We start from the raw sequence: 57,113 nt of genomic DNA, 5'->3' as shown, positions 1-57,113 counted from the left end.
CAGCGAGTTCGAGGAAATCGCCTACCTGCTGGTGCACGGCAAGCTGCCGACCCGCGCCGAGCTGGTTTCGTACAAGGCCAAGCTGAAGTCGCTGCGTGGCATCCCGGCCGCGGTGAAGGCCGCACTGGAAGAACTGCCGCCGTCGGCACACCCGATGGACGTGATGCGCACCGGTGTGTCCGTGCTCGGCTGCGTGGCGCCGGAGAAGGATGACCACAATCATCCGGGCGCGCGCGACATTGCCGACAAGCTGATGGCCTGCCTCGGCTCGATGCTGCTGTACTGGTACCACTGGAGCCACAACGGCCGTGCCATCGACGTGGAAACCGACGATGACTCGATCGGTGGCCACTTCCTGCACCTGCTGCACGGCGAGAAGCCGCAGGACTCGTGGGTGAAGGCGATGCACACCTCGCTGATCCTGTACGCAGAACACGAGTTCAACGCCTCGACCTTCACCTGTCGTGTCATCGCCGGTACCGGCAGCGACATGTACAGCGCGATCTGCGGTGGCATCGGCGCACTGCGTGGCCCGAAGCACGGCGGCGCCAATGAAGTGGCGTTCGAAGTGCAGAAGCGCTACGACAATCCGGATGAGGCCGAGGAAGACATCAAGGCCCGCGTCGAGCGCAAGGAAGTGGTGATCGGCTTCGGCCATCCGGTCTATACCGTCTCCGATCCGCGCAACAAGGTGATCAAGGACGTGGCCCGCGAGCTGTCCGAAGAACAGTCGAGCATGAAGATGTACGACATCGCCGAGCGCCTGGAATCGGTGATGTGGGACATCAAGAAGATGTTCCCGAACCTGGACTGGTTCAGCGCCGTCAGCTACCACATGATGGGCGTGCCGACCGCGATGTTCACCCCGCTGTTCGTGATCGCGCGCACCGCCGGCTGGAGCGCGCACATCATCGAGCAGCGCATCGACGGCAAGATCATCCGCCCGAGCGCCAACTACATCGGTCCGGAAGACCGCGACTTCGTCGCCATCGACAAGCGCGTCTGATCCACCTGCTGTCCCCATCCGGCCGGCCGCGTGCCGGCCGGATGCTTTCGCCGCCGCACCGCCGGCACCCGGCCCGCCCCAAGCATTCCGCCAGCCCATGAATACCGATTACCGCAAGAACCTCCCCGGCAGCGCGCTGGACTATTTCGACGCGCGCGCTGCCGTCGATGCGATCCAGCCCGGCGCCTATGCCACCCTGCCGTACACCTCGCGCGTGCTGGCCGAGAACCTGGTACGCCGCTGCGATCCGGCCACGCTTGGCGACTCGCTGAAGCAGCTGATCGAGCGCCGCCGTGACCTGGATTTCCCGTGGTTCCCGGCGCGCGTTGTGTGCCACGACATCCTCGGCCAGACCGCACTGGTCGACCTGGCTGGCCTGCGTGATGCGATCGCCGACAAGGGCGGCGACCCGGCCAAGGTCAATCCGGTGGTGCCGGTGCAGCTGATCGTCGATCACTCGCTGGCGGTGGAGTGTGGTGGTTTCGATCCGCAGGCGTTCGAGAAGAACCGCGCGATCGAGGATCGCCGCAACGAAGACCGCTTCCACTTCATCGACTGGACCAAGCTGGCGTTCGAGAACGTGGACGTGATTCCGCCGGGCAACGGCATCATGCACCAGATCAACCTGGAGAAGATGTCGCCGGTGATCTACGTGCAGGACGGCGTAGCCTTCCCCGACACCTGCGTGGGCACCGACAGCCACACCCCGCACGTGGATGCGCTGGGCGTGATCGCCATTGGTGTGGGCGGCCTGGAAGCCGAGAACGTGATGCTCGGTCGTGCCTCGTGGATGCGACTGCCGGATATCATCGGCGTCGAGCTGACCGGCAGGCCGCAGCCGGGCATCACCGCCACCGACGTGGTGCTGGCGCTGACCGAATTCCTGCGCAAGGAGCGCGTGGTCGGCGCGTACCTTGAATTCTTCGGCGAGGGAGCGGCGGCACTGACCATCGGTGACCGCGCCACCATCTCCAACATGTGCCCCGAATACGGCGCCACCGCCGCGATGTTCTACATCGACGGGCAGACCATCGATTACCTGCGCCTGACCGGGCGCGAGGAATCGCAGGTGGCGCTGGTGGAAAACTATGCGCGCACCACCGGCCTGTGGGCTGACGACCTGGCCACCGCACAGTACGAGCGCGTGCTGCGCTTCGACCTGTCCAGCGTGGTGCGCAACATGGCCGGCCCGTCCAACCCGCACAAGCGCGTGGCGACCGCCGAGCTGGCCGAGCGCGGCATCGCCGACGAGGGCAAGCTGGCAGCGGGCAAGGCCGAGCAGGCGCAGGGCCTGATGCCGGATGGCGCGGTGATCATCGCCGCCATCACCAGCTGCACCAACACCTCCAACCCGCGCAACGTGATCGCTGCCGGCCTGCTGGCACGCAAGGCCAACGAGCGCGGCCTGCTGCGCAAACCGTGGGTGAAGTCATCGTTGGCGCCCGGCTCGAAGGCGGTGCAGCTGTACCTGGAAGAGGCCGGCCTGCTGCCGGACCTGGAAAAGCTGGGCTTCGGCATCGTCGCCTTCGCCTGCACCACCTGCAACGGCATGAGCGGCGCGCTCGATCCGGCCATCCAGCAGGAGATCATCGACCGTGACCTGTACGCCACGGCTGTGCTGTCGGGCAACCGCAACTTCGATGGCCGCATCCACCCGTATGCGAAGCAGGCCTTCCTGGCGTCGCCGCCGCTGGTGATCGCCTATGCCATCGCCGGCACCGTGCGCTTTGACATCGAGAAGGACGTGCTGGGCGTGGACGCCGACGGCAACGAGGTGCGCCTGAAGGATATCTGGCCGAGCGATGCCGAGATCGACGCGGTGGTGAAGGCCTCGGTGAAGCCCGAGCAGTTCCGCAAGGTCTACAACCCGATGTTCAACGTGCGCGTGGAGAACGGTGCCGCAGTCAGCCCGCTGTACGACTGGCGCCCGCAGAGCACCTATATCCGTCGCCCGCCGTACTGGGAGGGCGCACTGGCCGGTGAGCGCACGCTGTCGGGCATGCGTCCGCTGGCGGTGCTGCCGGACAACATCACCACCGACCACCTGTCGCCGTCCAACGCGATCCTGGCCTCCAGTGCCGCCGGTGAGTACCTGGCGAAGATGGGCCTGCCCGAAGAGGACTTCAATTCCTACGCGACCCACCGCGGTGACCACCTGACCGCGCAGCGCGCCACCTTCGCCAACCCGAAGCTGTTCAACGAGATGGTGCGCAACGACGACGGCAGCGTGAAGCAGGGTTCGCTGGCGCGCGTGGAGCCGGAAGGCAAGGTGATGCGCATGTGGGAAGCCATCGAGACCTACATGGAGCGCAAGCAGCCGCTGATCATCATTGCCGGTGCCGACTACGGCCAGGGCAGCTCGCGTGACTGGGCCGCCAAGGGCGTGCGCCTGGCTGGCGTGGAGGCGATCGTGGCCGAGGGCTTCGAGCGGATTCACCGTACCAACCTGATCGGCATGGGCGTGCTGCCGCTGGAGTTCAAGCCGGGCACCACCCGCCTGACCCTGGGCATCGATGGCACCGAGACCTTCGACGTGGTCGGCGAGCGCACCCCGCGCGCCGAGCTGACGCTGGTCATCCACCGCCGCGACGGCCAGGACGTGATCGTGCCGGTCACCTGCCGCCTGGACAGCGACGAGGAAGTGGCGATCTACGAGGCCGGTGGCGTGTTGCAGCGCTTCGCGCAGGACTTCCTGGAAGGCGCCAAGGTGGCGTAAGACATCCGACGGCCCGGCAACGGGCCGTCTTTCTTTGCAAGGAACACATCCATGACCTTCCTCCCGCAACTCCGTATTCCCGCCACCTACATGCGCGGTGGCACCAGCAAGGGCGTGTTCTTCCGCCTGCAGGACCTGCCCGACGCCGCGCAGGTGCCGGGCGCCGCACGCGATGCGCTGCTGATGCGCGTGATCGGCTCGCCCGATCCGTATGGCAAGCAGACCGACGGCATGGGCGGCGCCACCTCCAGCACCAGTAAATGCGTGATCATTTCCACCGCCTCGGTGCCGGACCACGATGTGGACTACCTGTACGGCCAAGTCTCGATCGACACCGCCTTCGTCGACTGGAGCGGCAACTGCGGCAACCTCAGCACTGCGGTGGGTCCGTTCGCGATCGCCAACGGCCTGATCGATCCGTCCCGCGTGCCACGCGACGGCCTGTGCACCGTGCGCATCTGGCAGGCCAACATCGGCAAGACCATCATCGCCCACGTGCCGATGCGCGATGGCGAAGTGCAGGAGACCGGTGATTTCGAGCTGGATGGCGTGACCTTCCCGGCCGCCGAGATCCAGCTGGAGTTCATCGATCCGTCCGATGACGGCGATGCGGGCGCGATGTTCCCGACCGGCAACCTGGTCGACACCCTGGACGTGCCGGGCGTGGGCAGTTTCGAGGTGACCATGATCACCGCCGGCATTCCGACCATCTTCCTCAATGCGGCCGACCTGGGCTACACCGGCACCGAACTGCAGCCTGCGATCAACGAGGACAAGGGGGCGCTGGAGCGCTTCGAGAAGATCCGCGCCTACGGCGCCTTGCGCATGGGGCTGATCAAGAACCTGGAAGATGCGGCGACCCGCCAGCACACGCCGAAGGTGGCCTTCGTGGCACCGGCGCAGGACTACGTGTCGTCCAGTGGCAAGGTCATTCCGGCCTCGGCGATCGACCTGCATGCGCGTGCGTTGTCGATGGGAAAGCTGCACCACGCGATGATGGGTACCGCTGCCGTGGCGATCGGCACCGCGGCAGCGATTCCGGGCACGCTGGTCAATCGCGCTGCTGGAGGCGGCGAACGCGAAGCGGTGACCTTCGGCCATCCCTCCGGCACGTTGCGCGTGGGTGCGCAGGCCGGTCTCGTTGACGGCCAATGGACGGTGACCAAGGCCATCATGAGCCGCAGCGCCCGCGTGCTGATGGAAGGCAAGGTGCGGGTACCGGTCGAGTGATGCGTTGGTGAACGCCAACCAAGGTTGGCGACTACCGGGCCGCAGAGACCGATTGCTTTGGTAGATGCCAACCTTGGTTGGCATGGTGCACGGGCGACCGTGCACCGCAACGAGGAGATCGATAATGTCCGACAGCCACACCCCATCCAACGAGCGTGCAGCGTGGGATGCGCTGCTGGTGGGCATCGTCGACTACGTGCGCGACGCGCGCATCGACTCACCGCTGGCGTTCCAGACCGCGCACCACTGCCTGCTCGACACGCTGGGCTGCGGCCTGGAAGCGCTGTCGTTCCCGGCCTGCAGCAAACTGCTTGGTCCACTGGTGCCGGGCATCAGCGTGGTCAACGGCGCGCGCGTTCCGGGTACGCATTACGTGCTGGACCCGGTGCAGGCCGCCTTCAACATCGGCGCGATGGTGCGCTGGCTGGATTTCAACGATACCTGGCTGGCGGCCGAATGGGGGCACCCTTCGGACAACCTGGGTGGCATCCTTGCCGTCTGCGATTGGCTGGGGCGCAACGCGCAGGCTCTGCGGCGCCCACCGCCGACCGTGCGCGACGTGCTGCTGGCAATGATCAAGGCGCACGAGATCCAGGGCGTGCTGGCGCTGGAGAATTCCTTCAACCGGGTCGGGCTGGACCACGTGGTGCTGGTCAAAGTGGCCACCACCGCTGTGGTTGCGCAGCTGCTCGGCCTGGATCGCGAGCGCATGCTCAATGCGTTGTCGCTGGCCTGGGTCGATGGTCAGTCCCTGCGCACCTACCGGCACGCACCCAACACCGGCTCGCGCAAGAGCTGGGCAGCTGGCGATGCGACCAGCCGTGGCGTGCGCCTGGCGCTGATGGCGGCCAGTGGCGAGATGGGCTACCCCAGCGTGCTCAGCGCGCCGACCTGGGGCTTTGAAGCGGTGTCGATGCATGGCAAGGTACTGACGCTGGGGCGACCGCTGGGCAGCTACGTGATGGAGAACGTGCTGTTCAAGATCAGCTACCCGGCCGAGTTCCATGGCCAGACCGCAGTGGAGGCGGCCATCATGCTGCACCAGCAGTTGCGTGCGATGGGGCGGCGGGTCGAGGACATCGCGCATATCGCGATCCGGACCCAGGAAGCCTGCATCCGCATCATCGACAAGCAGGGCCCGCTGCATAACCCGGCCGACCGCGACCATTGCGTGCAGTACATGGTCGCCATCGCGCTGCTGCACGGGCGGCTGGTGGCCGAGGATTACGAGGACGACGTTGCCGCTGATCCACGCATCGATGCCCTGCGGGCGAAGATGGCCTGCCATGAGGATCCGCAACTCAGCGCCGACTACCTGGACCCGGACAAGCGCAGCATCGCCAACGGCCTGGGCGTGCGCTTCAGCGACGGTACTGAGCTGCCCGAGGTACTGGTGGAATACCCGCTCGGCCATGCCCGACGCCGGGAGGAAGGCATTCCGCTGCTGATGGACAAGTTCCGCCGGCACCTGGCCCACCGCTTCCCGACAGTCCAGCAGCAGCGCATCCTGGCGGCATCACTGGATCCGGTGGCGCTGGCGGCAATGCCGGTGACCGACTATGTGGACCTGTACCTGCCGGGGTGAGGCCGCTCTGGTAGATGCCAACCTTGGTTGGCATGTGGGGGGGCGCCAACCAAGGTTGGCGGCCAGCGGGTCCCGGGCGGAACCGGGTTTCCGACCGCCGGGGCGCCAACGCCTTGACGCGGCCTGCCTATAATGGCCACCTCGATCAAGGAGTGACGACATGAGCGGTCCGGCACGGCGGAAGCGGTGGGGATGGGCGGCGGCGGTACTGGCAGGAGGCCTGTTGCTGGGCCTGGCCGGCTGCCGCAACGACAGCGGGCAGTTGCCCAAGGCCAGTGGCGAGGCGATCACCACCAAGGCCGAGCAGGTGAAGGAATTCACCCTGCTGCGCGCCTACCCGGACCAGAAGAATGACGGCCTGTCGCTGGCGCTGGAGTTCTCGCGCCCGCTGGTCGGCACCCAGGATTTCGACACGCTGGTGCGCTTCGAGGAGAAGGTCGGCACCGAAGACAGCAGCTGGACGCTGTCCGATGACGGCCTGACCCTGCGCTACCCATTTGTCGAGGCCGGCAAGGAGTTCAGCCTGGTGGTCTCGCCGGACCTGCTGGCCGCTGATGGCAGCCGCCTGGGCAAGGAACTGAAGCAGAAGGTGTTCAGCGGCGAGCTGAAGCCGGTGGTTGGCTTCGCCTCGCAGGGCAGCGTGCTGCCTGCCAAGGACAGCCGTGGCCTGCCGGTGGTCTCGGTGAACGTTCCGGAAGTCGACGTCGAATTCCTGCGCGTGCGCGAGAAGGATCTTCCGACCTTCTTCAGCCAGTACCAGCGCGGCGGCCGCCGTGGCAGCTGGGAGCTGAGCAGCGACTACGAGCGCAGCCCGATCAACAAGCTGGCCGAGCCGGTGTACGTCAACCGTTTCATCCTGGGGGGCAAGAAGAACGAGCGGGTGCTGACCTACCTGCCGACCCAGGACATCAAGGAACTGCAGGAGCCGGGCCTGTACTTCGCCCTGCTCAAGCGTACCGGTGACTACGAAGGCGAGTTCGACACCGCGTTCTTCTCGGTCAGCGACATCGGCCTGCATACCCGCGCCTACAAGGACAAGCTGTTCGTGCACACCGCCGGCCTCAAGGACGGCGCGCCGCTGAAGGGCATCGACCTGCGCGTGCTCGACGCCAAGGGCGAGGTGGTGCTGAAGGGCAGCACCGACGGCAATGGTAATGCGCTGCTGAACTACACCCTGGATGCCACCCACGTGCTGGTTGCCAGCAGTGGCAAGGACACCAGCTTCCTGCCGTTCAACCAGCCGGCGCTGGACCTGAGCGAATTCGCCGTGGCCGGCCGTGACAATGCCTGGTTCGATGTCTATGCCTGGTCCGGGCGCGACCTGTACCGCCCCGGCGAGACCGTGCGGCTGTCCGCGCTGCTGCGCGACAACGACGGCAAGCCGGTCAAGGCCCAGCCCGTGTTCCTGCGGCTGAAGCAGCCCGATGGCAAGACTTTCCGCGAGACCCGGCTGCAGCCGGGTGACCAGGGCTACATCAATTTCGAGCAGGTGATCCCCACCGAGGCGCCGACCGGGCGCTGGCAGGTCGAGTTCCGCACCGACCCGGCCAGCAAGGAAGCGATCCAGGGCATGACCCTGCGCATCGAGGAGTTCCTGCCCGAACGCATGAAGCTGGACCTGGACAGTGCGCAGAAGACGCTGAAGCCGGGTGAGGACCTGCGCCTGCAGGCCAATGGTGCCTACCTGTATGGCGCACCGGCCGATGGCAACCGCTTCACCGCACGCATGGCGGTGGCCGCCGAACAGAAGCCGGTGGACGGCCTGCCGGGCTATTTCTTCGGTGACCCGACCCTGCAGCTGCCGCGCGAGGCCAAGGACGTGATCGATACCACGCTGCCGGCCAATGGCCAGCTGCGTGAGGATGTGGCGTTGCCGGAAGAGGCGGCCAAGGCCAAGGCGCCGATCGCCGTGGTGCTGTCCGGCAGCCTGTATGAAACCGGCGGCCGCACAGTCACCCGCACCCTGAAGCGGGTGATGTGGCCGGCCAATGCGCTGGTCGGCGTGCGGCCGCTGTTCAATCCCGAAGACGGCGCCGATTCCAACGGCAATGCGCGCTTCGAGCTGATGCGCGTGGATGCTGCCGGTACGCCGCAGCCGGCCAAGGGCCTGAAGATCACCCTGGTGCGCGAGCTGCGCGACTACCACTGGACCTTCAACGACAACCGCTGGGACTACGACTTCACCCGCCGTTTCGAGAACAAGGAAACCCGAACCGTCGATGCCGGCAACAGCGCGGTCGCCTTTGATTTCCCGGTGGAGTGGGGCGAGTACCGGGTGGACGTGTTCGATCCGTCCACCGGCCTGACCAGCCGCTACCCGTTCCGCGCCGGCTGGAGCTGGGGCGATGACAACCGTGGCCTGGATGCGCGCCCGGACAAGGTCAAGCTGGGCCTGGACAAGACCGGTTACAAGGCCGGTGACACCCTGGAGGTGACGGTGACCCCGCCGCACGCCGGCAAGGGCATCCTGATGGTCGAAACCGACCGCATGCTGTATGTGCAGGACATCGAGGCCAAGCCGGGTTCGACCTTCAAGATCCCGGTCACCGCCGACTGGGAGCGCCACGACGTCTACATCACCGCGCTGGTGTTCCGTGGCGGCAGTGCGCCGAGCAAGATCACCCCGGCCCGCGCGGTAGGCGTGGTGCATGTGCCGATGGACCGCAAGGGCCGCACGGTGGCCGTCGGCCTGGTCGCGCCCAAGCAGATGCGCCCGGAGCAGGACCTGCCGGTAACCGTCAGTGCGCCGCAGCTGGCCGGCAAGACCGCGCACGTCACCGTTTCGGCGGTGGACGTGGGCATCCTCAACATCACCCGTTTCCCGGTGCCCGATGCCGGTGCACACTTCTTTGCCCAGCGTCGCCTCGGTATCGATGCCTACGACATCTACAGCCGGGTGATCGAGAGCTTCGATGGTGGCAGCGGCAAGCTGAAGTTCGGCGGCGACATGGCGCTGCAGGCATTGCCGCAGGCCAAGCGCCCGACCGCGCGCGTGCAGACCGTGGACCTGTTCTCCGGCCCGGTACAGCTCGATGCCAAGGGCAATGCCCGCATCCGGCTGAAAGTGCCGGACTTCAACGGCACCCTGCGCGTGTCGGCGCTGGTCTACAGCGATGACCAGTACGGCAAGCGTGACGTGGAAACCATTGTGCGCGCCCCGATCCTGGCCGAAGCCAGCATGCCGCGCGTGCTGGCCCCGGGCGACCGCAGCACCGTGACCCTGGACGTGCAGAACTTCACCGGCAAGCCGGGGCAGTTCAACGTGAAGGTGGAGAGCGAAGGCCCGCTGAACCTGGGTGAGGGCAGCCGCAGCGTGCAGTTGAATGCCGATGCCAAGACCACGCTGAGCTTCCCGTTGTCGGCTCGCGAGGGCCACAGCGTGGCCAAGGTGCGGGTGCGGGTGGACGGCAACGGCTTCAAGGCTGATCGCCGCTACGACCTGCCGGTGCGTGCGGCGTGGCCGCAGGTGCTGCGTTCGCAGGTGCGCACGCTCGATCCGCTGGCCGCGGTCAGCCTCGACAACAGCCTGACCGAGGGCCTGATGTCCGAGTCGGTGAATGCCCGCCTGCTGGTCAGCCCGCTGCCGCCGATCCCGTTCGCCAGTGCACTGCAGGGCGCGCTGAACTATCCATATGGCTGCGCCGAGCAGACCACCAGCAAGGGTTACGCCGCGCTGATCCTGGACCAGGCCACCTCGTCGATGCTCGGCGCCGATGGCCTGGATGCCAAGACCCGTAGAGAGCGCATGGAAGGTGCGTTCGGTCGCCTGGCGTCGATGCAGGTGGCCAACGGCAACTTCTCGATGTGGGGTGACGACGGCTACGTGAACCCGTGGCTGACGCCGTACATCACCGAGTTCCTGCTCGACGCCAAGGACGCCGGTTTTGCGGTGCCCGACAACGTGCTGCAGAAGGCGCTCAACCGGCTCAGCGAGGATCTGCTGTCCGGCGGCAATCAGTTCTACGGCCAGGAGGATCGCGAGAAGCTGAAGTTCGCCAACCAGGCGTATTCGGGCTACGTGCTGGCCCGGGTCAACCGTGCACCGCTGGGTACCCTGCGGACGCTGTACGACAACGAACGCAGCAAGGCGGTCGGTGGCCTGTCGCTGGTCCACCTGGGCGTGGCGCTGTCGCTGCAGGGTGATGCCAAGCGTGGCCAGGCCGCGCTGGCGGCGGCCTTCGCCAAGTCCAGCAGCGAACGTCCGTCGTACTTCGGCGACTACGGCAGTGCGATCCGCGATGATGCACTGATGATCGCGCTGACCCACGAGAACAAGCTGGCCAAGCCCGCCTGGGATGCGCGTGCGGTGGATCTTGGCCGTGGCCTGGATGCGCGCCGCAATGCCGGCTGGATGTGGCTGAGCACGCAGGAACAGGTGGCGATTGCCCGCCTCGGCAAGGCCCTGGCCGCCAACCAGAAGGCGCTGGTGGCCGGTGAGCTGGTGATCGGTGGCAGCACCGAAGCGATTGGCGAGCGCAAGCTGTTCGGCCGCAACTTCAGCGCCAGCGAGCTGGCCAGCGGCGTGCGCTTCACCCCGCAGGGGCAGCCGCCGATGTTCGCCAGCATTGATGTGGCCGGCATCCCGCGCAGTGCGCCCGCACCGGACAACAGCGTAGTGGGTATTGAACGTAGCTACTTCGGTACCGATGGCAAGCCGTGGTCGCCGCGCCCGCTGAAGGAAGGCGAAGCGCTGATCGTGCGCGTCACCGTCACCGCCGACACCACGATGCCCGATGCACTGCTGACCGACCTGCTGCCGGCGGGCCTGGAGATCGAGAACTTCAACCTGGGCGATGCCAAGCAGTGGGCCGACGTGGTGGTCGATGGCATCACCATCAGCGACCGTGGTGAGGCCGCCGATACCAAGCACGAGGAGTTCCGCGACGACCGCTACGTGGCCGCGCTGAAGCTCTCGCGTGGCAGCAAGGCCAACGTGTTCTACCTGGTCCGCGCGGTGACGCCGGGAACCTACTCGGTGCCGCCGCCGCTGGTGGAGGACATGTACCGGCCGCAGCTGCGCGGCGTCGGCCGCAGCAACCCGACCACGATCACGGTGGTACAGCCGTGACCGCGCGGACGGGCCGCGACGGCGCGGCCCGTCCTGCTGGCAACCCGCAATGAAGAACACGATGACGAACCGGCTGGCGGCCCTGCGCCGCCGGTGGCGGCCGCTGTGGCCATGGCTGCGCTGGGGCATGGCCGCTACGCTGGCGCTGCTGCTGGTGCTGGATTTCGCCTTCCCGCCGCCGCTGCCGAAGCAGCGTGATACCAGCACCCTGGTGGTGGCTGCCGACGGCACGCCATTGCGCGCGTTTGCCGATGCCGAGGGCGTGTGGCGCTATCCAGCCTCGATCGACAGCGTCTCACCGCTGTACCTGCAGGCGTTGCTGACCTATGAAGACCGCTGGTTCTGGCGCCATCCGGGCATCAACCCGCTGGCGATCCTGCGGGCCAGCGGCCAGCTGCTGCGTGGCGGCCGCATCGTGTCCGGTGGCTCGACCCTGACCATGCAGGTCGCGCGCATTCTCGATCCGCACTCACGCACCCCGTGGGGCAAGCTGAAGCAGATGCTGCGTGCGGTGCAGCTTGAGGTGCACCTGAGCAAGCAGCAGATCCTGGCCTTGTACCTGGAGCGTGCACCCTACGGCGGCACCATCGAAGGCGTGGAAGCGGCCAGCTGGGCCTATCTGGGCAAGCCGGCGGCGCAGCTGTCGCATGCCGAGGCTGCGCTGCTGGCGGTGCTGCCACAGGCGCCCAGCCGGCTGCGCCCGGACCGCCATCCGGAAGCTGCGCAGAAGGCGCGCGACAAGGTGCTGTCACGCATGGCCGAGCTGGGCGCGTGGACACCGGAAGAAGTGGAGGATGCGCGCGTCGAGAACGTGGTGGCGCGTTCGCTGCGCCCTCCCTTGCACGCCGCGCTGCTGGCGCAGCGCCTGCACTCGGCGCATCCGGGCCAGGCACGCATCCAGAGCAGCATCGACATCGGCCTGCAGCGCACGCTGGAAGAGCGCGTGGCCAGCTATTTCTCGACGCTGCCCGAGCGTACCTCGGCGGCCCTGCTGGTGGTCGACAACCGGACCCTGCAGGCACGCGCCTATGTCGGTACATTGTCCTTCGGTGACCGCCAGCGGCTGGGTCACGTGGACATGGTGCAGGCCTGGCGTTCGCCAGGGTCCACGCTCAAGCCGTTCCTGTACGCGATGGCGCTGGACGATGGCCTGATCCATTCGGAAAGCCTGCTGGTCGATGCACCGCAGAGTTTCGGCAGCTACCGCCCCGGCAACTTCGACATGGCCTTCAATGGGCCCATCGGTGCCTCCAGCGCATTGCGGCTGTCGCTCAACGTACCGTCGGTGGATCTGCTGCAGCGGGTCGGTGCGGCGCGCTTCGCTGCCCGCCTGTCGCACGCCGGGATCCAGCTGCGCTTCCCGCCGGGCAGTACGCCCAACCTGTCGCTGATCCTGGGCGGCACCGGCGCGCGCCTGGAAGACCTGGTCGGCGCGTTCGCCGCGCTCAACCGGAGCGGTATCGCCGGCCGCGTGCGATACACCGACGACGAGCCGATGATCGAGCGGCGCCTGGCCTCGCCGGGCGCCAGCTGGATCGTGCGCGAGATGCTCGAATCAAACCCGCGCCCGGGATACAGCGCCGGGACGTTCGATGTCGGTGGCCGCCCGCGCGTGGCGTGGAAGACCGGCACCAGTTACGGGTACCGCGATGCATGGGCGATCGGCAGTACCCGCCACTACACGGTGGGCGTGTGGGTGGGCCGGCCGGACGGTACTCCGTTGCCGGGCCAGTACGGCGCGGTCACCGCGCTGCCGCTGATGTTCGAAGTGGTGGACAGCCTGCCGCGCCAGCGTGGTGATTCGGCGGCCGCGCCGATGCCGGCCAGTGTCAGCCAGGAAGACATCTGCTGGCCCACTGGCGAACGTGCCGAGGGACTGCCGGCTGCACTGTGCCAGCGCAGGATGCCAGCCTACCTGCTCGATGGCGCCGCACCGCCGACCTTCCCGGAGCGCGAGGCGCGGCGCTGGCAGCCGGGCCGGCAACGCTACCTGGCCGATGCCCGCAGCGGACTGCGCGTGTCTGCCGATTGCCGCTTGCCGCACGAAGAAGTCGCCCGCGAGATCGCGCGCTGGCCGGCGTTGCTGTCACCGTGGCTGCCCAAGGCCGCGCGCGAGGCTTCGCAGTTGCCGGGACTGTCGCCAGACTGCCGCGACGACGGGCGCGAGGCCAGCGTCGCGCTGCATGTGGACGGGCTCAATGACGGCGCCACGCTGGCGCGCGCGCCGAATTCGGAACACGGCGTGCGCCTGCAGCTGCGCGCGCTGGGCAGCGAGCAGGCGGTGGATTGGTTGCTGGACGGCCGCTGGATCGCGCAGACCCACGGCGCGCAGTTGATGCAGCGCGAGTTCGCCGATCCCGGTGCGCATACCCTGACCGCCTTGGCCGCGGACGGCGCGTGGACGCAGGTGCGGTTCAACGTGCTGCGGTAGCGCCGGGCCATGCCCGGCGGAACCGTTCGGATCACATTGCATACGCCGGGCATGGCCCGGCGCTACCGGTTTCACTATTCCCCGATCCACCCATCCAGCAGATCGGCGAACTCGTCGGCGTGTTCCTCTTCCTGTGCCAGGATCTCTTCGAGGATGCGCTTGGTGGTGGTATCGCGGTCGCCGATGAAGTTGATCATCTCGCGGTAGCTGTCGATGGCGATGCGTTCGGCCACCAGGTTCTCGCGGACCATGTCGCGCAGGTCGCTGCCTTCCTTGTATTCGGCATGCGAGCGCGCGGTCAGCGTATCCGGGTTGAAGTCGGGCTCGCCGCCGAGCTGCACGATGCGCTCGGCCAGCTTGCCGGCATGCGCCTGTTCCTGCTGTGCATGTTCAAGGAATTCAGCTTTCACCGCGTCGGCCAGCATGCCCTTGGCCATGAAGTAGTGCCGGTAGTAGCGCAGCACGCACACGTACTCGGTGGCCAGTGCGTCGTTGAGCAGCTTGATCACCACCTTGCGGTCGGCGCTGTAGCTGTCGGTGATCGCACCATCCTCGATGTTGCGCCGGGCACGCTCGCGCAGGGCCGTGCGCTCGCTGATGCCGGGAATCTGCGCGGTGGGCTTGGGGGCTTTGGCTGGCTTGCTGGACATGGCTGGCCGTTTCCTCTTGCGGTGGGAGATCAGGTGGGCAGGTGCTCCAGCACGTAGTCGGCCGAAGACACTTCGAATTGACCGGGCTGTTCAACCCAGGCGGCGCGGACCACGCCGTCGACCACGAACAGGGCGAAACGGCGCGAGCGGATGCCCATGCCCGAGGCACTGGCGTCGAGCTCCAGGCCGAGCGCACGGGTCAGTTCGGCATTGCCGTCGGACAGCATCAGCAGGCCGTCGGGCACGTGCTGATCGGCGGCCCAGGCCTTCATCACGAACGGGTCGTTGACGGCCATGCAGTAGACATCGATGCCGCGCTGGCGGAAGGCCTCGAATTTCTCGACGTAGCCGGGCAGGTGGCGGGCCGAGCACGTCGGCGTGAACGCGCCGGGCACAGCGAACAGCACCACCTTGCGCGCGTCGAACAGCGAATGCGTATCGAGCGTTTCAATGCCCTCGCGGATGCGCTTGAGGGTGACTTCCGGAATGCGGTCGCCGACATGGATGGTCATGGGGAACTCCTTGCTGGGGCAGCGTAGTGGGCCGGATGGGACAGGGACGTCAAGACATTGGAAAACCGGCGTGCAGGTCCCATCTTCAGGCTTTGCGGAGCGGGCTTCCAGCCATAGCCTGGGGCAGGGCGATGGCAACCGCATTGCGCAGGATCAGTCGGCCTCACCGGGGCCGCACGAGGGGCGGCGTAGCATCGCCGGCGCGTAGAATGAACCTGGGGCGGCGCCACCGGCGCGGCCGAAGCAGATCGAGGTAGCTGGATGGAATTCAAGGATTACTACGCCACCCTGGGGGTGGAACCGAGCGCGGGCGAGGCGGAGATCAAGACCGCCTACCGCCGGCTGGCACGCAAGTACCACCCGGACGTCAGCAAGGAGGCCGGGGCCGAAGACAAGTTCAAGGCGGTCAACGAGGCCTATGAGGCGCTGCGCGACCCGGAAAAGCGTGCAGCCTACGACCAGCTGCGCGCGCAGGGCTATCGCCCGGGCGAGGAGTTCAACGTGCCGCCGAACTACGGCGGCGCCGGTGGTTTCAACTTCGAGGAAGTGTTCGGGGGTGGTGGCGCCAACGGCGGCTTCAGCGACTTCTTCGAAAGCCTGTTCGCGCGCCAGCGCGGCGGTGCCGGCCCTGGCCCGGGATTCAGCAGCCAGGGCCATGCGCCCAACCGCGACACCCGCGCCAAGCTGTCGGTACCGCTGGAAGCGGCCTACAGCGGCGACAGCCTGCGCATCACCGTCAACGGCAAGCAGCTGGACGTGCGCGTGCCCAAGGGCATCCGTCCGGGCCAGGTGATCCGCCTGGCGGGGCAGGGCAACCATGGCGGCAACCTGCTGCTGGAAGTGGAGTACGCCGCACACCCGCAGTTCGAGGTCGATGGCCGCAACATCCTCTACACCCTGCCGGTCACGCCGTGGCAGGCCGCGCTGGGCACCAGCATCAGCGTGCCGACCCTGGGCGGCGCGGTGGAACTGAAGATCCCGGCCGACTCCGATGCCGGGCGCAAGCTGCGCCTGCGCGGGCGTGGCCTGCCGGGCAATCCGGATGGCGACCAGATCGTCGAGATCGAGATCGTGGCCCCGGCCGCGACCGACGAGGCGCAGAAGAAGGCCTACCGGAACCTGGCCAAGGCGTTTGGCGAGACGATCTGAGATGGATCCTGGTGGGTGCGGACCTTGGTCCGCACGCCTTTCGGCCGTTCAAGGCGTGCCAACCAAGGTTGGCACCTACCAAACAAGAGCGTGCCGACCAAGGCCGGCACCCACCCGCGCGCGTCTCAGCCCTGCCCGGCGAACACGCGCTCCAGCACTTCGGACAGCTCGTCTTCCGAGAACGGCTTGGTGATGTAGGCCTTGGCGCCTTGGCGCATGCCCCACATGCGGTCGGTGTCCTGGTCCTTGGTGGTCACCAGGATCACTGGAATATGCCGGGTTGCCTCGTCGCGGGCGAGGGTGCGGGTGGCCTGGAAGCCGTTGAGATTGGGCATCACCACGTCCATCAGGACCAGGTCGGGCAGCTCGGCCTTGGCGGTTTCGACCCCGGCGGCGCCATCGGTGGCGGTCAGGATCTGGTGCCCGAGCTTCTCGACGATGCGCTGTATCCCCAACAGCTGCGACGGTGAGTCGTCGACGATCAGAATGCGTGCCATGTTGTTCCCCATGTAATGCCCGCAGTGTAGTGCGGGCTCATTACCGGCGGGAGGGGCGCATCTGCCGTCCGTCGCCTGCCTGCTACGTTCAGTCGATCCGCACCACGGTGCGGCCCAGCGAGCCGCCCGCTAGCATCCGCTCGAACACGGCCGGCAGGCCATCAAGGCCAACCTCGGCGGTACAGATGCGGTCCAGGTGCTGCGGTTTCCATTCGTTGCCCAGCCGCGCCCAGACGTCCTCGCGCAGCCCGCGTGGCGCATTGGCCGAGGACACGCCCAGCAGCGACACGCCACGCAGGATGAACGGCATCACGGTCATGTCCAGCGCCGGGCTGGCCGCCAGGCCGGCACTGACCACGCTGCCGTAGGGCGCGGTCTGCGCCAGCAGGCTGGCGAGCATGGCGCCGCCGGCATTGTCCAGGCCCCCACCGAAACGCGCCGATTGCAGTGGGCCGGTGTCGGCCAGGGCCTCACGCGGCAGCACCTCGGTGGCGCCGATGGCGTGCAGGAAACCGGTCTGGTCGGGTTTGCCGCTGATCGCATGCACCGTGTAGCCGGCGCGGCTGAAGATCGACAGTGCCAGCGCGCCGACGCCGCCACTGGCGCCGGTGACCGCCAGCGGTCCAAGTTCCGGGCTCTGCCGGTTGTCCTGCATGCGCAGCAGCGCCAACGCCGCGGTGAAGCCGGCGGTGCCCAGCACCATCGCCTCGCGTGGGCTCAGCCCGGCCGGCTGGGCGATCACCGCACGCGATTCCAGCCGCACATACTGGCTGTAGCCGCCGTCGCGGGTCTCGCTGAGGCCGCAGCCGGTGGCCAGCACCGCGTCGCCTTCACGCCATTCCGGATCGGTGCTGGCGACCACGGTGCCGGCTACGTCGATGCCCCCCACCAGCGGGAAGCGGCGCAGGATCTTTCCCTTGCCGGTGCCGGCCAGGGCGTCCTTGTAGTTGACCGAGGACCAGTTGGCGCGGATCAGAACCTGGCCGGGGCTGAGGTCTTCGACCTTGAGCTGGGCCAGGCCGCTGCGGTAACCGGCGTCGTCGTTTTCGATGCGGAAGGCGGTGAACGGGGGGGTGGGGGCCATCGGCATTGCCTGACTTCGAGGAAAACGCCACCTTACCCCGTTGCCCCCCTTTCGATCCTGCCGATCCGCCCCATCTTGTATGATCGGTAATGGTTTCACGGCTGGCGCCGCGGGAAGGGCCCGCGCCGCAGCCCACATCTTGATGGAGCGTGCATGGCCTGGAATACACCCGGCGGCAACAAGGGCGGACAAGGCCCCGAGGACAATCGACGCGGGCCGTTCGGGTCACGCGGCGGTGGCAATGGTGGTGGCTGGGGCGGTTTGCCCGGGCCACTGAAGGACCTGTTCGACGGCGGCATCGTGCGTTGGGTGGCGGCGGCCGTGGTGCTGCTGGTGCTGTTCTCCAGCTTCCAGTTGATCGGCGAACAGCAGCGTGGCGTGGTCCTGCGCTTCGGCCAGTTCTCGCGCATCCTGCAGCCCGGTCCGAACTTCAAGCTGCCGTGGCCGATCGAATCGGTCACCAAGGTCAACGCCACCGAGATCAAGACGTTCTCGATCCAGGTGCCGGTGCTGACCCGCGACGAGAACATCGTCAACGTCTCGCTGAACGTCCAGTACCGCATCGACGACCCGCAGCAGTACCTGTTCGGCACCGTCGATGCCAACCAGGTGCTGGAGCAGTCGGCGCAGAGCGCGGTGCGCGAGGAAGTCGGCCGTGCCGACCTCAACGCCGTGCTGAACAACCGTGGCCCGCTGGCCGTGGCCGCCGAGGAGCGCCTGCAGGCACTGCTGAAGGCGTTCAAGACCGGCCTGACCGTGACCGGCCTGACCCTGCAGGACGCCCGTCCGCCGGAAGAAGTGAAGCCGGCCTTTGACGAGGTCAACGGTGCCCAGCAGGTCAAGGAACGCCTGATCAACGAGGCCCAGGCCTACGCTGCCAAGGTCGTGCCGGAAGCCCGGGGCCAGGCCTCGCGCGCCCGTACCACCGCCGAAGGCTACAAGCAGGCCGTGGTGTCCAAGGCCGAGGGTGACGCGCAGCGCTTCAGCCTGTTGCAGGCCCAGTACAAGGACGCCCCGGAAGTGACCCGCAAGCGCCTGTGGCTGGAGACCGTGCAGCAGGTGCTGAGCGAGAACCGCAAGGTGATCGGCGGCGATGGCCGCCAGCTGATCTACGTGCCGATGACCGGCGATACCCGTCCCACCACCTCGGCCCCGGCCGCAGTGGCGAACCCGGACGTGGTGATGCCGTCGCTGCCGGGTGCAGCGGTGGAAGCTTCCCGTGATCCGGGCCGGCCGGTGGGCCGCCCGACCGGGCGACCGAGCGGCCGTGAGGAGGGCAGCCGATGAAGAGTCCTATCTGGATCGCCGTGATCGTGGCGGTGGTGCTGGGCCTGCTCGGCTCGGTGTACGTGGTCCGTGAGGACCAGACCGCCATGGTGCTGAACCTGGGCAAGGTGGTGCGTTCGGACATCAAGCCGGGCCTGCATTTCAAGGTGCCGGTGGTGGAAACGGTGAAGGTCTTCGACCGCCGCTTCCAGGTGCTCGACACCGCGCCGGCGCGCTACTTCACCGCCGAGCAGAAGGACGTCAGCGTCGACTTCTTCGCCGTCGGCTACATCTCCAACGTAGGTGACTACTTCCGTGCCACCGGCGGCGATCCGCGCATCGCCAATGCCCGCCTGGCACCGATCATCACCGACTCGCTGCGCAACCAGATCAACTCGCGCACCCTGCAGCAGCTGGTGTCCGGCGACCGCAGCGAGCTGATCGCCGAGCAGCTGAAGGGGATCAACGAGGCGGTGGCCGGCCTCGGCATGCAGATGATCGACCTGCGCATCAAGCAGGTGGACCTGCCGACTGACAGCCAGGTGATCAACGACGTGTACGAGCGCATGCGCGCCCAGCGCAAGCAGGAAGCGGCCAAGCTGCGTGCGGAGGGCGAGGAGCAGTCGCTGACCATCCGTGCCCAGGCCGACCGCGACAGCACCGTGCTGATCGCCGAGGCCGAGCGTGATGCACAGCGCCTGCGCGGTGAAGGCGATGCCGAGGCGGCCCGCATCTACGGCAAGGCTGGCGCGGCTGATCCGTCGTTCTATGCGTTCTACCGCAGCCTGGAGGCCTACCGTGGCTCCATGACCGACGGCAATGGCGTGATCGTGCTCGACAAGAACGACCCGTTCCTGCAGTACCTGAAGAACGACCGCTGAGGTCGCAGGGCACTACCCCACGGGGCCCGGCCAGACGCCGGGCCCCGTGCTTTTTCCGGAGTCCCCCATGAAAGATCTGTTCGCCGCCGTCTGCCTGGTCGCGGTGCTGGAAGGCCTGTTCCTGTTCGTGGCGCCGTTCGCCTGGAAGCGCATGGCCGAGCGCCTGCTGGACCTGCCCAGCCCGGCCCTGCGCAGCTTCGGCGGGCTGGTGCTGCTGGCCGGCCTGAGCCTGCTGTGGTGGGTGAGGCATTAGCAGGGGTCAGATCCCTTTCCGCAGGAAAGGGATCTGACCCCATTTCGGTCCCCTGACCGGTGGGTGAAGCCGTCCGTCGGAAAGGTGGCAGCGGACCCCGGAAACCCGGATAATGCACAAAAGCCGGACGGGCCTCCCCGTTCGGCTTTTTCCGTGTCTGGGCCTTCCATCGCCGGCCGCTCCCCGTCTGGAGCCGCCCTCCAGGTGCTGGCCAGCCCCGCCACGGTTTACCCGTCCGCGGCCCCGATGGCCGCAACAAATCGAGGAGCCCGTCATGGGTCAGTCTGTCGTAGTGTTGGGTGCCCAGTGGGGCGATGAAGGCAAGGGCAAGATCGTCGATCTGCTCACTGAGGAAATCGGCGCCGTCGTGCGCTTCCAGGGTGGCCACAATGCCGGCCACACCCTGGTCATCAACGGCAAGAAGACCGTCCTGCACCTGATCCCGTCGGGCATCCTGCGTGACGACGCGCTGTGCCTGATCGGCAACGGCGTGGTGATCTCGCCGGCCGCGCTGCAGAAGGAAATCGCCGAGCTGGAAGCCTCCGGCGTGGAAGTACGTTCGCGCCTGAAGATCTCCCCGGCCGCGCCGCTGATCATGCCGTACCACATCGCCCTGGACCAGGCGCGCGAACGCGCTGCCGGTGGCAAGGCGATCGGCACCACCGGCCGTGGCATCGGCCCGGCCTACGAAGACAAGGTGGCGCGTCGCGGCATCCGCATCGCCGACCTGCATTACCCGAAGCAGCTGGAAGAACTGCTGCGCACCGCGCTGGATTACCACAACTTCGTGCTGACCAAGTATCTGAACACCGATGCGGTCGACTTCCAGAAGACCTTCGACGAGGCGCTGGCCTTCGGCGAATACGTGCAGCCGATGAAGTCCGACGTGGCCGGCATCCTGCACGACCTGCGCAAGCAGGGTAAGCGCGTGCTGTTCGAAGGCGCGCAGGGCGCGCTGCTGGACATCGACCACGGTACCTACCCGTATGTCACCAGCTCCAACACCACCGTCGGTGGTGCGCTGGCCGGTTCCGGCGTCGGCGCCGATTCGATCGACTACGTGCTGGGCATCGCCAAGGCCTACGCCACCCGCGTCGGCGGCGGCCCGTTCCCGACCGAACTGGACGACGAAGTCGGCCAGGGCATCCGTGACCGTGGCGCCGAGTATGGCGCATCGACCGGCCGCCCGCGTCGTTGCGGCTGGATGGACATCGTCGCGCTGAAGCGCGCCGTGGCCATCAACGGCATCAGCGGCCTGTGCATCACCAAGCTGGACGTGCTCGATGGCATGGAAAAGCTGAAGGTCTGCATCGCCTACGAATACAACGGCAAGCGCACCGAATATGCTCCGCTGGATGCGCAGGGCTGGGAAGAGTGCACCCCGGTGTACCTGGAGTTCCCGGGCTGGAGCGAGAACACCCACGGCATCACCCAGTGGGACGAGCTGCCGCCGGCGGCACGCGCCTACCTGCGTTCGCTGGAAGAACTGGCCGGCTGCCCGATCAGCATCGTTTCCACTGGCCCGGACCGCGACCACACCATGGTCCTGCAGGATCCGTTTGCCTGAGTGAGAGACCGGTAGCGCTGGGCCCTGCCTGGTGTTGCTGAAGGAAAAGCCCCGCGCAAGCGGGGCTTTTTCGTTTTCGGTACTGTGGCGGCACAGTCGGCAGGGCAACGCAGCGATGACGGAGACTTCGGCATGAAGGGCGAGACGGTCGCACGGGTGACTCTGTGGCTGCTGTGGAGCCTGTGGACGCTGGCCTGCATCGTGCTGGTGCTGGGCGCGCTCGCCAATTACCTGGCTTCGCGCACGCAGACCCTGCCGCTGGTGCTGCAGCCGGGCGCGACCGCCGAGATCACGGTGTACCGCTTCATCGACGACCCGCTGCGACTGCGTCTGCGTTATGCGGATGACGGCGCCGATCCGGCGGTCGATCCCGAGCTGCGCCTGCGCGCGGAAACCCCAACCGATCGCACCGAGTTCCGTGCGGACAGCCGCTCGGCGGTGACCGATCCGGAGATCCACCGCGCACTGGAATCGGTCGAGCGAGACCGGTTCGCCGCCTCGTACTTCGGCTACGGCCGCAGTGACGCACTGCGGCGAGGCCGTTCCTCGCTGCGGCTGACCGTGCTGGAGGTCGATCCGGCGTTGGCCGGCCGTGCGGCCTCGGTGGACCTGCTGCCGCCGATGGACGTGCTGAAGCTGACCGACCTCGACTACCTCTGGCTGTGGCCGTTCTTCTTCTGGAAATTGGCGGCGCTGTTGCTGATGATTCCAGGAGCTGCGTTGGCCGTCTTTACTGTGGCATTGCGACGCTGGCAGCGCCGGGCATCATCGCTGCCGACTTCAGCAGCGGATAGGGATTGATCGACTCTCCCTTCCACCACTGCTTCTCCGGCCCCAGCACATGCACCTCGAAATGCAGGTGTGGGGCCTCGGCGCTGGCGTTGCCCGTGCTGCCGACGTAGCCGATCACCTCGCCGCGCTTGATCACCTGCTTCTCGGCCAGGCCATCGGCGTAGCGCTGCAGGTGCGCGTAGTAGTAGCACCATTGCCCGCTGGGCTCGAACTGGTAGATCGTCAGGCCACCGCGCTCGCTGTCGAACAGTTTCTCCACCGTGCCATCGGCCACCGCCAGCACCGGCGTACCTGCATCGGCCATGATGTCGATGGCATCGTGTACGCGGCCCTCGCTGCGTGCATCGCTGAAGGTGTCGTGCAGCTGCGAGGGCAGGATTCCCTGCACCGGCAGCAGCAAGCCGGACGGTGCATCGGCAGCCTGGGCGGCCGGCGGCGCGGTGGAGGCGGGTGGGGCTGTTGCGCCTGGCGCTACCGGTTCCGTCACCGGCGCGGCGGCCACCGTCGATGGCGCTTCCGGCAGCGCGTCGGTCACAGGCTCATCCATATCGCGGTGCAGCCACCAACCTGCACCCAATCCCAGCAGAACACCCAGCACGATCAGTTGCGAAAGACGCATCGACTCACTCCTGCATCACGACAGGCACCGAGGTGTCCACTGCGTCGGCCACGCGCAGTGCATCCCAGTTGGTCATGCGTACGCAGCCATGCGACTCGGTCTTGCCCACGTGGCCGGGTTCAGGCGTGCCATGCAGGCCGTAATGCGGCTTGGACAGATCGATCCAGACCCGGCCAACCGGATTGTTCGGGCCGGGCGGCAGCGTGGCTTTCTTTTCCCCCTTGCGGGCATCCCAGAACAGCTTGGGGTTGTAGTGGAACGGCGGGTCGCGGTACACGCCCAGGATTTTCCATTCGCCGATCGGCAACGGGTCGTGCTGGCTGCCGGATGACACCGGCACCTGCGCGATCAGCTTGCCCTGCGCGTCCAGTAGCTGCAGCGTGGAGTCGGATTTGTCGACCACGATCCTGGCGGCCTTCTGCAATGCGGCCGGGGCGATGTTGGGGACCTGGATGCGGCTGCCAGCCCTGGTCAGATCCACGCCGGGATTGAGCATCTTCATCAGCTCTGGGGACGCGTGGAAGCGCTCGCCCAGGGCTTCTTCCACACTGCTGTAGCCCAGCGATTTCAGCTTGGCCTGGGCGGCGGGTCCTTTCGGTATCGGCTGGAACGGGCCGGCGACATCCTCAGCAGTCAGCGTGTAGCTGGCCAGCGGCGTGATCGTATCGGCCTGCAGAGCCTTCCAGGTGGCGTCGTCCAGCTCACCCGTTACGGTCAGGCCGTGTGCCGTCTGGAAGCCTGACACCGCCCGCCGCTGGTTGCTGCCTACCTCACCATCAATCTGGCCCGGAGAGAAGTTCGCACGATCCAGCAGCACCTGGGCATGCAGTGCGGAGCGCACTGCGGTGTCCGGGCCAGCCTTCTCGGCAATGGGGGCGGGCAGGTTGGGCGGCGGCGCCTGCGCGAAGGCCGGCGACGCCAGCAGCGAGATTGCGAGCAGGGTGGATCGAGACACAGATGAGCGCATTGGGATCTCCAGCAGGTACGCCGCCACCTTGCCCGCAGGCGGCGCCGAGCCGCCGTGAAAGGGATCTGATGCCCGCATGAGCAGGCATGTCATTGCGGCCGGTTGCCAGCGGCAGGTGTCGCTGGGACGAGGGCTCACCAAGGTGAACGGTGGCCGACGCCGTCGATGGGCGGCGATCAAGATTGCCTGCCGTGCCGCCGATAAGGCCACATCCCCCCGTTTTGGATACCCCCATGAACTACTTGAGGAACGTCAGGGTTGCCTGGCGTCTTGGGCTGGGCTTTGGCCTGTTGCTGCTGCTGGTTGCCGCCGTAGTGGCCACCGGCGCCACCGCCAGCGTCGTGCAGAAGCGCGCGATGCAGCAGGTGGTCGACGTCAGCGTGGCCAAGGTGCGCCTGTTGTCGCAGATGCTCGACGCCAACAACCAGATGATGGTGGTGCGGCGCGAGATGCTGATCCGCCAGGGCGAAGACCGCGGCAGCGATGAGAAGCGCATTGCCGATCTGGTCAAGCGCTATGAGGCCAGCTGGACCGCCTACCAGGCACTGCCAGGCGATGCGGAGGGCAAGGCCATCGCGGAAACCATCGCGGCCAAGCGTGCCATCGCGCGCCCGCTCAACAAGCAGACCAGCGAACTGATGGAGCAGGGCGACTACCCGGGCGCCGTGGCGCTGACCCTGGGTCCGGTGCAGGAAGCCGCCAACGGCTGGAACAAGGCGCTGTCCGATGGCGTGGACTTCGAGGAGAAGGAAAGCCGTGAGGCTGCCGCCGAGGCGATCCGCCTGGGCGAGCGCAGCCTGCTGCAGCTGCTGGTGCTGGGCGGCGTCGCGCTGCTGGTGGGCATCGGTGCCTCGGTGATGATCGGCCGCAGCCTGACCGGTCCGCTGGCGCGCGCGGTGAACCTGGCCGAGCGCCTGTCCAAGGGACAGCTGGACCAGGAGTTCCGCCTCGGTGGCCGCGACGAGCTGACCCAGCTGGGCGAGGCGATGGCCAGCGTGCGCCAGAGTGTGCAGGCGGCGATCGGCGCGCAGTTGCAGATGGCCGAGCAGCACGAGGCCGGTGCAATCCGCTATCGCATGGACGCCAGTGCGTTCCCCGGTGATTTCGGCCGCATGGTGCAGGCCACCAACAGCCTGGTGGAGTCGCACGTGCAGGTGGAACTGCTGATGGCCGAGGTGATGCAGCGTTACGCCATGGGTGACCTCAGCCGCGACCTGCCGGACTACCCGGGCGAGAAGGGCACGCTGACCCGCACCCTGGCGGCGGTGAAGCAGAGCCTGATGGCGATCAACGCGCAGATCGATGAACTGGCCCGCGCCGCACGCGCCGGCGATTTCAGCATGCGTGGCGATGCCGCTGCGTTCCAGTACCAGTTCAAGACGATGGTCGAGCACCTCAACGGCATGATGGCCAGTTCGCAGGCCAGCATCGCCGATGTTTCCGACGTGCTGCGCGCGATCTCGCATGGCGACCTGACCGCACGCATGGAGGGCGAGTACGACGGCGTGTTTGCGCGCATGCGCGACGATGCCAACACCACCACCGCGCAGCTGACCGGCATTGTCCGCGGCATCCAGGTGGCTGCCGACAGCATCAACAACGCGGCCCAGGAACTGGCCGCCGGCAACAACGACCTGTCGCGCCGCACCGAGCAGCAGGCCGCGAATCTGGAAGAAGCGGCCGCGTCGATGGAGGAGCTGACCTCCACCGTACGCCAGAACGCCGAACTGGCGCGTCAGGCCGACAGCGAAGCGCATGCCGCCGGTGCCGCCGTTCGCGAGACCGAGCAGGCGATGGCACAGATGGCATCGGTGATGGGCGAAATCGATCAGTCCTCGGCGCGCATCTCGGAAATCTCCACGGTGATCGACGGCATCGCGTTCCAGACCAACATCCTGGCGCTGAATGCCGCAGTGGAAGCTGCGCGTGCAGGCGAGCAGGGCCGTGGCTTTGCCGTGGTCGCCAGCGAAGTGCGCACGCTCGCACAGCGTGCCGGTGTCGCCGCCAAGGAGATCAAGGAACTGATCGAGGACGCCGCTTCCAAGGTGAAGAGTGGCCTGGCGGTGACCGTTGAATCGGAAGCCGCGATCGCACGCGTGGCGCAGGCCAGTTCGCGCACCACCCAGCTGATGAGCGACATCGCAGCGGCCAGCAAGGAGCAGGCCGCCGGCATCGAGCAGGTCAACCAGGTGGTGGTGCAGATGGACCAGGTGACCCAGCAGAACGCCGCGCTTGTGGAAGAAGCCACTGCCGCGAGCCGCGCGCTGGAAGAACAGGCGCATGCACTGACCACGTCAGTGGCGGTATTCCAGCTGGAGCAGGGGCCGCGCATGCCGGTCATGCCGGCGCGGGCGGCGTAAGCGACCTGTAACTGGATACTGGATGGCGCCCTGCCTGCGATGTCCCGCATGCAGGGCGTCGATGCACCCACCGGAACGATGCCGCGGGCTAGCGCCCGCGGGCTGAGCGTTCGATCAGCCAGCCGGCTGCGTACAGCAACAGCAGTGTTGGCGGAACCAGCACTGCATATGCGGTCGACCAGGGCTTGCCACGCAGCAGGCCGCCTGCGCCGATGGCATCGAGTGCGGCAGACTGCAGGGTGATGGGGAGCGCCATCAGGATATAGGTACCCTTCGGGTCCCCCTCCGACTGCGCGCCGTGAACCAGCCATGCGGTCAACAGCAGGTAGACCACGCAAAGCGCAAGACCGGTCCAGCTCAGGAGTCGCCGCATCTTCATCCGCATGCCCCGGTTCAACGGACGTCGAAGCGGGCCTGCAGCGGCAGGCTCACCTTCCGCAGCAGATCCCGGACCACCACCTGCGCAGTCCACGTGCCTTTGGGATCACCGGCCTCGGCGACGAACTTCAGGTGCAGGTTGGTCATGTACAGCAGGTTTGGCGGGCCGGTCAGGGCGGCGGTGAAACAGGGAACATCGCGTTCGTCGATACTGGTACTGCCGTCCGGGCGCAGCATGCGCAGGTCGCAGTGCACCTTGGGTACGCGGTTCTCGTCCAGTTGCGGGTTGGAGAGGAATGTCAGCAGGAACAACTCACCGCCCAGGTGGACTTCGTTGGCCTCGTTGAAGCCGGGAGTGGTCTCCGGCGGGGTCTCCCACTTGGCCCGCCAGTCGGCATCGGAAGTGACCAGCAGCGATGCCGCGAAGCCGCCGCTGGATTTCATGGCATCGGTCTCCGTCAACGCCTTGCCATCCCCATTTATCCAACCATCGCTGGCGGAGCTGTTCAGTGGCAGCATCATGGCCATCATGGCCAGCGCGCAGGTCCATCGCATCAACGGCTCTCCCGGGTAGCCGCGTCCCGCGGCAGAGCGGGTAGTATTGCCCAACATTGGCCGGCAAAGCAGCAGGACAGCCGGAGCAGGGGTTCCGTTGCCTGCCGATGTGGGTGATGCTTGCCAGCAAAGGAGGTGGCATGGGAATCGGGACCGAGGAAACGCCGATCTGTTTCCCTGCATCGGCCGCGCCGCAGCACGTGCTGATGCTGCCCGGTCTGGATGGCTCCAGCAGGCTGTCGCCCCCGTTCCTGTCGGCACTCCAGGCTTACGGTCTGACAACGCAGGCGATCACGCTGCCCGCGCAGGGACCGCAGGATCACGCCACGCTTGCCCAACGGCTGTGGTCGCAGTTGCCCAGTCGTCCCTTCATCCTGCTCGCCGAGTCTTTCTCGGGCCCGTTGGCTGTTGAACTGGCCACGCGCCATCCCACCGGGCTGCGCGGACTGGTGCTTGCAGCGACCTTTGCGCGTCGGCCGGTGCCACTGCCGGCAGCCAGCGCAGCCCTGCTGTCGCCGGCCTGGCCGCTGCCTCCCGTGGCATTGCTGGCGCGCCTGTTGCTGGGGCCGTGGTACACCCGCGGGCACACGTCGATGCTGCGCGATGCGTTGGCCAGGACTCCGACGAGCACGTTGCGGCAACGCGCCGCAGCGACCCTGCGGGTCGACGTGCGTGCATTGCTGCCAGCAATCCAGGTGCCGACGCTGTGCCTGCACGCGTGCCACGACCGCCTGCTGTGGCCGCCCAGCGTGGCCGAGCTGCAGGCCCTGTTGCCCGATGCCCGCCATGTGTCGTTGGAGGGGCCACATCTGCTGCTGCAGGCGCGTGCCGACGCAGCTGCAGCCGAAGTGGCCGCGTGGATGAGGACGTTGCCGCGTTGAACGATGCGCTCAGCTGCGGGCGCGGGTACGTGCCGCTTTCCTGGCCGCCACCTTGCGCACGGTCTTCTTCGCCGCACGGGTCTTGGCCGCCTTCTTCGCTGCAGCACTGCGCGAGGCGGCTGTACCAGCCTTCTTGACCGCTGTGTTCTTTGCGGCCTTCTTGGCGGTCTTACGAGCCGGTGCCTTCTTTGCCGCCGCCTTCTTCGCAGGCGCCTTCTTCGCGGCCGTCGCCTTGGTCGTGGCCTTCTTTGCGGCTGACTTCCTGGCAGGCGCCTTGCTGGCCGCCTTCTTGCTCGCCGCCTTCTTCGTACCCTTGCGTGCGCTTCCGCTACGTTTGCCGCCACCGTCCTGCTTGTTCACGGTGGCCCAGGCGATGCGCTCGGCAGTCCCTTCACTTGCGCCGCGCTCGCGCTCGCTGTCCTCGATGTGCTCGGCCTGGCGCTTCTGTTTCTCGGTATATGCGGATTTGTCACCACGGGGCATGACGGTTCTCCTGTTGTAGTAGTCAGGCCAGCAGGCGCAGCTTGGGTTCACGCGCCCACTGGCGGGTGGCGGCCGCCGCCAGGAAGGCCTTGGCGTCTTCCGCTTCGACGATGCCGGCATCGTTGCCGACGCGCGCCGCCTTCAGCAGCGCCTGGCTGCCTGCGTCGCTGGCGATGGCCTTCAGGTGCGCCCACGCCTGGCTGACGAACTCGATGGCTGCACTCTCTTTCGACAAGGCCTTCGCGGCTTCCGGGCTGAGCACCACGGCCACCGCATCGAACACAGCCGATGGCGTGCCCGCCAGTTGCCCATCCGCCGCCTGCATCGCCCCATCGCTCAGCGTGGCGCCGCCTACTTTGGGCGCGACCAGCTTCACGTCTGCACCCGCCTTCCGGGCCGCTTTGCTCAGGCTGGCCATCACGCGCGCGTCGGAGCCCTCATCAAACAGGATGCCGATGCTGCGCCCTTGCAGGGTGGGCTTGTTGCGCCCGATCACGCGCACCTCGGGAGCGGCAGGCATGTCCTGCACCGGCGTGGCGGTCGGCGCGGGGTCGGGCAGTGCAGGCAACGCGAGCCCATCAGCTACGCGCTGCGCCAGTGATTCGTCGATGTTGCGCAGGTGGCTGACGGTACGCACCCGCACCTTGAGTGTTTCCACCTTGGACAATTCGAACACGAGTGCCGATGCCAGATGCGCCTGTTCCGGCTTCTCAAGGCTACGGAAGAACATGCGTGCCTGGCTGTAGTGGTCGGCGAAGCTCTCCGCGCGGGTGCGGCCCTTGCGGCCATCGTCGGCGCTGGCGTGGCTGCGGAAACCTGCGGGCGTCTCGCGCGGCGAGTCCTCCTGCAGCGAGCTGGGATCATAGGCGACGCGGCCCTTGGGCACCTGCATCTGCATGTGGCCGTCGCGCTGGTGATTGGCGAACGGACACTTCGGGGCATTCACCGGGATCTGGTGGAAGTTCGGGCCGCCAAGCCGCAGCAGCTGGGTGTCCAGGTAGGAGAACAGGCGGCCCTGCAGCAGCGGATCGTTGCTGAAATCGATGCCCGGCGGCACGTTGGCCGGGCAGAACGCCACCTGTTCGGTCTCGGCGAAGAAGTTGTCGGGCCAGCGGTCCAGCACCATGCGCCCGATCACCTGCAGCGGTACCAGCGATTCAGGGATGATCTTGGTCGGATCCAGGTGATCGAACGGAAATGCCTCGGCGTCCTCTTCCGTGAACAGCTGTACCGCCAGTTCCCACTCGGGGAAATCACCGCGCTGGATGGCCTCGAACAGGTCGCGGCGATGGAAGTCATTGTCAGCCGATTGCAGTTTCAACGCTTCGTCCCAGACTGTTGACTGGATGCCCAGCCTGGGTCGCCAGTGGAATTTGACGAAGGTCGACTCGCCCGCCTCGTCCAGCAGGCGGAAGCTGTGCACACCGAAGCCCTCGATCATCCGCAGTGAACGCGGGATGGCGCGGTCGCTCATCGCCCACATGATCATGTGCATCGACTCGGGCATCAGCGAAATGAAGTCCCAGAAGGTGTCATGGGCCGAGGCGGCCTGCGGGAACGCACGGTCTGGTTCCATCTTCACCGCATGCACCAGATCCGGGAATTTCATGGCGTCCTGGATGAAGAAGACCGGGATGTTGTTGCCGACCAGATCCCAGTTGCCCTCCTTGGTATAGAACTTGACCGCGAAGCCGCGGACGTCGCGCGGAGTGTCCACCGACCCTGCGCCACCGGCCACGGTCGAGAAGCGGGTGAACACGGGCGTCTTCACGCCTACCTCGGTCAGGATGCGCGCCCGGGTGTGGGCGGCCAGAGACCGGGTCAACTCGAAGTAGCCATGTGCCGCGCTGCCACGTGCGTGCACGATGCGCTCGGGAATGCGTTCGTGATCGAAGTGGGTGATCTTCTCGCGAAGGATGAAGTCTTCCAGCAGCGTGGGCCCTCGAGTTCCCTGCCGCAGGGAGTTCTGGTTGTCTGCCACCGGGATGCCCTGATCGGTGGTCATCGCCGGGTGGCTGCCGCCGGCGCGCGGGTGCAGTTCATCGCCATTGCCGCGGGGGTGGTTTTCGGTTGCGCGCTTGCCGGTCGGCTTGCTGGCGGCCATGGGGGGCTCCGGATCATCAAGGGAACCACGACACTGGAACCAGCCCCGTTAAACCGAGGTCCGGCAGAGGTGAACGTACAGGCAAAAGCAGGCTCGGGTATGCTTGCCCCATGCGAGTCGAGCCCGCCGACATCGAAGCCCTGTTCGACGCCATCCCGGACGTGCTGTTCTTCATCAAGGACCGCCAGGGGCGGTACACCCACGTCAACCAGACCATGCTGCGACGGCTGGGCCTGCGCGCGCGCAAGGACGTGATCGGGCGCACGGCGGCCGAGATCTACCCGACCGGCCTCAGCGCGGACTATGTCGACCAGGACGCCCGCGTGCTGTCCGGCGAGGTGATCGAGAACCTGATGGAGCTGCACCTGTTCGCCAACCGCGAACCGGGCTGGTGCCTGACCTGCAAGCGACCGCTGCTGGTCGATGGCGCCATCGAGGGCCTGATCGGCATTTCCCGCGACCTGGGCCAGAAGGACAGCCTGGGCGCCCAGTACGAGCAGCTGCGGCTGGCCCTGGCCCACCTCAACGCGCACTACGCCGAGAACGTGCGCATGCAGACCCTGCTGGACATCACCGGCTTCTCGCTGTCCAAGCTGGAACGCAGTTTCCGCAAGGTGTTCCAGATGACCCCGCAGCAGGTGCTGACCCGGCTGCGGATCCAGATGGCCATGCACCTGTTGCATGGCGACGACAGCATTGCCTGCATCGGGCAGGCCTGCGGTTTCAGCGACCAGAGTGCCTTCACCCGCAAGTTCAAGGCTGAAACCGGTTTCTCGCCGCGCGCCTATCGCGCCCGTATCGGCGGCAACGTCGGCGAGCCCGCACTGGCCTGAGCCGCCTGCTGCGCTGTGCCTATCCCCGTGGGCACGGGACAGGGTAAGGTGTCGCCCCTGTAGCCCGCCGCCAGCCCCGCCGATGCCCAACTCGATTCCGACCGCTTCGCCGTCCCGCCTCGGACATTCGCTCAAGCCCCGCCAGCTGATCATGATGGGCCTGGGCAGCGCCATCGGCGCCGGCCTGTTCCTCGGCTCGGGCGTGGGTGTGCAGGCGGCCGGCCCGGCGGTTCTGGTCTCGTATCTGGTCGCCGGCGCGCTGGTGATCATCGTGATGAACGCACTGGGCGAGATGGCGGCGGCCAAACCGACCAGCGGCGCGTTCTCGGTGTACGCCGCCGATGCCATGGGCGCCACCGCTGGCGCCACGGTCGGCTGGTTGTGGTGGGTGCAGCTGGTGATCGTGATCGCCGCCGAGGCGGTGGGTGCGGCCGGGTTGCTTGCCACGGTCTGGCCGGTGGTGCCGGTGCCGATGGCTGCGTTGGCCTTCATGCTGTTCTTCACTGCGATCAACCTGCTCGGGGTGAAGAACTTCGGCGAGTTCGAATTCTGGTTCGCCATCCTGAAAGTGGCGGCGATCCTGGCCTTCATTGCCATCGGCGTGGCACTGCTGATGGGCTGGCTGCCGCAGGTCACCTCACCTGGCCTGAGCAACTTCACCGAACACGGTGGTTTCGCACCGAAGGGCCTGGCCGGGATCGGTGCGGCGCTGCTGGTTGTCGTTTTTGCCTTCGGTGGCACCGAAATCGTTGCCGTTGCGGCGGCCGAAACCGAAGATCCCGAACGCAGCATCGCCCGTGCCATCCGTACCGTGGCCTGGCGCATCCTGGTGTTCTACATCGGCTCGCTGAGCGTGATCATCGCCGTGGTGCCCTGGACCAGCGAAGCACTGAAGTCGCCCTTTGCCGCCGTGCTGGACATCGCGCGCATTCCGGGCGCCGGCACTGCGATCACCCTGATCGCGGTGATCGCGCTGCTGTCGGCACTCAATGCCAACCTCTACGGCGCCTCGCGCATGATGTATTCGCTGGCGCAGCGCCGCGAAGCGCCGGCTGTGCTGGGCTGGACCGATCCGCGGCAGGTGCCGGTCATCGCCGTGCTGGCCAGCGTGCTGTTCGGCTTTGCGGCCACGGTGATGGAGCTGCTGTTCCCGGACCGGGTGCTGCCGGTGCTGCTGAACATCGTCGGTTCCACCTGCCTGCTGGTGTGGACGCTGTCGCTGGTTTCGCAGCTGGTACTGCGCCGCCGCGCCGATCGCCTGGGTACCCGCCTGCCGTTCCGCATGGCCGGTTTCCCGTGGCTGACCTGCTGCGCGCTGGCGATCCTGGCGTTGATCTTCGGCCTGCTGCTGAGTGAGTCGCACACCCGCCTGCAGTTCCTGTCGATGGTGGCGTTGACCGCCACGATTGCCGCCGGCAGCGCCATCGCACGGCGCATGCGCCAGGCTTGATTCTGTAGTGCCGACCCTACGGTCGGCTGCTGTTCGCGCGGCCGCCAGCCGAGCATGGGCTCGGCTCTACAGCCGGCATACATCCGCCGTGCCATCCTGATCGCGTGGGCCGCCAGCGGCCCGTCGACCAGGAGTACCGCATGCTGCGCAGCCGTCCCTTCCTGATGTTCACCGGCCAGGCCGAGGCCGCCCTGGCCCTGTACGCCGAAGCCTTCGCCGATTTCCGCCTGCTGGCCCTGCAACGCCACCCCGAGGGGGCCGGCGCCGGCGTGCCCGGCCAGGTCCGCCAGGCGATCTTCCTGCTCGGTGGCACGCATTACCTGTGCTTTGACAGCCTGGACGTGCACGATTTCACCTTCTCGCCGTCGATCTCGTTGTTCGTCGAGTGTTCCGGTGCCGAGCAGTTCGAACGTGCGGCACGTGTGCTGGGCGAGGGCGGCCATTGGCTGATGCCGGTGGGTGATTACGACTTCAGCAATCGCTACGGCTGGGTGCAGGACCGCTTCGGGGTGTCGTGGCAGCTGAGCCTGGGGCAGATGCCGGACCCGTGATCGGGTAATTGTGGGTGTGGACCTTGGTCCACACGCCCTCATGAAAACGGCCCGCTTGCGCGGGCCGTTTTCTTTATCGATGCAGTGAGGAATCAAGCCTCGACTTCATCATCCTTGTAGGCATCGACCGGGATGCAGGCGCACATCACGTTCTTGTCACCGTACACGTTGTCGACGCGTGCCACCGGCGGCCAGTACTTGCTCTGCTTCAGGCTGGCCAGCGGGAAGGCGGCCAGTTCGCGCGGATAGGCGTGGGTCCACTCGCTGGCGGTCACCGCGGTGGCGGTGTGCGGCGCGTTCTTCAGCGGGTTGTCCTCGCGGTCCAGGCGACCGTCTTCGATCGCGCTGATTTCCTCTCGGATCTGGATCATCGCGTTGATGAAACGGTCCAGCTCGTGCAGCGACTCGCTCTCGGTTGGCTCGACCATCAGCGTGCCGGCCACCGGGAAGCTCAGGGTCGGGGCGTGGAAGCCGAAGTCGATCAGGCGCTTGGCGACGTCCTCGGCACCGATGCCGCTGGTCTTCTCCAGCGGGCGCACGTCCAGGATGCACTCGTGCGCCACCAGGCCGTTACGGCCGGTGTACAGGGTCTTGAAGTGCGGAGCCAGGCGCTTGGCAATGTAGTTGGCGTTGAGCTGCGCGACCTGGGTGGCCTTGCGCAGGCCTTCGCGGCCCATCATCGCGATGTACATCCAGCTGATCGGCAGGATCGAAGCACTGCCGAAGCTGGCCGCGCTGACCATGCCGACCGGGCCGTTGTCACCCAGCTTGCCCGGCAGGAACGGGGCCAGGTGCTCCTTGACCGCGCACGGGCCCACGCCCGGGCCACCACCGCCGTGCGGGATGCAGAAGGTCTTGTGCAGGTTCAGGTGCGAAACGTCCGAACCCCACTTGCCCGGCTTGGCCACGCCGACCAGGGCGTTCATGTTGGCGCCGTCGGTGTACACCTGGCCGCCGTGCTTGTGGATGATCTCGCAGATCTCGACCACCTCTTCCTCGAACACGCCGTGCGTGGACGGGTAGGTCATCATGATCGCGGCCAGGCGGTCGCTGTACTTCTCGGCGTTGAGGCGGATGTCCTCGACGTCGACGTTGCCGTTGGCATCGGTCTTGGTCACCACGACCTTCATGCCGCACATCTGCGCCGAGGCCGGGTTGGTGCCGTGCGCCGAGTCCGGGATCAGGCAGATGTCGCGGTGGCCTTCGCCGCGCGAGCGGTGGTAGGCACGGATCGCCAGCAGGCCGGCGTACTCGCCCTGTGCGCCGGAGTTCGGCTGCAGGCTGACCGCGTCGTAGCCGGTGCATTCGACCAGCATCGCTTCCAGCGTGTCGATCAGTTCCTTGTAGCCCAGCGCCTGGTCGGCCGGCACCAGCGGGTGGATCTGCGAGAACTCCGGCCAGGTCACCGGGATCATCTCGGCGGTGGCGTTGAGCTTCATGGTGCACGAACCCAGCGGGATCATCGTGCGGTCCATCGCCAGGTCCTTGTCGGCCAGCGAACGCAGGTAGCGCAGCAGTTCGTGCTCGCTGTGGTGGGTGTTGAACACCGGGTGGGTCAGGAACGCCGACTGGCGCAGCAGGCCCGCCGGCAGCGCGTCGGCGGTGCTGGCGTCCAGCGCCTCGACGTCAGCCTGCGCGCCGAACACGGCGGCCAGCGCGACCACGTCGGCGCGGGTGGCGGTCTCGTCCAGGCTGATGCCGACCGAGTCGCTGTCGATCGCGCGAAGGTTGTAGCCGGCGGCGCGTGCCTTGGCGTGGATATCATCGGCATGCACGCCGGTGATGTGCAGGGTGTCGAAGAAGTCGCCACCGACCTGCACGCCGGCGTTGCGCAGTGCCGCAGCCAGGATCGAGGCCAGGCGGTGGGTGCGCCGGGCGATGCGGGTCAGGCCTTCCGGGCCGTGGTAGACCGCATACATCGAGGCCATCACCGCCAGCAGCACCTGTGCGGTACAGATGTTCGACGTCGCCTTCTCGCGGCGGATGTGCTGCTCGCGGGTCTGCAGGGTCAGGCGGTAGGCCGGGTTGCCCTGGGCATCGACGGAAACGCCGATCAGGCGGCCCGGCATCGAGCGCTTGTAGGCGTCACGGCAGGCCATGAACGCGGCGTGCGGGCCACCGAAACCGAATGGCACGCCGAAACGCTGGCTGTTGCCGACCACGATGTCCGCGCCCCATTCGCCCGGGGCGGCCAGCAGGGTCAGTGCCAGCAGGTCGGTGGCCACGGCCACCAGGCCGCCGCGCGCGTGCACGGCATCGACCAGCGCCCTGTAGTCGCCGACCTGGCCGAAGGTGTCCGGGTACTGCAGCAGCAGGCCGAAGGCTTCCGCTTCCAGTGCTTCGGCCGGGGTGCCGACGCGCAGCACGATGCCCATCGGTTCAGCGCGGGTGCGCAGCAGTTCCAGGGTCTGCGGGTGCACGGCGTCGTGCACGAAGAAGGTGTCCGACTTCGACTTGGCCGAACGCTTGGCCAGGGTCATCGCTTCAGCGGCGGCAGTGGCTTCGTCCAGCAGCGAGGCGTTGGCGATCTCCATGCCGGTCAGGTCGGCGCACAGGGTCTGGAAGTTGATCAGCGCTTCCATGCGGCCCTGCGAGATCTCGGCCTGGTACGGGGTGTAGGCGGTGTACCAGGCCGGGTTTTCCAGGATGTTGCGCAGGATCACGTTCGGGGTGTGGGTACCGTAGTAGCCCTGGCCGATGAAGCTGCGCAGCACGGTGTTCTTGTCGGCGATCGCACGGATCTTCGCCAGTGCCTGCACTTCGGTCATCGACTCCGGCAGCGCCAGCGGCGCCGGCGACTTGATCTTGGCCGGCACGATGGCATCGGTCATCGCATCCAGCGACGCGTGGCCGACGACGTCGAGCATCTGCGCGATCTCGGCATCGTTGGGGCCGATGTGGCGCTCGACGAACGCATTGTGGTGCTCGAGCTCACGCAGGGAAGGGGTGTTCTGGGACATGGCGAAGGATCCGTCAGGAAAGGGCACACGCACGGGCACAAGCCGCCGGTCGGCGGTCTGCGGGGCGCCCCTCTGTCCTTTTGCCTGAGAGTTTGGAAGCGCGGAAAACCGCGGCTTCGTGCCCCTTCGGCGCCGGATCGAACCGGTCTCTCCAGAGTTCTGTTACGGGTGGTATCGGGCCTGAGCGATTACGGGCGTTGCGCCTTCGGCAGCGGTGTTCCGCTTCTCCCACCGTGTTGCCCGCCGATTATAGCCCGTTGCGGGCCCGCTGGCCGTCTACGGGCCTGGCCGCTGCGCCTGAATGGCCGATGGCCCGGACGTGCGTTTTGTGCATCGCTGCATGGCATCAGGCGCAATCCCCACCTATGATGGCCAGATACCCGAATTCATCTGGCGCCCTCCCTGCAGACAGGGACCGGCGCCCGCCGTGCGTGCCACGCATGGCCCTGCCGGACGCCTTTCCCATGACCGCCGCTGTTGCTCCCTCCACCCGCCGCATGGCCCTGCTGCTTGCCGGCCTGGCCATGTTCGGCCCGTTCTCGATCGACACCATCTTCCCGGCCTTCCCGCAGCTGGCCCGGCGCCTGGCGGTGGACGAGGTGGCGGTGCAGCAGACCATCAGCGTGTACCTGCTGTTCTACGGCCTGATGAGCCTGGCGCACGGCCCGCTGTCCGACGCCTGGGGCCGCAAGCGGGTGATCCTCGGTGGACTGGTGGTGTTCGTCGGCGCCTCGGTGGGCTGCGCACTGTCCACCGACCTGACCACGCTGCTGGCCTTCCGCGCGCTGCAGGGCCTGTCGGCGGGTGTCGGCATGATCGTCGGCCGCGCGGTGATCCGCGACCTGTACCACGGCCATGACGCGCAGCGGCTGATGAGCCAGGTGTCCATGCTGTTCGGCATCGCCCCGGCCATCGCGCCGATCATCGGTGGCTGGATCCTGCTCAGTGGCGCGGGATGGCCGCTGATCTTCTGGTTCCTGGTGGTGTTCGGGCTGGTCCTGCTGGCGGCCACTGCACGCTACCTGCCCGAGACCCATCCGGTCGAAGCGCGCGTGCCGTTGTCACCGCGCGCGTTGATGCGTGATTACGTGCGCATCGGTTTCAATCCACGCTTCCTGCGCCTGGCGCTGGCCGGCAGCATCGGCTTTGGTGGAATCTTCCTGTACATCTCCTCGGCGCCGGTGTTCGTGATGCAGCACCTGCACCTGGGCGAGGGCGGGTTTGCCTGGTTGTTCATCCCGACCATCGGCGGGATGACCACCGGCTCATTCCTGTCCGGGCGCATGGCCGGGCACACCACGCCCACCCGCCAGGTCTCCATTGGTTTCGGCCTGTGCGCATTGTCGGTGCTGTTGAACGTTGGCTACGTGGTGCTGTCGCCACAGTTCGTGCTGCCATGGGCGGTACTGCCGATCTTCCTGGGGGGCATGGGCATGGCGCTGATCTTCCCGATCCTGGCGCTGGCGGTACTGGACATGTACCCGCATCAGCGCGGCCTGGCCTCGTCGCTGCAGGCCTTTGTGCAGCTGATGATCAGCACCGTGGTGGCCGGCGTGGTGTCACCACTGCTGAGCGGTAGCCCGCTGCACCTGGCACTGGGCCAGGCCGCGTTCTTCGGCGCCGGTTTCGTGTTCTGGTACTGGGAACACCAGCGCGAGCGTGCGGCGCAGGCAGCCTGCACGGGTCACTGAGCAGCGCGCAGGGGTAGGGCGGGCCACGATGCCCGAAACACTTGCGGCAGGGAACGGCCGGACTAGGCTGGGCACTCCAGCCAGCCGGTGCGTGGATGCACGACAGCCAGCCGATCCGATGTCGTTGCATGAGGTTTCCCCCAAATGGCTGCGCAGCAGACCTACCGCCTGTTCGAGGTGGCGCTGAAGGAGCGCCGCGTTCTTTCCCCTTCCCTGGATCGCATGGTGTTCACCGGCGCCGACGTGGCGCGGATGAAGACCGAAGGCCCGGACCAGCGCATCAAGGTGTTCTTCCCCTTGCCTGGCCAGGACCTGCCACAGGTGCCCAGCGGCGAGGACTGGTACCCCCGCTACCGGGCGCTGCCGGACGATCAGCGCCCGCCGATGCGCACCTACACCATCCGCCAGCTGCGTGCAGAGCTGGGCGAAGTCGATGTTGATTTCGTGCTGCATGGCGAGACCGGGCCGGCCTCACGCTGGGCCATCCATGCACGCCCCGGCGACCGTGTGGTGTTGCTGGCTCCCGATGCCGACTGCGCCGACAGCAGTGAAGGTTGGGAATGGAAGCCGCCGGCCGGCGTCGGCCAGGTGCTGCTGGTGGCCGATGAAACCGCGTTACCGGCGGTGGCTGGCATTCTTGAGGAACTGGCGGCCATGGTGGATCCGCCGCGTACGCTGGCCTTGCTGGAAGTGGCGCAGGCCGGCGACGCGGTGCCGCTGAAGGCACCGGCTACCGCCGAGCTGGTCTGGCTGCCGCGCGGGCGCGCGGCGTACGGGGCGCCGCTGTTGCAGGCGGTGCAGGCGCGGCTGGCAGCCGCCTCGAGCGTGGCCGCTGGCGACGAACTGGAAGAGATCGACGTTGACGCGCAGATCCTCTGGGAACAGGCCGATGCCAGCGTGGCCGGGCCGCTGTATGCCTGGGTGGCAGGCGAGGCGGGGGCGGTGATGGCGATCCGTCGCCATCTGGTCCGTGACTGCGGGCTGGACCGCCGCGCGATCACCTTCATGGGCTACTGGCGGCACGGCAAAGTGCTGGATTGAGCGGGTGTGAAGCGGCGTGGCGGGTGGGGTGCGCTATCCTTGCGCCCCCCTCGCAGCGGTATTGCACCATGTCCACCAGCTCCAAGACCCGCCGCGACCAGCGCCGTCGCCAGGAAAAGCAGGCCGCCAACAAGGCAGCCGCGCAGGCGTCGCCGGTGGAGCCGCATGCCGAACTGCGCGACGCGCAGCGCACCCTGCTGGCCGGTGTCGTTCGCCGCGATGGCGAATGGGTGCTGGGCATGGATGGCCGCATCGCCGGCCACAGCGAGAGCGCTGCGCAGGTGCTGGCGCTGATCATGCAGGCCGGTGAGCTGCACGAACGCAACGGCACGCCGGTGCGCCTGATGTACTCCGATGCGCTGCGCGATGCCGCGCACGCCGAAGCGAAAGAGAAGGGCCAGACCTTCGAGGAATTCAAGGCGGAACTGGCCGCGGCGATGGCGGCGAAGAAGGACAGCTGATCCGCCGTGGGTAGCGCCGGGCCATGCCCGGCGAGCGCAGCGGTGCGATGAAGAGCCGCCGGGCATGAATCACTCTCACTGCTTGGCGAAAGGCTCCGCGCGCATGGCGATGCGTTCGCTGCAATGGCGCCCACCGGTCACGTGGGCGCGGCCCGGCGCTACATCAGGGGCGGATCCTCGCGGACCCGCCCCTTTTCTCATTTCGCCGCCGGGGCGGCGTTGGCCTGCCAGCCACACATCTGGCCTTCGTTCTGCTGCTTCAGCCACTCGTTGACCGGAGTGAAGTACTCGATCATCGGGCCGGCATCGAGCTTGTCGGTGCCGGTCAGCTCCTTCAGCGTGGCCTGCCACGGCTGGCTGGCACCCTTGCTCAGCATCGCCCAGTATTTCTGGCCGGCTTCCTTGTTGCCGTAGAAGGTGCACTCGTGCAGCGGGCCCTTGTAGCCGGCTGCATCGCACAGGCCCTTGTAGAACTGGAACTGCAGGATGCGGGCCAGGAAGTAGCGGGTGTACGGGGTGTTGCCCGGCACGTGGTACTTCGCGCCCGGATCGAAGAATTCTTCGCCACGGGTACTGGCCGGGGCAACGCCCTGGTACTTGGCCTTCAAGTCCCACCACGCCTTGTTGTAGTTGTCGGCGGTGATCGAACCATCGAATACGCCCCAGCGCCAGCGGTCGATCATCAGCCCGAACGGCAGGAACGACACGCCCGACAGCGCCATGCGCATCTGGTTGTTGATGACCGCTTCGCGGCTCTCGGTCGGTGCATCGACCAGGCCGATCGAGCTGAGGTACTTGGGCGTCATCGCCAGCACGATGGTGTCGCCGATCGCCTCATGGAAGCCATCGTTGGCACCGCCCTGGAACAGCGGCGGCAGCGGGTTGTAGGCCAGGTCGTAATAGATGTGGCCCAGCTCGTGGTAGATGGTGGTGAAGTTCTCTTCGTTCGGCTTGATGCACATCTTGGTGCGCACATCGCCTTCCATGTTCATGTCCCAGGCGCTGGCGTGGCAGACCACATCGCGGTCGTCGGGCTTGATGAACTGGGTGCGTTCCCAGTACGACTGCGGCAGCGACGGCATGCCCAGCGACACATAGAAGTCCTGTGCGCGTTCAGTCATCTGCTTGGCGGTACGCAGTTCGGCTTCGCGCTGCGCCTTGTACTGGGTCGCCACACTGGCGTCCTTGCCGGCCTTGGCCAGCGCCGCGCTCAGGTTGGTCTGGTACTGCTTTTCCAGTGCAGCGGTGATGTCCAGGCTGCCGGCACCCGGGTACGGTTCCAGCTGGTCCCACAGGTTCGACCAGTCCTGCTGCCACATGTTGCCCAGCAGGTGCGCGGCGATCAGGCCGTTGCCCACTTCGGCCTTGTCCTTGCCGTAGGTCTTGTCCAGCTTGCCGCGTGCGTAGCAGTGCAGCTGCTCGTACATCGGCTTGACCTGTTCCCAGAGGCGGTCGGTTTCCGGGCCGATCTGTTCGGGCGGCATGTCATAGCCGCTGCGCCACATCTGGCCGGCATCGGTAAAGCCCATGCCCTTGGCGCCCTCGTTCACCAGGCCGACGAACTTCTGGTAGTCGCCGCGCATGCTCCTGGTGGTGCTGTGCCAGCCCTGCCAGGCGTCGAGCTGCTTGTCGTAGTCGCGGCTGCGCGCCAGCACCTGTTCCAGCTCGCCCAGCTGGCGGCAGGAGTTCGGATCATTGGCATCGGTGCAGTACTTGCCGGCACCGTAGCTGCCTTCCATGCGGGTGGCGATCTGGGTCAGCTCGGCCAGCTTGGCCGGGTCGCGCGGCGCCGGCATCGACGACATCAGCTTCAGCAGGTGGATCGCGCGCTTGCTGTCCTCGCTCATCGGCTTGCCGTCGAACCTGGCGGCCTGTTCGATCCAGCTGTTGAGCTGGGTGAGCGAACGCTCGTTGGCTTTGGCCGCAATGCGTTCCGAATCACCGTTGATGTAGGTGGAGGACAGCCACTGCGCCGAGGTCATCTCCGGGTAAGCGGCCTTGAATTCGGCATTGATGCGGGCCACGAACTGGTCGGCGGTTTCACCGGCCGGAGCGCTGCTGCTGGCGGTATCGGTGCCTGGGGCAGCTTCCTTCTTGCAGGCGGCCAGGGCCAGCGTGGCGGCGGCGATTGCCGAGGCCAGCAGGAGATGACGGTGTTTCACGGGCGGTCCTTGGGTGGTGAACGACGGCCGAAGGCTAGTGGGCCGTCGCTGCCACCGCAAGTGGCGGACGTCAGCCGGGCGGCGCCCGGCACCCGCAGAGGCCAGAGCACAAGCAACAGCAACCGCCGAAGCAACCGCAACAGCGGGGTATCCGTGGGATGGCGCGGCGGTGTGGGCTTGCAGGACACGCCGTAAACCCATCCATGGGGGCTCGATGGCGCCATCCATGGCGCCAACGGTCCTGCAAGCCCACACCGCCCCACGTCTGACAGATCGTGGCGGCTGTTGGTAGGTGTCGACCTTGGTCGACACATCTGTCAGGTATCGACAATCAAAATGGGGTCAGATCCGTTTTCCTCCGGAAAACGGATCTGACCCCAAGATCGTTCCAACAGATCGCGGAAAACTGTCGAAGGCGGGGTGGGTCCGGTTGCGGGGGCGTAAGCGCCATGGATGCGGCGACCGAGCTTACATGGACGTACTTGCAGCGTCCCCCGCAACCGGACCCACCCCGCCACCCCTCAGGAAACCCGCTTCTGCTGTTGCTTCGGCCGTTGCCGTTGCCCCTGCAGGTGCAGGGCTGCAAGCCCTGCCGAACAACCCTCAACCTTCGCAGTTGGCGAACACGTCGCGGTCGCGCTCGTACAGCGCCGTCTTCACCTGCATCAGGCCCAGCACCGACGGGAACAGGTTGTCGTGGTCGGTATACGCCGCCGAACGCTTGCGCACGCACTGCAGATCCAACCCACGGCTGCTGGCGAAGCCCGGCGAGAACCACATCGTCATCGGTACGCGGGTCTGCTCGGCCGGTGCGATCGCATACGGCACGCCATGCAGGAACAGGCCCTTCTCGCCCAGCGATTCACCATGGTCGGACAGGTAGATCATCGCCGTGTCGTAATCCTGCATGCCCTGCAGGGTACCAATGGTCTTGCTCAGGAAATGATCGGTGTACAACACCGCGTTGTCATAGCTGTTGGTGATCTCGTCGCGCGAGCAACGGCCGATGTCACGGGTGTCGCAGGTTGGCTTGAAGCGGGCAAAGGCGGGCGGATAGCGCTCGAAGTAGGCCGGGCCGTGGTTGCCCAGCTGGTGCAGCACCACCACCCGGTCGCCGGGCTTGGCCCGCACCTGGGTGGCCAGGTCCTGCAGCAGGATCTCGTCCATGCAGCGACCATCCGCGCACAGGCCGGGTGTAGTGGCGTCGGACAATGACTGGAAGTCCAGGCCCTCGCACACGCCCTTGCAGCCGGACTGGTTGTCACGCCACAGCGGCGCGATGCCGGCGCGATTCAGTACGTGCAGCAGCGACTGGTGCGCACGGATCTTCTTCTCGTCGTAGTCGTGGCGGCCCCACGGCGAGAACAGGCACGGCAGCGAGACCTCCGTGCTGGTGCCGCATGAGTGCATGTCCGGGAAATTGATCACGCTGGCCTGGGCCAGTTCCGGAGTGGTGTTGCGGCCACCGTTGAGGCCCCAGTTCTGCGCACGGACGGTCTCGCCCATGACGATCACCAGCAGGCGCGGCTTGCTGGCCGGGGCGCGTGGCGTGGCCTTGGCGTCGGTGCCGATCGGCAGCTTCGGTGCGCGCTGCACCGGGTTGTCGCCACGCAGCGCACGCGGCATGCCCAGCAGCACGTTGGCCGGGGTGGCGAGGTAACGCACTTCGCGCTGGTTGCGCATCAGTGCCGAAACATCCTGGAACGAGATCAACGCGCCGCCGACGGCGGTCACCGCGGCCACCGCCAGGAAGCCCAGTCGCCACAGCAGGCTGCGGCCCCAGCTGCGGCGACGCAGCTGCACGCGCCACAACACCGCCATCGGCAACACCGCCAGCAACAGTACCGGCCACAGCAGCGACACGGTCATCAGCTCGCGGCTTTCCTTGGGGTCGGTCGCCAGCACGTTGCGCAGCATGTCCGCATCCAGGTAGATGTGGTAGCGGCTCATGTAGTGCGCGGCGAATGCGGTCACCAGCAGCAACAGGCTGATCACCACCTTGGCGTTCCAGCGCCAGACCAGGATGCCCAGCAGCACGCCGTGAGCACCCAGCAGCAACAGCAGCAGCGAAAGCGCGTAGCGCAGGCTGCCTGGATGGCTGGCCATCGCGCTGTGCCAGAACAGGCCATTCCCGGCTACCGCGAAGAACAGGCTGGTCAGCGCGATCAGCGCTTCGGTGGACAGCTGCGGCCGCCAGTGGCGCAGACCCGCAAGGGCGGGGAGGCGGGCGGGCCGTTGGACCGATGCACTCATGCGTTTGCCTCCTGGCGGTTGGGACGGTCTCGCTGACGGCGTGTCAGGACGCGTTTGACGATCAGATACAGGCCGAGCGAAAGCAGCCAGCAGATCAATGCGGTGGCGACGTCATGCGAGAGGAAGTGCGCGCCGCGCAGCTGCTGGCTGATGCCGAACACCAGACCGGTGCCAAGACCGATCCACAACCCGGCCCAGCGCCATGAAGGGCGCCACAGCAGGGCAAAAAAGTAAAGGGACAACCATGCATAACCCGCGCTGGCGTGGCCCGCCGGGAAGCAGGCCTGCGCGGCCATGCCTGCGGGGCGCGCCGTGAAAAGCCCGATGAAAGGCTGGTGGCCACCGTAGCGGAGCAGATCCCACGGGCATTCCATCGGCACCAGCGACTTCAGCAGGGAGATCACGCCGGTGCCCAGTGCAATGGCAATTACGACATAAAGCAGCGCCCATTGCAGGGTGCGATCGCGCCCCCTACGCCAGTGATGGAAGCACAGCAGGAGCACGACCAGCGCCGCCGCAGTGCTCAACCATTTACCGGCCTTGTGCACGACGCTGCGGGTGATCCAGGCGTCCTGCAATGCCCAATGGCCGCCCTCAAGACGGAACAGGTGGTCGGCCACCCACTGATCGCCGCCGAATCCCATCAGCAGCGCAAACACGGGAAAACCGATTGCGACAGGCAGCCAGATGTGCGTTACGGCAAATTTTGACGCCAGTGGCGATGTCGCAAGCGGTGCTATCGCATCAAGGGGACGGACGGGCATGCGGGGAAGGGGCGGTTCGGGAATCCGCGGTCATGCTCGTCACCTCGATGTCGGAGAAGGGTCGGACGCTCGTTCGTGCCGGGTTAATGCTTGCCCGGCACGTGTCAACGTTCAGTCTTCTTCGGCGGTCGATCCTGTCCGCTCGGCATGGCATTCCGGGTTCCATGCAGTACCGGGAAGCAGTTGCCAACGATTCCTGTTGGCAACACCGATATCGATCACCTTGGCCGGATCCACGCAGGGACTCATCGCGTCGTCCAGCACCAGCAGCCAGCGCTTGTCCGGCGCCTCGGCCACCCACGGGCCGGCGTCGTGCCATTGCTCGGCCCAGGGGCGCTTGAAGCCGAACTCGCGTACCGGGCGGTCAGCCTGCAGCAGGTTCTGCTCGCGCCAGGCGACCAGCGCCAGTTCGGCGTCCGGACCGATCCGTGCGCCGACGCGGCGCATCAGCGCCGATGCCGATGCGTAGGGATCCAGTGCCGGAATCAGCACCAGGCCGTAGAGCATCCACAGCATGCCGTGGGTCAACAGCACCAGTGTCGTGGCGCGGCGCACCCGCAACCAGACGACCAGCGTGGCCAGCGCGATGGCGAAGGTCAGCAGGCCATCACCCAGCACCGGCAGCAGCGCATCGGGCATGGCCCGGCGCTCCAGTTGCGCCAAGGCCCACGGGTGCTCGGTCAGCAGCATCACGCCGAGCACGCCGGTGGCCAGCATCAGCACCACGCTGTAGCCGAACAGATAGCGGCGCACGCACAGCCGGCGCAGCAAGCCGGGCAACAACGGCGCAACCGCCAGTGCCATCGCAGGCAGCATCGGCAGCACATAGACCTCGCGCTTGCCCGGGCTGGCGCTGAAGAACACCAGCACCAGCAGCGCCCAGCCCAGCAGCAGCCACTGCCGGCGGTCGCCCCGGCGGATGCGGCGCCACCACGGCTTGAACAGCAGCGGCAGCAGCAGGCTGCCCGGCAGCCATAGGGTCAGGATCACCTGCAGGTAGTACCAGGCCGGTTGGCGATGGTGCCAGGCGTTGGCATAGCGGGTACCGGTCTGCTTGAACAACAGTTCATGCGCGTAGGCCTGCAGTTCGGCGCTGGGCGTGTGCAGCAGCGCCCAGCCCAGCGGGGCAAGCCACACCGACACGCCCAGCAGGAAGGCCGGGATCAGCCACAGCAGCGTTGCCGGGTGGGGGCCGTCCACGCTGCGACCGCGGCGACGCTGGTACAGCCACCAGCCGAACCACGGCAGGACCATCAGCAGCGGCAGGAAACCCACGCCTTTGGTCACCGTGCCGAGGCCAGCGGCGAACCCCGCCAGCCACAAGGCAGCCAGGTTGCGGCGTTCGCACAGGTGGCGCATCAAGCCCCACAGGGCCACCGTGGTCATGCCGACCAGCACCATGTCGATCTGCGCGCGCTTGGCCATCAGGCCAAACTGCAGGGTGCAGAACAGCGCCGCCAGGGCGTACAGGGAATGCCGCGGCGACCACAGTCGGCGTGCCAGATCCGACACCAACCACAGGCTGAGCAGGGCGCCCAGCAGCGACGGCAGCAGGAACGACCACTGCCAGCTGCCGACGATCTCGTAAGCCGCCGCCTGCAGCCACATGAAGACCGGCGGTTTCTCCGCATACAGCTCCACGCCCCGGTGCGGCAGCAGCCATTGCCCGCTTTCGACCATGGTGCGGGCCGCCAGCACGAAGCGCGGCTCGTCCGGTGGCTGCGGCTGCCGAAGGCCGATCCCCGCTGCCAGCGCAGCAACGATCAACAGCCACAACAGGGGCAGGCGCCAACGGCGGGGCAGGGCTACGGGCACGGCAGGCTCCGGGAGCAAAACGGCCATTCTGAGGTGGCGGGGGTTGGAAAAGCGTCAGAGGAGGCCGGGGCGACCGCATTCCGACATGCGCAGCGCTACCATGGTACGAACTTCCGTGGATGTTTCGTGCATGCGTCTGTTGGTGATCGAGGACAACCGCCAGCTGGTGGCCAACCTGTTCGACTACTTCGAGTCGCGTGGGCATGTGCTCGACGTGGCCCCGGACGGCATCACCGGCCTGCACCTGGCCGGCAGCCACCCCTACGACGCGGTGATCCTGGACTGGATGCTGCCACGCATGGAGGGGCCGGAGGTGCTGCGTCGCCTGCGCGCCGAGCACGCTTCGGAGGTGCCGGTGATCATGCTGACCGCGCGCGACGAGCTGCCGGACAAGATCACCGGATTCCGCGCAGGTGCCGACGACTACCTGACCAAGCCGTTCGCCCTGCCCGAGCTGGAAGTTCGGTTGGAGGCGCTGCTGCTGCGTGCGCAGGGCCGAAACCCGCGCAAGCGCCTGCAGGTGGGCGACCTGGTGCTGGACCTGGCGACCCTCGAAGCCCAGCGGGGGGGGCAGGTACTCCACCTGTACCCGGCCTGCCGCAAGCTGCTGGAGGTGCTGATGCGTGCCAGCCCCGGTGCGGTCACCCGCCAACAGCTGGAGTTCGCCCTGTGGGGCGATGAGCCACCGGATGGTGACCTGCTGCGCTCGCATGTCTACGAGCTGCGCCGCAGCGTCGACGGTCCGTTTGCCGACAAGCTGATCCACACCCTGCCGCGGGTTGGTTATCGCCTTGCGGTGACCGCGGCCGCCGGTGCAGGCAAGGATGATGATGAAGGCGCGTAGGCCGGGCCCGCTGTACCGGCGCGTGGTGTGGTGGTTGCTGGGCTACCTGGCCCTGCTGTCGATCGCCGTGTTCAGCGTCGGCAACTACGTGCACGAACACGCCGAACATGCCGCCTGGCGCGCGCTGCTCAATTCCGAGCTGGACAGCATCGTCGAGCACGTCGAGCATGAGCCGCACTATCGCTGGCAGGATTCGGACACGCTCAGCCTGTACCGCTTCGATGCAGTCAACCTGCCTGACAGCCTGCGTACGCTGCATCCGGGCCTTCACGACGGCGTGATGATCAAAGGCCGGGAGACGGCGGTGATGGTGCGCGAGACCCGGTCGATGGGACGTGTCGCGCTGGCGCTGGACATCTCCGACTTCCATGACCTGGAGCAGTTCGCCACGCGCTGGGTGATGCTGGCCGGGGTGATCATGATCTTCGTCACCGTGCTGATGGCGTCCTTCGGTATGGAACGCATGGTGCGCCCGTTGAGCCTGCTGGCCCAGCACATCGGCGCATTGCGGCCGGGCGTTCAGGGCCAGCGCATCGAGGTCGACCCGCGCGGCAGTTCCGAGCTGCACACCATCGCCGATGCGCTGAACGACTACCTGGACCGCAACGAGCAGTTCGTCGAGCGTGAGCGGGTCTTCATCAGTACCGCCAGCCACGAACTGCGCACGCCGATCGCAGTGATGACCGGTGCAGCCGAGCTGGCGCTGGAGCAACCGGGCCTGCCCGAACGTGCCCGCCAGCAGATGCAGCGGGTCCTGCGCACGGCACAGAGCGTGGAGCAGCTGATCGAGCTGCTGCTGGTGCTGGCGCGTGATCCTGCGCGCCTGGCCGCGCGTGCCGAGCGCATCGCACTGGACCAGCTGCTGCCGGAGATCGTCGACGACCATCGACACCTGCTCGGCGACAAGGACCTGAGCATCGGTATCCAGGCCGCGCCGGTGGATATCGTCGCGCCGCTGGCGGTGGTGCAGGCGGCGATCGGCAACCTGCTGCGCAATGCCATCGAAAACAGCGGCCGCGGCCATATCGAGCTGCAGCTGAGTTCGTCGGCGGTACTGACGCTGCAGGACCCCGGGCATGGGATGAGCCCGGAGGAGATCGCGGCGATCCACGCGCGCATGGCCCGCGGTGAGCGTGCCGATCGAGGCAGTGGCATCGGCCTGGACCTGATCGCGCGGCTGTGCGAGCACCTGGGCTGGACGCTGCAGTTGCAGCCCTGCCAACCGCGCGGGACGCGTGTCACCCTGGACTTCGGCGCTTCGCGCCCCGCCTGATCGGACGGCCGACCTGCTCCGCGCTGCGGCATGACCCGGCGTGAAGACAGTGTTAATCTCGACCTGCGCCGCTTCATGCGGCGCTTTTTTTTCCCGCTCTTTCGATCGACAGAGGATCCCATGCCGACCGAACCCGCTACTGCCCTGATCAGCAACGATATCGTTGGACTGGGCCTGATTGCCGCCACCCTGGCCCTGATCTTCTGGGCCGCCAGTGGTCCGACACCGCTGTTGAAGAAGATCTTCGCCTGGGTGCCGGCACTGCTGCTGTGCTATTTCATCCCCGCCATCTACAACACCGCCGGTGTCATCGATGGCCACAACACCTCGCTGTACAACCCGGTCGCGCGTGACGTGCTACTGCCGGCCGCGCTGGTCCTGCTGACGCTGTCGATCGACCTCAAGGGCGTCATCAAGCTGGGGCCGAAGCTGTTGCTTGTGTTCTGTGCCGGTACCGCTGGCATCATGCTTGGCGCCATCGTCTCCTTCCAGCTGATGAAGCTGATCCATCCGGAAACGGTGGCCGGTGATACCTGGGCCGGCATGGCCGCACTGGCCGGCAGCTGGATCGGTGGCGGCGCCAACATGGTCGCCATGCGTGAGGTGTTCGGCACCGACGCCACCACCTTCGGCCAGTTCGCCGTGGTCGACGTGGCCTGCGCCAGCCTGTGGATGGCGATCCTGCTGTTCCTGGCCAACCGCGCGCAGCAGATCGACACCCGCAACGGGGCCGATACGCGCGCCATCGACGAGATGAAGGCACGCATCAGCGCCTACGAGGCACAGAACGCGCGCATTCCCAGCATGACCGACCTGATGGTGATCGTCGGCGTCGCACTGGGTGGCGTCGGCCTGGCCCACGCCATCGCCGCACCGCTGTCGGGCTGGTTCAAGGCCAACGTCAGCTGGGCCAGCCAGTTCAGCCTGGACAGCCAGTTCGTGTGGGTGATCCTGCTGTCCACGGCGATGGGCCTGGGCCTGAGCTTCACCCGTGCGCGCCGGCTGGAAGCCGCAGGCGCTTCGCGGTTGGGCACGGTGTTCCTGTACTTTCTGATCGCCTGCATCGGCATGCAGATGAACCTGCTGTCGCTGCTGGATCGGCCGTGGCTGTTCCTGCTCGGCGCGATCTGGATGGCCACGCATGTGCTGGTGCTGTGGGTGGTGGCCAAGCTGCTGCGCGCGCCGCTGTTCTTCTTCGCGATAGGTTCGCAGGGCAACATCGGGGCGGCCGCCTCGGCACCCGTGGTAGCCGCGGCCTTCCATCCGACGCTGGCGCCGGTGGGGGTGCTGCTGGGTACGGTGGGCTATGCCACCGGTACCGGGTTGGCTTATGTCACCGGCCTGATCCTGAAGTGGATGGCCGGCGCCTGAGTTCTGACCGGACGATCCTGTTGCGGGTTCGCGGCGTGCGCCGCGAACCCGCTCTGCCCGTGTAGAGCCGAGCCCGCGCTCGGCCTTCTTTGGCCTGCTAAAAGGCCGTCCCGGCCCTCAACAGCAGCGGCCACCATTGCGTCCGCCGTAGCGCGCTTCCTGGCGCTCGCGGAAGAACGTCTTGTAGTCCATCGGCTCCTGGTCCGGATGCTTTTCCAGCATATGCCGGACGTAGTTGTCGTAATCAGGAATGCCACAGCACAGTCGTGCGGTCTGCACCAGGCGCCGCCAGATGCGGCGGTGCGCCTGGTACTGGCCGGCGGGAACCAGTTGCGTACTCATCACAGATCCACCATTTCATGCGGCTTCAGCGCCACGTAAGGGGTCTCGCGGTCGCTGCGCCGCGGATTGCGGCGTGCCGCCAGGATGGTCTTGATCGAATACACCAGGACTGCGCCCACCACCAGCAGGAACAGCGCGGTCAGGCCGGTATTGACGTAGGCGTTGACCACGATCTGCTTCATCTGCGCCACCGACTTGGCCGGCGCCGTGATCGTGTCGCTGGCGAGCGCGGCCTGGAACTTGTGTGCCTGTGCCAGGAAACCCTGCGCCGGGTTGCTGTCGAAGATCTTGATGAAGCCGGCATAGGTGGTGCAGATCAGCAGCCACACCGCCGGTACCGCAGTGACCCACGCATAGCGGTCGCGCTTCATCTTGAACAGCACTACCGTGCCCAGCATCAGTGCGATACCGGCCAGCATCTGGTTGGAGATGCCGAACAACGGCCACAGGGTCTGGATGCCGCCGAACGGATCGACCACACCGGTGTAGAGCAGGTAGCCCCACAGCGCCACGCAGCCGGCGGTACCGATGATGTTGGCGGTCCACGACTCGGTCTTCTTCAGGGCCGGCACGAAGTTGCCCAGCAGGTCCTGCAGCATGAAGCGTCCAGCACGGGTGCCGGCGTCCACCGCGGTCAGGATGAACAATGCTTCGAACAGGATCGCGAAGTGGTACCAGAACGCCATCATTGCGTCGCTGCCACTGGGGATTGCTTCGTGCAGGATCTGCGCGATGCCCACCGCCAGTGTCGGCGCGCCACCTGCACGATGCAGGATGGTCGGCTCGCCGATCGCCGCCGCGGTCGCGGTCAGCTGCTCCGGCGTGATGGTGAAGCCCCAGGTGTTGGTGATGTAGTGCGCCGCCGACGCAGCATCGGCACCGATCACCGCGGCCGGGCTGTTCATCGCGAAGTAGATGCCCGGGTCGATGATCGATGCGGCCACCAGTGCCATCACCGCCACGAACGATTCCATCAGCATGCCGCCGTAGCCGATGTAGCGCATGTGCGCTTCATTGGCCAGCAGCTTCGGCGTGGTGCCGGAGGAAATCAGCGCATGGAAACCAGAGACCGCACCGCAGGCGATGGTGATGAACAGGAACGGGAACATGCCGCCCTTCCACACCGGGCCGTCGCCACTGGCGGCGAACTGGGTCAGCGCCGGCATCTTCAGTTCCGGCATCACGATCAGGATGCCGACGGCCAGCGCGATGATCGTGCCGATCTTGAGGAAGGTCGACAGGTAGTCGCGCGGGGCCAGCAACAGCCACACCGGCAGCACCGATGCGACGAAGCCGTAGCCGATCAGCATCCAGGTGATCTGGGTGCCAGTGAACGTGAACGCCGGGCCCCACACCGGGTCGGCGGCGACCTTGCCGCCGTACCAGATCGCGGCCAGCAGCAGGATCAGGCCGACCACCGAGATCTCGCCGATCTTGCCGGGGCGGATATAGCGCATGTACACGCCCATCAGGATGGCGATAGGCATCGTCGCGATTACCGTGAACATGCCCCACGGGCTTTCGGCCAGCGCCTTGACCACCACCATCGCCAGCACCGCCAGGATGATGATCATGATCAGGAACGCACCGAACAACGCGATGGTGCCGGGTACCTGGCCCATCTCTTCTCTTACCAGGTCGCCCAGCGAACGGCCGTTGCGACGGCTGGACAGGAACAGCACCATGAAGTCCTGCACCGCACCGGCCAGCACCACGCCCACCACCAGCCACAGCAGTCCAGGCAGGTAGCCCATCTGCGCGGCCAGGACCGGGCCGACCAGCGGGCCGGCGCCGGCGATGGCGGCGAAGTGGTGGCCGAACAATACGTGCTTGTTGGTCGGCACGTAGTCCAGGCCATCGTTGTTGATCACCGCCGGCGTGGCCCGGGTCGGATCCAGCTGCATCACCTTGTTGGCGATGAACAGGCTGTAGAAGCGGTAGGCCACCAGGTACAGCGAAACCGCGGCGACGACGATCCACAGCGCATTGATGTGTTCGCCGCGGCGCAGGGCCACGGTGCCCAGACAGAAGGCGCCGAGCAGGGCGAGGACCGCCCAGCCTATTTTGGAAAACCCTTTCATGAGGTGCTCTCTCCCGGAAAGACAGTCAAAGAGTCCCGCGTGCCCTCGACAGGGTCAATTGGCACAGGACGAATCGGCGGTAGTACTTTGGTCGTACGCTTGTTGTGCTGACGTGCAGCGAACATCAGGGATGGAACAATCGGTTGCGGCGCCGTCCATTGGCGTGTGGCCGTGCGGCGTCCATCTTCAGTGGCATCCATCCAACAGGAGTCGCCATGAGCTTTCCCGAACCGGTCCGCGTGCTGCGGACCATCCGTGGCATGCCCACCTCCGACGGTGCCGGCGTGCGCCTGACCCGCGTCATCGGTGGCCCGACGCTGCCCGACCTCGATCCGTTCCTGCTGCTCGATGAATTCGGCACCGACCGCGCCGAGGACTACATCGCTGGTTTCCCGGAGCATCCGCACCGCGGATTCGAGACCGTCACCTACATGCTCGACGGGCGCATGCGGCATCGCGACAACCATGGCAACGAAGGCCTGCTGACCCCGGGCAGCGTGCAGTGGATGACCGCTGGCCGCGGCCTGGTGCACTCGGAGATGCCCGAGCAGGAAAGCGGGCAGATGCGTGGCTTCCAGCTGTGGGTGAACCTGCCGGCGAAGGAGAAGATGACCGAGCCGAAGTACCAGGAGTTCGCGCCTGAGCGGATTCCGGTGGTGCACCCGGAAGCGGGCGTGGAGGTGAAGGTGATTGCTGGCACGGTCGATGGCACCCGCGGCCCGATCGTGCAACCGGCCACCGACCCGCTCTACCTCGACATCACGCTGGCGCCCGACCGTGCCTGGACCTATGCGCTGCCGGAAGGGCACAACGCCTTTGCGTACGTATTCGAAGGTGGCGTGACCGTGGGTGAGCAGGACGCCGCGCGCGACGTCGCCCGCCAGGAACTGGCGGTGCTGGGCGGTGGCGAGCAGTTGCACATCTCGGCCGGCAATGAAGGCGCGCGCCTGATCCTGGTGGCCGGCCGTCCGCTGCGCGAACCGGTGATGCGCCACGGGCCGTTCGTGATGAACACGCGGCAGGAACTGATGCAGGCCTTCGTCGATTTCCAGGAAGGCAAGTTCTGACGTAGTACCGGCCGCTGGCCGGCAACTGCCTCGCATGGAGGCGGATCGGGGTGCCGGCCAGCGACCGGCACAACCGTTGGATGGGGTCGCGCTGCGGGGATGCTGCCAGGCAGCCATCCCCGTCATCCTCAGCGCCCGGCGGCCACGGCCGACGGGGTCAGGCTCATGCCCTGCGCCAGCTGTTGCAGTGACCCCAGCTCCTGCGCGCTGTCCGGATACAGCGAAATCTGCGCGTAACGCCCCTTGTCGAGCTTGACCACGCTGATGCGCCGTTCGGCATACCCCGGCGGTTGCTGGCCGCCCAGGTCGGGCTGGTACCAGTACAGCGATTCACCGCCGAAGCTGCCTTTTTCCTGCCGAAGCGAGCGGTTCAGCGGAATGGACGGGTCACGCGCGCTGAGCATCAGGCTCAGCACTTCGCGGCCATCAGGGGTGCTGGCGCGGCAGACCAGGAAATCGGCCTGCACCTGCTGGTGCCATTGCAGACCGCTGCTGGCCGGCAGCGAAGGACATTCGGACGGCGCCTGCGCGGCGGCGTGGGCCGCAGCGAAAAGCAGGCTCGACAACATGACAGGCACGAACTTCATGCATCCCCCAAGGTGATGAATTGGTTGGCTTCGCCAGCAGAGCCGGCGACCATGGCATCCCATCCCCGGACGCCCCCCATCCGGCATGTGCACGGACGGTCAACTCAACCTTAACGGAACGTGAGCAATCGCACAATTCGCGGTTGCAAGCGCAACCATTGCGGCCGAGGGCCGCCCGCAATGGTTGCTGCGGGGATCAGCGGTCGTTGCCGATCCACTTGTAGATCAGGCCACCGATCGCGCCGCCCAGCAACGGGGCGACCCAGAACAGCCACAACTGGCTGACCGCACCGCTGCCGGCGAAGAAGGCAACGGCCGTGGAGCGGGCCGGGTTCACCGACGTGTTGGTGACCGGGATGCTGATCAGGTGGATCAGGGTCAGCGACAGGCCGATCGCCAGCGGGGCGAACCCGGCCGGTGCCTTGCCGTGGGTGGAACCCATGATCACGATCAGGAACACCGCGGTCAGGACCACTTCGCACAGGAAGGCCGCCGCCACGCTGTAGCCACCGGGCGACAGCGCGCCATAGCCATTGCTGGCGAACGCTCCGGCCTGGCTGCCATCGATGGCGAAGCCACTGGCGCCGGAGGCGATCTGCAGCAGGATGAAGCCGGCCAGCAGGCCACCCGCAACCTGGGCGATGACGTACGGCACCAGGTCCTTGGTCGGGAAGCGGCCACCCGCCCACAGGCCGACGCTGACCGCCGGATTGAAGTGCGCACCGGAGATATGGCCGAACGCATAGGCGCCGGTCACCACGGTCAGGCCGAAGGCGAGCGCCACGCCGAGGAAGCCGATACCCAGCGGATTGCCGTCACCACCGAACTTGGCGGCCAGCACTGCACTGCCACAGCCACCCAGAACCAGCCAGAACGTGCCGAGGAACTCGGCGGACAAGCGTTTACCCATGCTCATGTGTTGCACTCCTTTGACGGTCGAAAGTGTGATTTATGTCACATTTCAATGATCAGCGGGTGACTGTAGCGTCAACGCCGGGTGCAGGAATACACCCTCGGATGTGTGCAACACGCGATGCTCAGTACTGCGGCAGCGGGATGAACTCCTTGTCGTCGCCGGGGATGGTGCCGAAGCGACCGGCTTCCCAGTCGTGCTTCGCCTGCTCGATACGCTCTTTCGAGCTGGACACGAAGTTCCACCACAGGTGGCGCGGGCCATCCAGCGGCTCGCCACCGAACAGCATCGCCTTCACCGGTGTCTTTGCGCGCAGGCGGCCGCGTGCGCCGGCTTCGGGGATGACCAGGTGCTGTGCGGGAATGTCCACGCCATCCAACTGCGCGTCGCCCTCAAGGATGTACAACGCGCGCTCGCGGTGGCCGTCGTCGATGTCGATTTCCGCGTCCGGGTCCAGATCGATCGCCACATTGAGCGTATCGGCGAACACTTTCACCGGCGATTCCTCGCCATAGGCGCGGCCAGCGATCACCCGAAGCCAGGCACCCTTGCGGCGCTGCTCGGGCAGGGTGGCAGCGGCATGGTGATAGAACGCCGGCTCGATTTCCTCATGCGACTTCGGCAGCGCGACCCAGGTCTGCATGCCGTGGATCGGGTTGTCATGGTCGCGGTCCGATTGTGGCGTGCGTTCGGAATGGGCGATGCCGCGGCCGGCGGTCATCCAGTTGACGTCACCGGGACGAATCACCTGATCCGAACCCAAGGTGTCGCGGTGGCCGATGGCGCCCGACCACAGATAGGTAACCGTGGCCAGGCCGATATGCGGATGCGGGCGCACGTCGATGGCGGTGCCGGGGTGCATCAGTGCCGGGCCCATCTGGTCGACGAACACGAACGAGCCGATGCTGCGCGCCTGCAGGGTGGGGACGGCGCGGCGGACTTCGAGGCCGCCGATGTCGTGCACGCGCGGAGCGATGATGGTGGTCATGCGGGCGTTCTCGCTGGCAGGGATCAGGTGGTCAGCATCGCATGCGGCTGTGACGGGGACATGCCTCGTATGGGTAACAGGGTGTTCCAGCCAACGGCGCAGCCCCTCGTGGCTGTGGGGTTGGTCGCTGAAGGCGGAAGCAAGATCAAAAGCCGCGCTTGGCCGGGCGGGTGGGTTGCGCAGGACACGCCGTAAACCCGTCCATGGGGGCTCGATGGCGCCATCCATGGCGCCAACGGTCCTGCGCAACCCACCCGCCCGGCCTCTGACAGTTTCCGTGTGCGTCCAGCCACGGAGAAGAAAAAAGAAAATCAAAATCAAATGCCGGTCGCTTCGCTCTTGGTGTCGACCAAGGTCGACACCCACCAGTTCGTAATGATCCGTGCTGAACAAGGTCGACACCTACCAGTCATCGCAGTTCACCAGCCGTCACCGGGAAACTGTCAGGGGTGGGGCGGTGTCGGGGTGCGGGGTGTCCGCGGCATGGATGCCGCGGCCAAGCCCCCAAGGTGAAGTGACCCCCAGGAGTTGGACGCCAGATCCAACCTCCGAGGGATACATGAACAGATATGACGCGCGCTTCAAGCTGCAGGTTGCCAAAGAGGCCTGCAAGACCTCCACATCGATCAAAG

44 protein-coding genes, 1 pseudogene and 1 riboswitch (1 of these 46 running past the window's edge) are annotated in these 57,113 nt (G+C 66.7%); of the genes and pseudogenes, 25 read left to right on the top strand and 20 right to left on the bottom strand.

Annotated elements, in window-relative coordinates:
• The 6 genes from prpC to pbpC form a co-directional block, all read left to right on the top strand.
• A protein-coding gene (prpC, locus tag AC5P7X_RS18205) for a bifunctional 2-methylcitrate synthase/citrate synthase (protein WP_005418357.1) crosses the window boundary here: on the top strand, positions 1 to 1,006 show its 3' portion. Its footprint begins 152 nt before the window's first position; the window shows 1,006 of its 1,158 coding nt (coding positions 153–1,158); the start codon falls outside the window, past its left edge; the stop codon is at positions 1,004 to 1,006.
• Between the two features lie 97 nt (positions 1,007 to 1,103).
• Entirely contained in the window at positions 1,104 to 3,722 is a 2,619-nt protein-coding gene (acnD, locus tag AC5P7X_RS18200) for a Fe/S-dependent 2-methylisocitrate dehydratase AcnD (RefSeq protein WP_495215243.1), read from the top strand.
• A gap of 51 nt (positions 3,723 to 3,773) precedes the next feature.
• The gene (gene prpF, locus AC5P7X_RS18195; RefSeq protein WP_005418353.1) at positions 3,774 to 4,952 is read left to right on the top strand and encodes a 2-methylaconitate cis-trans isomerase PrpF; all 1,179 of its coding nucleotides are present in this window, start codon (positions 3,774 to 3,776) and stop codon (positions 4,950 to 4,952) included.
• A gap of 124 nt (positions 4,953 to 5,076) precedes the next feature.
• Positions 5,077 to 6,537, top strand: coding sequence for a bifunctional 2-methylcitrate dehydratase/aconitate hydratase (locus AC5P7X_RS18190; protein ID WP_329843185.1), 1,461 nt, complete (start codon positions 5,077 to 5,079; stop codon positions 6,535 to 6,537).
• 160 nt (positions 6,538 to 6,697) lie between these two features.
• Positions 6,698 to 11,605, top strand: a complete 4,908-nt coding sequence (locus tag AC5P7X_RS18185) for an alpha-2-macroglobulin family protein (RefSeq protein WP_495215242.1) — start codon at positions 6,698 to 6,700, stop codon at positions 11,603 to 11,605.
• 49 nt (positions 11,606 to 11,654) lie between these two features.
• Entirely contained in the window at positions 11,655 to 14,036 is a 2,382-nt protein-coding gene (gene pbpC, locus AC5P7X_RS18180; protein WP_495215241.1) for a penicillin-binding protein 1C, read from the top strand.
• Positions 14,037 to 14,110: 74 nt separating this feature from the next.
• Here the strand turns inward: pbpC and AC5P7X_RS18175 are convergent, their stop codons facing one another.
• Complete coding sequence (locus AC5P7X_RS18175) at positions 14,111 to 14,686, bottom strand: ferritin-like domain-containing protein (RefSeq protein WP_005418343.1); 576 nt, start codon at positions 14,684 to 14,686, stop codon at positions 14,111 to 14,113.
• A 29-nt stretch (positions 14,687 to 14,715) separates the two neighbouring features.
• Complete coding sequence (locus AC5P7X_RS18170; RefSeq protein ID WP_005418341.1) at positions 14,716 to 15,198, bottom strand: peroxiredoxin; 483 nt, start codon at positions 15,196 to 15,198, stop codon at positions 14,716 to 14,718.
• Positions 15,199 to 15,459: 261 nt separating this feature from the next.
• Between AC5P7X_RS18170 and AC5P7X_RS18165 the strand changes: the two genes are divergently transcribed.
• Positions 15,460 to 16,347: a DnaJ C-terminal domain-containing protein gene (locus AC5P7X_RS18165; protein WP_005418339.1), complete on the top strand. Its 888-nt coding sequence runs from the start codon at positions 15,460 to 15,462 to the stop codon at positions 16,345 to 16,347.
• A gap of 125 nt (positions 16,348 to 16,472) precedes the next feature.
• Here AC5P7X_RS18165 and pilH read toward each other — a convergent pair whose 3' ends face one another.
• Together pilH and AC5P7X_RS18155 are read right to left on the bottom strand one after the other, a co-directional pair.
• A complete protein-coding gene (pilH, locus tag AC5P7X_RS18160) occupies positions 16,473 to 16,844 on the bottom strand; it encodes a twitching motility response regulator PilH (protein ID WP_005410644.1) in 372 nt (123 codons plus the stop codon).
• A gap of 88 nt (positions 16,845 to 16,932) precedes the next feature.
• Positions 16,933 to 17,928, bottom strand: coding sequence for a YhdH/YhfP family quinone oxidoreductase (locus AC5P7X_RS18155; RefSeq protein WP_329843179.1), 996 nt, complete (start codon positions 17,926 to 17,928; stop codon positions 16,933 to 16,935).
• A 153-nt stretch (positions 17,929 to 18,081) separates the two neighbouring features.
• On the opposite strand from AC5P7X_RS18155, the gene hflK reads away from it, so the two are divergent.
• The 5 genes from hflK to AC5P7X_RS18130 all read left to right on the top strand — a co-directional run bounded on the left by hflK (position 18,082) and on the right by AC5P7X_RS18130 (position 22,696).
• On the top strand, positions 18,082 to 19,215 hold the full coding sequence (hflK, locus tag AC5P7X_RS18150; protein WP_053498912.1) for an FtsH protease activity modulator HflK: 1,134 nt from the start codon (positions 18,082 to 18,084) through the stop codon (positions 19,213 to 19,215).
• On the top strand, positions 19,212 to 20,075 hold the full coding sequence (hflC, locus tag AC5P7X_RS18145) for a protease modulator HflC (RefSeq protein ID WP_171957572.1): 864 nt from the start codon (positions 19,212 to 19,214) through the stop codon (positions 20,073 to 20,075). The genes hflK and hflC overlap by 4 nt, the downstream gene beginning before the upstream one ends.
• Before the next feature lie 67 nt (positions 20,076 to 20,142).
• Positions 20,143 to 20,328: a DUF2065 domain-containing protein gene (locus tag AC5P7X_RS18140; protein WP_005414170.1), complete on the top strand. Its 186-nt coding sequence runs from the start codon at positions 20,143 to 20,145 to the stop codon at positions 20,326 to 20,328.
• 274 nt (positions 20,329 to 20,602) lie between these two features.
• On the top strand, positions 20,603 to 21,895 hold the full coding sequence (locus tag AC5P7X_RS18135) for an adenylosuccinate synthase (RefSeq protein WP_005418326.1): 1,293 nt from the start codon (positions 20,603 to 20,605) through the stop codon (positions 21,893 to 21,895).
• A gap of 132 nt (positions 21,896 to 22,027) precedes the next feature.
• Positions 22,028 to 22,696 carry a hypothetical protein gene (locus AC5P7X_RS18130; protein WP_053498909.1) on the top strand — a complete coding sequence of 223 codons (669 nt, stop codon included), beginning with the start codon at positions 22,028 to 22,030 and terminating at the stop codon, positions 22,694 to 22,696.
• On the opposite strand, the gene AC5P7X_RS18125 is transcribed toward AC5P7X_RS18130, so the two are convergent.
• Together AC5P7X_RS18125 and AC5P7X_RS18120 are read right to left on the bottom strand one after the other, a co-directional pair.
• A complete protein-coding gene (locus AC5P7X_RS18125; RefSeq protein ID WP_188248046.1) occupies positions 22,626 to 23,306 on the bottom strand; it encodes a M23 family metallopeptidase in 681 nt (226 codons plus the stop codon). The genes AC5P7X_RS18130 and AC5P7X_RS18125 overlap by 71 nt on opposite strands.
• Positions 23,307 to 23,310: 4 nt before the next feature.
• On the bottom strand, positions 23,311 to 24,273 hold the full coding sequence (locus tag AC5P7X_RS18120) for a L,D-transpeptidase family protein (RefSeq protein WP_495215240.1): 963 nt from the start codon (positions 24,271 to 24,273) through the stop codon (positions 23,311 to 23,313).
• Positions 24,274 to 24,506: 233 nt separating this feature from the next.
• Here AC5P7X_RS18120 and AC5P7X_RS18115 point away from each other — a divergent pair, with 233 nt between their 5' ends.
• Positions 24,507 to 26,633 carry a methyl-accepting chemotaxis protein gene (locus tag AC5P7X_RS18115; RefSeq protein WP_095378358.1) on the top strand — a complete coding sequence of 709 codons (2,127 nt, stop codon included), beginning with the start codon at positions 24,507 to 24,509 and terminating at the stop codon, positions 26,631 to 26,633.
• A gap of 88 nt (positions 26,634 to 26,721) precedes the next feature.
• Here the strand turns inward: AC5P7X_RS18115 and AC5P7X_RS18110 are convergent, their stop codons facing one another.
• Together AC5P7X_RS18110 and AC5P7X_RS18105 are read right to left on the bottom strand one after the other, a co-directional pair.
• The gene (locus tag AC5P7X_RS18110; RefSeq protein WP_032954416.1) at positions 26,722 to 27,012 is read right to left on the bottom strand and encodes a hypothetical protein; all 291 of its coding nucleotides are present in this window, start codon (positions 27,010 to 27,012) and stop codon (positions 26,722 to 26,724) included.
• A gap of 14 nt (positions 27,013 to 27,026) precedes the next feature.
• The gene (locus tag AC5P7X_RS18105) at positions 27,027 to 27,455 is read right to left on the bottom strand and encodes a hypothetical protein (RefSeq protein ID WP_231109044.1); all 429 of its coding nucleotides are present in this window, start codon (positions 27,453 to 27,455) and stop codon (positions 27,027 to 27,029) included.
• Positions 27,456 to 27,706: 251 nt separating this feature from the next.
• Between AC5P7X_RS18105 and AC5P7X_RS18100 the strand changes: the two genes are divergently transcribed.
• Positions 27,707 to 28,447: an alpha/beta fold hydrolase gene (locus tag AC5P7X_RS18100; RefSeq protein ID WP_053498902.1), complete on the top strand. Its 741-nt coding sequence runs from the start codon at positions 27,707 to 27,709 to the stop codon at positions 28,445 to 28,447.
• A 9-nt stretch (positions 28,448 to 28,456) separates the two neighbouring features.
• Here the strand turns inward: AC5P7X_RS18100 and AC5P7X_RS18095 are convergent, their stop codons facing one another.
• Both AC5P7X_RS18095 and AC5P7X_RS18090 read right to left on the bottom strand, forming a co-directional pair.
• A complete protein-coding gene (locus AC5P7X_RS18095; protein WP_171957575.1) occupies positions 28,457 to 28,930 on the bottom strand; it encodes a hypothetical protein in 474 nt (157 codons plus the stop codon).
• 22 nt (positions 28,931 to 28,952) lie between these two features.
• Positions 28,953 to 30,986, bottom strand: a pseudogene (locus tag AC5P7X_RS18090) (catalase); the annotation flags it as partial.
• A 158-nt stretch (positions 30,987 to 31,144) separates the two neighbouring features.
• Between AC5P7X_RS18090 and AC5P7X_RS18085 the strand changes: the two are divergent.
• The 3 genes from AC5P7X_RS18085 to AC5P7X_RS18075 all read left to right on the top strand — a co-directional run bounded on the left by AC5P7X_RS18085 (position 31,145) and on the right by AC5P7X_RS18075 (position 33,868).
• Positions 31,145 to 31,867 carry a helix-turn-helix transcriptional regulator gene (locus AC5P7X_RS18085; RefSeq protein ID WP_005418296.1) on the top strand — a complete coding sequence of 241 codons (723 nt, stop codon included), beginning with the start codon at positions 31,145 to 31,147 and terminating at the stop codon, positions 31,865 to 31,867.
• Positions 31,868 to 31,949: 82 nt separating this feature from the next.
• Complete coding sequence (locus AC5P7X_RS18080; RefSeq protein WP_053500677.1) at positions 31,950 to 33,317, top strand: amino acid permease; 1,368 nt, start codon at positions 31,950 to 31,952, stop codon at positions 33,315 to 33,317.
• 140 nt (positions 33,318 to 33,457) lie between these two features.
• Positions 33,458 to 33,868: a VOC family protein gene (locus AC5P7X_RS18075; RefSeq protein ID WP_005418291.1), complete on the top strand. Its 411-nt coding sequence runs from the start codon at positions 33,458 to 33,460 to the stop codon at positions 33,866 to 33,868.
• A gap of 92 nt (positions 33,869 to 33,960) precedes the next feature.
• On the opposite strand, the gene gcvP is transcribed toward AC5P7X_RS18075, so the two are convergent.
• Positions 33,961 to 36,828, bottom strand: coding sequence for an aminomethyl-transferring glycine dehydrogenase (gene gcvP, locus AC5P7X_RS18070; protein WP_053500679.1), 2,868 nt, complete (start codon positions 36,826 to 36,828; stop codon positions 33,961 to 33,963).
• A gap of 62 nt (positions 36,829 to 36,890) precedes the next feature.
• Positions 36,891 to 36,993, bottom strand: a riboswitch (glycine riboswitch).
• Between the two features lie 299 nt (positions 36,994 to 37,292).
• On the opposite strand from gcvP, the gene AC5P7X_RS18065 reads away from it, so the two are divergent.
• The 3 genes from AC5P7X_RS18065 to AC5P7X_RS18055 all read left to right on the top strand — a co-directional run bounded on the left by AC5P7X_RS18065 (position 37,293) and on the right by AC5P7X_RS18055 (position 40,021).
• Positions 37,293 to 38,519 carry a multidrug effflux MFS transporter gene (locus AC5P7X_RS18065; RefSeq protein WP_053500685.1) on the top strand — a complete coding sequence of 409 codons (1,227 nt, stop codon included), beginning with the start codon at positions 37,293 to 37,295 and terminating at the stop codon, positions 38,517 to 38,519.
• Between the two features lie 144 nt (positions 38,520 to 38,663).
• Entirely contained in the window at positions 38,664 to 39,560 is an 897-nt protein-coding gene (locus AC5P7X_RS18060; RefSeq protein WP_253136545.1) for a siderophore-interacting protein, read from the top strand.
• A 68-nt stretch (positions 39,561 to 39,628) separates the two neighbouring features.
• Complete coding sequence (locus AC5P7X_RS18055) at positions 39,629 to 40,021, top strand: hypothetical protein (RefSeq protein WP_495215239.1); 393 nt, start codon at positions 39,629 to 39,631, stop codon at positions 40,019 to 40,021.
• A gap of 197 nt (positions 40,022 to 40,218) precedes the next feature.
• On the opposite strand, the gene AC5P7X_RS18050 is transcribed toward AC5P7X_RS18055, so the two are convergent.
• From AC5P7X_RS18050 to AC5P7X_RS18035, 4 genes are all read right to left on the bottom strand, one after another.
• The gene (locus AC5P7X_RS18050) at positions 40,219 to 42,183 is read right to left on the bottom strand and encodes a M2 family metallopeptidase (protein WP_329843167.1); all 1,965 of its coding nucleotides are present in this window, start codon (positions 42,181 to 42,183) and stop codon (positions 40,219 to 40,221) included.
• A gap of 603 nt (positions 42,184 to 42,786) precedes the next feature.
• A complete protein-coding gene (locus tag AC5P7X_RS18045) occupies positions 42,787 to 44,436 on the bottom strand; it encodes a phosphoethanolamine transferase (protein WP_053499681.1) in 1,650 nt (549 codons plus the stop codon).
• Positions 44,433 to 45,200, bottom strand: coding sequence for a phosphatase PAP2 family protein (locus tag AC5P7X_RS18040; RefSeq protein ID WP_053499683.1), 768 nt, complete (start codon positions 45,198 to 45,200; stop codon positions 44,433 to 44,435). Before AC5P7X_RS18040 ends, AC5P7X_RS18045 begins: the two co-directional genes overlap by 4 nt.
• 111 nt (positions 45,201 to 45,311) lie before the next feature.
• The gene (locus AC5P7X_RS18035) at positions 45,312 to 47,015 is read right to left on the bottom strand and encodes an ArnT family glycosyltransferase (protein ID WP_053499685.1); all 1,704 of its coding nucleotides are present in this window, start codon (positions 47,013 to 47,015) and stop codon (positions 45,312 to 45,314) included.
• A 130-nt stretch (positions 47,016 to 47,145) separates the two neighbouring features.
• On the opposite strand from AC5P7X_RS18035, the gene AC5P7X_RS18030 reads away from it, so the two are divergent.
• From AC5P7X_RS18030 to AC5P7X_RS18020, 3 genes are all read left to right on the top strand, one after another.
• Entirely contained in the window at positions 47,146 to 47,859 is a 714-nt protein-coding gene (locus tag AC5P7X_RS18030; RefSeq protein ID WP_005418278.1) for a response regulator transcription factor, read from the top strand.
• Positions 47,846 to 49,132, top strand: coding sequence for a sensor histidine kinase (locus AC5P7X_RS18025; protein ID WP_005418277.1), 1,287 nt, complete (start codon positions 47,846 to 47,848; stop codon positions 49,130 to 49,132). The genes AC5P7X_RS18030 and AC5P7X_RS18025 overlap by 14 nt, the downstream gene beginning before the upstream one ends.
• A 120-nt stretch (positions 49,133 to 49,252) precedes the next feature.
• Positions 49,253 to 50,503, top strand: coding sequence for a DUF819 family protein (locus tag AC5P7X_RS18020; protein ID WP_005418276.1), 1,251 nt, complete (start codon positions 49,253 to 49,255; stop codon positions 50,501 to 50,503).
• Between the two features lie 117 nt (positions 50,504 to 50,620).
• Here AC5P7X_RS18020 and AC5P7X_RS18015 read toward each other — a convergent pair whose 3' ends face one another.
• Together AC5P7X_RS18015 and AC5P7X_RS18010 are read right to left on the bottom strand one after the other, a co-directional pair.
• Positions 50,621 to 50,845 carry a YbdD/YjiX family protein gene (locus AC5P7X_RS18015; protein ID WP_005410613.1) on the bottom strand — a complete coding sequence of 75 codons (225 nt, stop codon included), beginning with the start codon at positions 50,843 to 50,845 and terminating at the stop codon, positions 50,621 to 50,623.
• Positions 50,845 to 52,926: a carbon starvation CstA family protein gene (locus AC5P7X_RS18010; protein ID WP_206620476.1), complete on the bottom strand. Its 2,082-nt coding sequence runs from the start codon at positions 52,924 to 52,926 to the stop codon at positions 50,845 to 50,847. The genes AC5P7X_RS18015 and AC5P7X_RS18010 overlap by 1 nt, the downstream gene beginning before the upstream one ends.
• Positions 52,927 to 53,141: 215 nt before the next feature.
• On the opposite strand from AC5P7X_RS18010, the gene AC5P7X_RS18005 reads away from it, so the two are divergent.
• Positions 53,142 to 53,993: a pirin family protein gene (locus tag AC5P7X_RS18005; RefSeq protein ID WP_053499689.1), complete on the top strand. Its 852-nt coding sequence runs from the start codon at positions 53,142 to 53,144 to the stop codon at positions 53,991 to 53,993.
• Positions 53,994 to 54,121: 128 nt separating this feature from the next.
• Here AC5P7X_RS18005 and AC5P7X_RS18000 read toward each other — a convergent pair whose 3' ends face one another.
• From AC5P7X_RS18000 to AC5P7X_RS17990, 3 genes are all read right to left on the bottom strand, one after another.
• Entirely contained in the window at positions 54,122 to 54,580 is a 459-nt protein-coding gene (locus AC5P7X_RS18000; protein ID WP_206620477.1) for a hypothetical protein, read from the bottom strand.
• A 196-nt stretch (positions 54,581 to 54,776) separates the two neighbouring features.
• Complete coding sequence (aqpZ, locus tag AC5P7X_RS17995; RefSeq protein ID WP_053499691.1) at positions 54,777 to 55,496, bottom strand: aquaporin Z; 720 nt, start codon at positions 55,494 to 55,496, stop codon at positions 54,777 to 54,779.
• Between the two features lie 121 nt (positions 55,497 to 55,617).
• Complete coding sequence (locus AC5P7X_RS17990) at positions 55,618 to 56,481, bottom strand: pirin family protein (protein WP_005418267.1); 864 nt, start codon at positions 56,479 to 56,481, stop codon at positions 55,618 to 55,620.
• 382 nt (positions 56,482 to 56,863) lie between these two features.
• On the opposite strand from AC5P7X_RS17990, the gene AC5P7X_RS17985 reads away from it, so the two are divergent.
• The coding region (locus tag AC5P7X_RS17985) for a hypothetical protein (RefSeq protein ID WP_495215238.1) at positions 56,864 to 57,113 on the top strand (250 nt) is incomplete at its 3' end.

The sequence above is a fragment of the Stenotrophomonas sp. YJH_SMC_53 genome, from assembly GCF_059369995.1.
Note: the sequence above shows the minus strand (reverse complement) of the source record. Positions and strands in the feature narration are given on the sequence as shown.

Excerpts from the sequence above, each read along its gene's own strand:
- acnD (WP_495215243.1), top strand. The coding sequence starts at position 1,104 with ATGAATACCGATTACCGCAAGAACCTCCCCGGCAGCGCGCTGGACTAT.
- prpF (WP_005418353.1), top strand. The coding sequence starts at position 3,774 with ATGACCTTCCTCCCGCAACTCCGTATTCCCGCCACCTACATGCGCGGT.
- AC5P7X_RS18190 (WP_329843185.1), top strand. The coding sequence starts at position 5,077 with ATGTCCGACAGCCACACCCCATCCAACGAGCGTGCAGCGTGGGATGCG.
- AC5P7X_RS18185 (WP_495215242.1), top strand. The coding sequence starts at position 6,698 with ATGAGCGGTCCGGCACGGCGGAAGCGGTGGGGATGGGCGGCGGCGGTA.
- pbpC (WP_495215241.1), top strand. The coding sequence starts at position 11,655 with ATGAAGAACACGATGACGAACCGGCTGGCGGCCCTGCGCCGCCGGTGG.
- AC5P7X_RS18175 (WP_005418343.1), bottom strand. The coding sequence starts at position 14,686 with ATGTCCAGCAAGCCAGCCAAAGCCCCCAAGCCCACCGCGCAGATTCCC.
- AC5P7X_RS18170 (WP_005418341.1), bottom strand. The coding sequence starts at position 15,198 with ATGACCATCCATGTCGGCGACCGCATTCCGGAAGTCACCCTCAAGCGC.
- AC5P7X_RS18165 (WP_005418339.1), top strand. The coding sequence starts at position 15,460 with ATGGAATTCAAGGATTACTACGCCACCCTGGGGGTGGAACCGAGCGCG.
- pilH (WP_005410644.1), bottom strand. The coding sequence starts at position 16,844 with ATGGCACGCATTCTGATCGTCGACGACTCACCGTCGCAGCTGTTGGGG.
- AC5P7X_RS18155 (WP_329843179.1), bottom strand. The coding sequence starts at position 17,928 with ATGGCCCCCACCCCCCCGTTCACCGCCTTCCGCATCGAAAACGACGAC.
- hflK (WP_053498912.1), top strand. The coding sequence starts at position 18,082 with ATGGCCTGGAATACACCCGGCGGCAACAAGGGCGGACAAGGCCCCGAG.
- hflC (WP_171957572.1), top strand. The coding sequence starts at position 19,212 with ATGAAGAGTCCTATCTGGATCGCCGTGATCGTGGCGGTGGTGCTGGGC.
- AC5P7X_RS18140 (WP_005414170.1), top strand. The coding sequence starts at position 20,143 with ATGAAAGATCTGTTCGCCGCCGTCTGCCTGGTCGCGGTGCTGGAAGGC.
- AC5P7X_RS18135 (WP_005418326.1), top strand. The coding sequence starts at position 20,603 with ATGGGTCAGTCTGTCGTAGTGTTGGGTGCCCAGTGGGGCGATGAAGGC.
- AC5P7X_RS18130 (WP_053498909.1), top strand. The coding sequence starts at position 22,028 with ATGAAGGGCGAGACGGTCGCACGGGTGACTCTGTGGCTGCTGTGGAGC.
- AC5P7X_RS18125 (WP_188248046.1), bottom strand. The coding sequence starts at position 23,306 with ATGCGTCTTTCGCAACTGATCGTGCTGGGTGTTCTGCTGGGATTGGGT.
- AC5P7X_RS18120 (WP_495215240.1), bottom strand. The coding sequence starts at position 24,273 with ATGCGCTCATCTGTGTCTCGATCCACCCTGCTCGCAATCTCGCTGCTG.
- AC5P7X_RS18115 (WP_095378358.1), top strand. The coding sequence starts at position 24,507 with ATGAACTACTTGAGGAACGTCAGGGTTGCCTGGCGTCTTGGGCTGGGC.
- AC5P7X_RS18110 (WP_032954416.1), bottom strand. The coding sequence starts at position 27,012 with ATGAAGATGCGGCGACTCCTGAGCTGGACCGGTCTTGCGCTTTGCGTG.
- AC5P7X_RS18105 (WP_231109044.1), bottom strand. The coding sequence starts at position 27,455 with ATGAAATCCAGCGGCGGCTTCGCGGCATCGCTGCTGGTCACTTCCGAT.
- AC5P7X_RS18100 (WP_053498902.1), top strand. The coding sequence starts at position 27,707 with ATGGGAATCGGGACCGAGGAAACGCCGATCTGTTTCCCTGCATCGGCC.
- AC5P7X_RS18095 (WP_171957575.1), bottom strand. The coding sequence starts at position 28,930 with ATGCCCCGTGGTGACAAATCCGCATATACCGAGAAACAGAAGCGCCAG.
- AC5P7X_RS18085 (WP_005418296.1), top strand. The coding sequence starts at position 31,145 with ATGCGAGTCGAGCCCGCCGACATCGAAGCCCTGTTCGACGCCATCCCG.
- AC5P7X_RS18080 (WP_053500677.1), top strand. The coding sequence starts at position 31,950 with ATGCCCAACTCGATTCCGACCGCTTCGCCGTCCCGCCTCGGACATTCG.
- AC5P7X_RS18075 (WP_005418291.1), top strand. The coding sequence starts at position 33,458 with ATGCTGCGCAGCCGTCCCTTCCTGATGTTCACCGGCCAGGCCGAGGCC.
- gcvP (WP_053500679.1), bottom strand. The coding sequence starts at position 36,828 with ATGTCCCAGAACACCCCTTCCCTGCGTGAGCTCGAGCACCACAATGCG.
- AC5P7X_RS18065 (WP_053500685.1), top strand. The coding sequence starts at position 37,293 with ATGACCGCCGCTGTTGCTCCCTCCACCCGCCGCATGGCCCTGCTGCTT.
- AC5P7X_RS18060 (WP_253136545.1), top strand. The coding sequence starts at position 38,664 with ATGGCTGCGCAGCAGACCTACCGCCTGTTCGAGGTGGCGCTGAAGGAG.
- AC5P7X_RS18055 (WP_495215239.1), top strand. The coding sequence starts at position 39,629 with ATGTCCACCAGCTCCAAGACCCGCCGCGACCAGCGCCGTCGCCAGGAA.
- AC5P7X_RS18045 (WP_053499681.1), bottom strand. The coding sequence starts at position 44,436 with ATGAGTGCATCGGTCCAACGGCCCGCCCGCCTCCCCGCCCTTGCGGGT.
- AC5P7X_RS18040 (WP_053499683.1), bottom strand. The coding sequence starts at position 45,200 with ATGCCCGTCCGTCCCCTTGATGCGATAGCACCGCTTGCGACATCGCCA.
- AC5P7X_RS18030 (WP_005418278.1), top strand. The coding sequence starts at position 47,146 with ATGCGTCTGTTGGTGATCGAGGACAACCGCCAGCTGGTGGCCAACCTG.
- AC5P7X_RS18025 (WP_005418277.1), top strand. The coding sequence starts at position 47,846 with ATGAAGGCGCGTAGGCCGGGCCCGCTGTACCGGCGCGTGGTGTGGTGG.
- AC5P7X_RS18020 (WP_005418276.1), top strand. The coding sequence starts at position 49,253 with ATGCCGACCGAACCCGCTACTGCCCTGATCAGCAACGATATCGTTGGA.
- AC5P7X_RS18015 (WP_005410613.1), bottom strand. The coding sequence starts at position 50,845 with ATGAGTACGCAACTGGTTCCCGCCGGCCAGTACCAGGCGCACCGCCGC.
- AC5P7X_RS18010 (WP_206620476.1), bottom strand. The coding sequence starts at position 52,926 with ATGAAAGGGTTTTCCAAAATAGGCTGGGCGGTCCTCGCCCTGCTCGGC.
- AC5P7X_RS18005 (WP_053499689.1), top strand. The coding sequence starts at position 53,142 with ATGAGCTTTCCCGAACCGGTCCGCGTGCTGCGGACCATCCGTGGCATG.
- AC5P7X_RS18000 (WP_206620477.1), bottom strand. The coding sequence starts at position 54,580 with ATGAAGTTCGTGCCTGTCATGTTGTCGAGCCTGCTTTTCGCTGCGGCC.
- aqpZ (WP_053499691.1), bottom strand. The coding sequence starts at position 55,496 with ATGAGCATGGGTAAACGCTTGTCCGCCGAGTTCCTCGGCACGTTCTGG.
- AC5P7X_RS17990 (WP_005418267.1), bottom strand. The coding sequence starts at position 56,481 with ATGACCACCATCATCGCTCCGCGCGTGCACGACATCGGCGGCCTCGAA.